Source organism: Kitasatospora sp. NPDC032150 (assembly GCF_055579945.1).
On sequence record NZ_JBVIMH010000008.1, the window covers coordinates 197,757 to 253,348 of the forward strand.

53 protein-coding genes (2 of these 53 cut by a window edge) are annotated in these 55,592 nt (G+C 72.6%); 29 read left to right on the forward strand and 24 right to left on the reverse strand.

Annotation, left to right across the window (positions count from 1 at the left end; all coding sequences use genetic code 11):
* Window positions 1–2,467: the 3' portion of a flippase-like domain-containing protein gene (locus ACZ5ON_RS12705; protein WP_465589880.1), read on the forward strand. The gene continues 170 nt to the left of window position 1, outside the view; the window shows 2,467 of its 2,637 coding nt (coding positions 171–2,637); the start codon falls outside the window, past its left edge; it ends in the stop codon at window positions 2,465–2,467.
* Window positions 2,468–2,581: 114 nt separating this feature from the next.
* On the opposite strand, the gene moeZ is transcribed toward ACZ5ON_RS12705, so the two are convergent.
* The 5 genes from moeZ to ACZ5ON_RS12730 form a co-directional block, all read right to left on the reverse strand.
* Window positions 2,582–3,760, reverse strand: a complete 1,179-nt coding sequence (gene moeZ, locus ACZ5ON_RS12710) for an adenylyltransferase/sulfurtransferase MoeZ (RefSeq protein ID WP_465589884.1) — start codon at window positions 3,758–3,760, stop codon at window positions 2,582–2,584.
* A 181-nt stretch (window positions 3,761–3,941) separates the two neighbouring features.
* Window positions 3,942–4,904 carry an NAD-dependent epimerase/dehydratase family protein gene (locus tag ACZ5ON_RS12715; protein WP_465589887.1) on the reverse strand — a complete coding sequence of 321 codons (963 nt, stop codon included), beginning with the start codon at window positions 4,902–4,904 and terminating at the stop codon, window positions 3,942–3,944.
* 107 nt (window positions 4,905–5,011) lie between these two features.
* A complete protein-coding gene (locus ACZ5ON_RS12720; protein WP_465589892.1) occupies window positions 5,012–5,446 on the reverse strand; it encodes a hypothetical protein in 435 nt (144 codons plus the stop codon).
* The gene (locus ACZ5ON_RS12725) at window positions 5,446–5,595 is read right to left on the reverse strand and encodes a hypothetical protein (RefSeq protein ID WP_465589895.1); all 150 of its coding nucleotides are present in this window, start codon (window positions 5,593–5,595) and stop codon (window positions 5,446–5,448) included. The genes ACZ5ON_RS12720 and ACZ5ON_RS12725 overlap by 1 nt, the downstream gene beginning before the upstream one ends.
* A gap of 505 nt (window positions 5,596–6,100) precedes the next feature.
* Complete coding sequence (locus tag ACZ5ON_RS12730; protein WP_465589898.1) at window positions 6,101–7,009, reverse strand: alpha/beta fold hydrolase; 909 nt, start codon at window positions 7,007–7,009, stop codon at window positions 6,101–6,103.
* Window positions 7,010–7,277: 268 nt separating this feature from the next.
* On the opposite strand from ACZ5ON_RS12730, the gene ACZ5ON_RS12735 reads away from it, so the two are divergent.
* The 3 genes from ACZ5ON_RS12735 (at window position 7,278) to ACZ5ON_RS12745 (ending at window position 8,749) form a co-directional block, all read left to right on the forward strand.
* Entirely contained in the window at window positions 7,278–7,934 is a 657-nt protein-coding gene (locus ACZ5ON_RS12735; RefSeq protein WP_465589902.1) for a TetR/AcrR family transcriptional regulator, read from the forward strand.
* A gap of 140 nt (window positions 7,935–8,074) precedes the next feature.
* The gene (locus ACZ5ON_RS12740; protein ID WP_465589905.1) at window positions 8,075–8,302 is read left to right on the forward strand and encodes a DUF3107 domain-containing protein; all 228 of its coding nucleotides are present in this window, start codon (window positions 8,075–8,077) and stop codon (window positions 8,300–8,302) included.
* A 171-nt stretch (window positions 8,303–8,473) separates the two neighbouring features.
* Window positions 8,474–8,749 carry a hypothetical protein gene (locus tag ACZ5ON_RS12745; RefSeq protein WP_465589908.1) on the forward strand — a complete coding sequence of 92 codons (276 nt, stop codon included), beginning with the start codon at window positions 8,474–8,476 and terminating at the stop codon, window positions 8,747–8,749.
* Between the two features lie 66 nt (window positions 8,750–8,815).
* Here the strand turns inward: ACZ5ON_RS12745 and ACZ5ON_RS12750 are convergent, their stop codons facing one another.
* Window positions 8,816–9,544: a ferritin-like fold-containing protein gene (locus ACZ5ON_RS12750; protein WP_465589913.1), complete on the reverse strand. Its 729-nt coding sequence runs from the start codon at window positions 9,542–9,544 to the stop codon at window positions 8,816–8,818.
* Window positions 9,545–10,298: 754 nt separating this feature from the next.
* Between ACZ5ON_RS12750 and ACZ5ON_RS12755 the strand changes: the two genes are divergently transcribed.
* The 5 genes from ACZ5ON_RS12755 to ACZ5ON_RS12775 all read left to right on the forward strand — a co-directional run bounded on the left by ACZ5ON_RS12755 (window position 10,299) and on the right by ACZ5ON_RS12775 (window position 15,392).
* The gene (locus ACZ5ON_RS12755) at window positions 10,299–11,933 is read left to right on the forward strand and encodes a DEAD/DEAH box helicase (protein ID WP_465589916.1); all 1,635 of its coding nucleotides are present in this window, start codon (window positions 10,299–10,301) and stop codon (window positions 11,931–11,933) included.
* Between the two features lie 164 nt (window positions 11,934–12,097).
* Window positions 12,098–12,967: an alpha/beta fold hydrolase gene (locus ACZ5ON_RS12760; RefSeq protein WP_465589919.1), complete on the forward strand. Its 870-nt coding sequence runs from the start codon at window positions 12,098–12,100 to the stop codon at window positions 12,965–12,967.
* Between the two features lie 314 nt (window positions 12,968–13,281).
* Window positions 13,282–13,428 (forward strand): hypothetical protein, encoded by a 147-nt coding sequence (locus tag ACZ5ON_RS12765; RefSeq protein WP_465589922.1) that lies wholly within the window; start codon window positions 13,282–13,284, stop codon window positions 13,426–13,428.
* Between the two features lie 316 nt (window positions 13,429–13,744).
* A complete protein-coding gene (locus tag ACZ5ON_RS12770) occupies window positions 13,745–14,383 on the forward strand; it encodes a DUF6758 family protein (RefSeq protein ID WP_465589925.1) in 639 nt (212 codons plus the stop codon).
* A gap of 160 nt (window positions 14,384–14,543) precedes the next feature.
* Complete coding sequence (locus ACZ5ON_RS12775) at window positions 14,544–15,392, forward strand: PHP domain-containing protein (protein ID WP_465590064.1); 849 nt, start codon at window positions 14,544–14,546, stop codon at window positions 15,390–15,392.
* An 82-nt stretch (window positions 15,393–15,474) separates the two neighbouring features.
* Here the strand turns inward: ACZ5ON_RS12775 and ACZ5ON_RS12780 are convergent, their stop codons facing one another.
* A complete protein-coding gene (locus ACZ5ON_RS12780; RefSeq protein ID WP_465589928.1) occupies window positions 15,475–16,125 on the reverse strand; it encodes a suppressor of fused domain protein in 651 nt (216 codons plus the stop codon).
* A gap of 408 nt (window positions 16,126–16,533) precedes the next feature.
* Here ACZ5ON_RS12780 and ACZ5ON_RS12785 point away from each other — a divergent pair, with 408 nt between their 5' ends.
* On the forward strand, window positions 16,534–17,649 hold the full coding sequence (locus ACZ5ON_RS12785) for a magnesium and cobalt transport protein CorA (RefSeq protein ID WP_465589931.1): 1,116 nt from the start codon (window positions 16,534–16,536) through the stop codon (window positions 17,647–17,649).
* 34 nt (window positions 17,650–17,683) lie between these two features.
* On the opposite strand, the gene ACZ5ON_RS12790 is transcribed toward ACZ5ON_RS12785, so the two are convergent.
* Window positions 17,684–18,619 carry a DMT family transporter gene (locus ACZ5ON_RS12790; RefSeq protein ID WP_465589934.1) on the reverse strand — a complete coding sequence of 312 codons (936 nt, stop codon included), beginning with the start codon at window positions 18,617–18,619 and terminating at the stop codon, window positions 17,684–17,686.
* Window positions 18,620–18,744: 125 nt separating this feature from the next.
* Between ACZ5ON_RS12790 and ACZ5ON_RS12795 the strand changes: the two genes are divergently transcribed.
* The 4 genes from ACZ5ON_RS12795 to ACZ5ON_RS12810 all read left to right on the forward strand — a co-directional run bounded on the left by ACZ5ON_RS12795 (window position 18,745) and on the right by ACZ5ON_RS12810 (window position 22,710).
* Window positions 18,745–19,281, forward strand: a complete 537-nt coding sequence (locus ACZ5ON_RS12795) for a pyridoxamine 5'-phosphate oxidase family protein (protein WP_465589937.1) — start codon at window positions 18,745–18,747, stop codon at window positions 19,279–19,281.
* A 270-nt stretch (window positions 19,282–19,551) separates the two neighbouring features.
* Complete coding sequence (locus ACZ5ON_RS12800) at window positions 19,552–20,850, forward strand: magnesium transporter MgtE N-terminal domain-containing protein (RefSeq protein WP_465589941.1); 1,299 nt, start codon at window positions 19,552–19,554, stop codon at window positions 20,848–20,850.
* Complete coding sequence (locus ACZ5ON_RS12805; protein WP_465589944.1) at window positions 20,840–21,493, forward strand: DUF1003 domain-containing protein; 654 nt, start codon at window positions 20,840–20,842, stop codon at window positions 21,491–21,493. Before ACZ5ON_RS12800 ends, ACZ5ON_RS12805 begins: the two co-directional genes overlap by 11 nt.
* Window positions 21,494–21,549: 56 nt before the next feature.
* Window positions 21,550–22,710: an Mrp/NBP35 family ATP-binding protein gene (locus ACZ5ON_RS12810; RefSeq protein WP_465589947.1), complete on the forward strand. Its 1,161-nt coding sequence runs from the start codon at window positions 21,550–21,552 to the stop codon at window positions 22,708–22,710.
* 65 nt (window positions 22,711–22,775) lie between these two features.
* Here ACZ5ON_RS12810 and ACZ5ON_RS12815 read toward each other — a convergent pair whose 3' ends face one another.
* From ACZ5ON_RS12815 to sigE, 4 genes are all read right to left on the reverse strand, one after another.
* Window positions 22,776–23,453, reverse strand: a complete 678-nt coding sequence (locus ACZ5ON_RS12815) for a hypothetical protein (protein WP_465589950.1) — start codon at window positions 23,451–23,453, stop codon at window positions 22,776–22,778.
* A 195-nt stretch (window positions 23,454–23,648) separates the two neighbouring features.
* Window positions 23,649–24,077, reverse strand: coding sequence for a sec-independent translocase (locus ACZ5ON_RS12820; RefSeq protein ID WP_465589953.1), 429 nt, complete (start codon window positions 24,075–24,077; stop codon window positions 23,649–23,651).
* 177 nt (window positions 24,078–24,254) lie between these two features.
* The gene (locus tag ACZ5ON_RS12825) at window positions 24,255–25,235 is read right to left on the reverse strand and encodes a zf-HC2 domain-containing protein (RefSeq protein ID WP_465589956.1); all 981 of its coding nucleotides are present in this window, start codon (window positions 25,233–25,235) and stop codon (window positions 24,255–24,257) included.
* Entirely contained in the window at window positions 25,232–25,894 is a 663-nt protein-coding gene (gene sigE / locus ACZ5ON_RS12830; protein WP_425557735.1) for an RNA polymerase sigma factor SigE, read from the reverse strand. The genes ACZ5ON_RS12825 and sigE overlap by 4 nt, the downstream gene beginning before the upstream one ends.
* Before the next feature lie 354 nt (window positions 25,895–26,248).
* Between sigE and ACZ5ON_RS12835 the strand changes: the two genes are divergently transcribed.
* On the forward strand, window positions 26,249–26,881 hold the full coding sequence (locus tag ACZ5ON_RS12835; protein WP_465590068.1) for an O-methyltransferase: 633 nt from the start codon (window positions 26,249–26,251) through the stop codon (window positions 26,879–26,881).
* Between the two features lie 109 nt (window positions 26,882–26,990).
* Here the strand turns inward: ACZ5ON_RS12835 and ACZ5ON_RS12840 are convergent, their stop codons facing one another.
* A complete protein-coding gene (locus ACZ5ON_RS12840) occupies window positions 26,991–27,158 on the reverse strand; it encodes a DUF3117 domain-containing protein (protein WP_014137929.1) in 168 nt (55 codons plus the stop codon).
* Between the two features lie 345 nt (window positions 27,159–27,503).
* On the opposite strand from ACZ5ON_RS12840, the gene ACZ5ON_RS12845 reads away from it, so the two are divergent.
* Window positions 27,504–28,304, forward strand: coding sequence for an enoyl-CoA hydratase-related protein (locus tag ACZ5ON_RS12845; RefSeq protein WP_465589959.1), 801 nt, complete (start codon window positions 27,504–27,506; stop codon window positions 28,302–28,304).
* 12 nt (window positions 28,305–28,316) lie between these two features.
* Here ACZ5ON_RS12845 and ACZ5ON_RS12850 read toward each other — a convergent pair whose 3' ends face one another.
* Window positions 28,317–28,895 carry a DNA-3-methyladenine glycosylase I gene (locus ACZ5ON_RS12850; protein ID WP_465589962.1) on the reverse strand — a complete coding sequence of 193 codons (579 nt, stop codon included), beginning with the start codon at window positions 28,893–28,895 and terminating at the stop codon, window positions 28,317–28,319.
* Window positions 28,892–29,434 (reverse strand): DivIVA domain-containing protein, encoded by a 543-nt coding sequence (locus ACZ5ON_RS12855; RefSeq protein ID WP_465589965.1) that lies wholly within the window; start codon window positions 29,432–29,434, stop codon window positions 28,892–28,894. Before ACZ5ON_RS12855 ends, ACZ5ON_RS12850 begins: the two co-directional genes overlap by 4 nt.
* Before the next feature lie 159 nt (window positions 29,435–29,593).
* Here ACZ5ON_RS12855 and folP point away from each other — a divergent pair, with 159 nt between their 5' ends.
* Entirely contained in the window at window positions 29,594–30,406 is an 813-nt protein-coding gene (gene folP, locus ACZ5ON_RS12860) for a dihydropteroate synthase (RefSeq protein ID WP_465590072.1), read from the forward strand.
* Window positions 30,407–30,511: 105 nt separating this feature from the next.
* On the opposite strand, the gene ACZ5ON_RS12865 is transcribed toward folP, so the two are convergent.
* Window positions 30,512–31,321: an LOG family protein gene (locus tag ACZ5ON_RS12865; RefSeq protein ID WP_465589968.1), complete on the reverse strand. Its 810-nt coding sequence runs from the start codon at window positions 31,319–31,321 to the stop codon at window positions 30,512–30,514.
* Window positions 31,322–31,491: 170 nt separating this feature from the next.
* Complete coding sequence (gene dapE, locus ACZ5ON_RS12870) at window positions 31,492–32,562, reverse strand: succinyl-diaminopimelate desuccinylase (protein WP_465589971.1); 1,071 nt, start codon at window positions 32,560–32,562, stop codon at window positions 31,492–31,494.
* Window positions 32,563–32,747: 185 nt separating this feature from the next.
* Between dapE and ACZ5ON_RS12875 the strand changes: the two genes are divergently transcribed.
* Both ACZ5ON_RS12875 and ACZ5ON_RS12880 read left to right on the forward strand, forming a co-directional pair.
* Complete coding sequence (locus ACZ5ON_RS12875) at window positions 32,748–33,713, forward strand: VldE C-terminal domain-containing protein (protein WP_465590077.1); 966 nt, start codon at window positions 32,748–32,750, stop codon at window positions 33,711–33,713.
* Between the two features lie 310 nt (window positions 33,714–34,023).
* Window positions 34,024–34,803 carry a hypothetical protein gene (locus ACZ5ON_RS12880; protein ID WP_465589974.1) on the forward strand — a complete coding sequence of 260 codons (780 nt, stop codon included), beginning with the start codon at window positions 34,024–34,026 and terminating at the stop codon, window positions 34,801–34,803.
* Between the two features lie 48 nt (window positions 34,804–34,851).
* On the opposite strand, the gene dapC is transcribed toward ACZ5ON_RS12880, so the two are convergent.
* Window positions 34,852–35,997, reverse strand: a complete 1,146-nt coding sequence (gene dapC / locus ACZ5ON_RS12885) for a succinyldiaminopimelate transaminase (RefSeq protein ID WP_465589977.1) — start codon at window positions 35,995–35,997, stop codon at window positions 34,852–34,854.
* A gap of 8 nt (window positions 35,998–36,005) precedes the next feature.
* Window positions 36,006–36,329 (reverse strand): ferredoxin, encoded by a 324-nt coding sequence (fdxA, locus tag ACZ5ON_RS12890; RefSeq protein WP_344638379.1) that lies wholly within the window; start codon window positions 36,327–36,329, stop codon window positions 36,006–36,008.
* Between the two features lie 135 nt (window positions 36,330–36,464).
* On the opposite strand from fdxA, the gene ACZ5ON_RS12895 reads away from it, so the two are divergent.
* Complete coding sequence (locus ACZ5ON_RS12895) at window positions 36,465–37,475, forward strand: GNAT family N-acetyltransferase (RefSeq protein WP_465589981.1); 1,011 nt, start codon at window positions 36,465–36,467, stop codon at window positions 37,473–37,475.
* 48 nt (window positions 37,476–37,523) lie between these two features.
* The gene (locus ACZ5ON_RS12900) at window positions 37,524–38,384 is read left to right on the forward strand and encodes a SirB1 family protein (RefSeq protein ID WP_465589984.1); all 861 of its coding nucleotides are present in this window, start codon (window positions 37,524–37,526) and stop codon (window positions 38,382–38,384) included.
* Window positions 38,385–38,418: 34 nt separating this feature from the next.
* On the opposite strand, the gene ACZ5ON_RS12905 is transcribed toward ACZ5ON_RS12900, so the two are convergent.
* The 5 genes from ACZ5ON_RS12905 to ACZ5ON_RS12925 all read right to left on the reverse strand — a co-directional run bounded on the left by ACZ5ON_RS12905 (window position 38,419) and on the right by ACZ5ON_RS12925 (window position 44,324).
* Window positions 38,419–38,991, reverse strand: coding sequence for a response regulator transcription factor (locus ACZ5ON_RS12905; protein WP_465590080.1), 573 nt, complete (start codon window positions 38,989–38,991; stop codon window positions 38,419–38,421).
* A 29-nt stretch (window positions 38,992–39,020) separates the two neighbouring features.
* Window positions 39,021–40,280, reverse strand: a complete 1,260-nt coding sequence (locus ACZ5ON_RS12910; protein WP_465589987.1) for a sensor histidine kinase — start codon at window positions 40,278–40,280, stop codon at window positions 39,021–39,023.
* 8 nt (window positions 40,281–40,288) lie between these two features.
* A complete protein-coding gene (locus ACZ5ON_RS12915; protein ID WP_465589990.1) occupies window positions 40,289–41,011 on the reverse strand; it encodes an ABC transporter permease in 723 nt (240 codons plus the stop codon).
* Window positions 41,008–42,051 (reverse strand): ABC transporter ATP-binding protein, encoded by a 1,044-nt coding sequence (locus ACZ5ON_RS12920; RefSeq protein ID WP_465589993.1) that lies wholly within the window; start codon window positions 42,049–42,051, stop codon window positions 41,008–41,010. The genes ACZ5ON_RS12915 and ACZ5ON_RS12920 overlap by 4 nt, the downstream gene beginning before the upstream one ends.
* Window positions 42,052–42,200: 149 nt before the next feature.
* Window positions 42,201–44,324 (reverse strand): S9 family peptidase, encoded by a 2,124-nt coding sequence (locus tag ACZ5ON_RS12925; protein ID WP_465589997.1) that lies wholly within the window; start codon window positions 44,322–44,324, stop codon window positions 42,201–42,203.
* A 316-nt stretch (window positions 44,325–44,640) separates the two neighbouring features.
* On the opposite strand from ACZ5ON_RS12925, the gene ACZ5ON_RS12930 reads away from it, so the two are divergent.
* The 8 genes from ACZ5ON_RS12930 to ACZ5ON_RS12965 all read left to right on the forward strand — a co-directional run.
* Window positions 44,641–44,835 (forward strand): DUF2304 domain-containing protein, encoded by a 195-nt coding sequence (locus ACZ5ON_RS12930; protein WP_344638387.1) that lies wholly within the window; start codon window positions 44,641–44,643, stop codon window positions 44,833–44,835.
* A gap of 102 nt (window positions 44,836–44,937) precedes the next feature.
* Window positions 44,938–45,897 (forward strand): N-acetyl-1-D-myo-inositol-2-amino-2-deoxy-alpha-D-glucopyranoside deacetylase, encoded by a 960-nt coding sequence (gene mshB / locus ACZ5ON_RS12935; protein ID WP_465590002.1) that lies wholly within the window; start codon window positions 44,938–44,940, stop codon window positions 45,895–45,897.
* Entirely contained in the window at window positions 45,894–46,355 is a 462-nt protein-coding gene (locus tag ACZ5ON_RS12940; protein ID WP_465590005.1) for a DUF6113 family protein, read from the forward strand. The genes mshB and ACZ5ON_RS12940 overlap by 4 nt, the downstream gene beginning before the upstream one ends.
* A gap of 337 nt (window positions 46,356–46,692) precedes the next feature.
* Window positions 46,693–49,362, forward strand: coding sequence for a hypothetical protein (locus tag ACZ5ON_RS12945; protein ID WP_465590008.1), 2,670 nt, complete (start codon window positions 46,693–46,695; stop codon window positions 49,360–49,362).
* Window positions 49,363–49,909: 547 nt separating this feature from the next.
* Window positions 49,910–50,887, forward strand: coding sequence for an ABC transporter permease (locus tag ACZ5ON_RS12950; RefSeq protein WP_465590011.1), 978 nt, complete (start codon window positions 49,910–49,912; stop codon window positions 50,885–50,887).
* A 49-nt stretch (window positions 50,888–50,936) separates the two neighbouring features.
* A complete protein-coding gene (locus tag ACZ5ON_RS12955; protein WP_465590014.1) occupies window positions 50,937–51,929 on the forward strand; it encodes an ABC transporter permease in 993 nt (330 codons plus the stop codon).
* A 62-nt stretch (window positions 51,930–51,991) separates the two neighbouring features.
* Complete coding sequence (locus ACZ5ON_RS12960; RefSeq protein ID WP_465590017.1) at window positions 51,992–54,076, forward strand: ABC transporter ATP-binding protein; 2,085 nt, start codon at window positions 51,992–51,994, stop codon at window positions 54,074–54,076.
* Window positions 54,077–54,182: 106 nt separating this feature from the next.
* Window positions 54,183–55,592, forward strand: the 5' portion of a protein-coding gene (locus ACZ5ON_RS12965) for an ABC transporter family substrate-binding protein (protein ID WP_465590020.1). It continues 291 nt past the right edge of the window; only the first 1,410 of its 1,701 coding nucleotides appear in the window; it begins with the start codon at window positions 54,183–54,185; its stop codon lies off the right edge, out of view.

The window sequence follows — 55,592 nt, forward strand, 5'->3', positions numbered from 1 at the left end:
GCTCGCCGTCGACGAGCCGCTGCTCGCTGCCCGCGCGCACCGCCCGTCCGACCTGATCCGGTTCCTCGCCGGGCTCGCGGGCATCGTGGCGCTCTTCCTGGTGGCCCGCTTCGCCATCTCGACCACCACGGGCCTGGAGAACGACATCTCCGTCAACGCCCACCGCATCCCGAGCGTGATGAGCACCATCGCCGCCCTGGTCTCCAGCGTGGCGGTGCTCGCCGTGCCGCTGGCCTTCGCGGTGGAACGGCTGATCAAACGCGACGGCCTACGGGTCGCCGACGGCGTGCTCGCCTCCGTGCTCTCCTACGGGGTCTCGCTCGGCGTGGACTGGTACGTCGCGGCCGGCGCCCCGATGGCGATCCGGGACGCGCTCACCCAGCTGCCGCCGGGCGGCGGGCAGACCCTGACCGACCCGGTGCACGGCTATCTGGCCCCGGTGATCGCCTACATGACGGCGGTCGGCATGTCGAGCCGCCCGCGCTGGCGGGTGGCGCTCTGGGTGGTGGTCGTCCTCAGTGGCCTGACCGAGCTGGTCAGCGGCTACACCACGCTGCTCTCACTGATCCTGACGGTGCTGATCGGCTGGTCCGTGGCGTACGGCACGCTGTACGCGATCGGCTCGCCGAACATCCGCCCCACCGGCCAGCACCTGCTGATCGGCCTGCGGAAGGTCGGCTTCGCGCCGGCGGGCGCGGTCCGGGCCCCCGACGCCCCCGGCGGCACCCGCCGCTACTACGTCCAGCAGCAGGACGGCCCGGAGCTGGACGTCCACATCATCGACCGCGAGCAGCAGGCCTCCGGCTTCTTCTACCGGGCCTGGCGGCGGCTGCGGCTGCGTTCGGTGGCCGTCCGGCGCAGCCCGCAGTCGCTGCGCCAGGCACTGGAGCAGGAGGCCCTGATCGCCTACGCGGCAGCCGCCTCCGGCGCGGTCTCGCCGCAGCTGGTGGCCACCTCGGAGCTCGGGCCGGACGCCGCGATCCTGGTCTACGAGAAGATCTCGGGGCCGACCCTGGACGAGCTGGCGGACGAGGAGATCACCGACCAGGTGATGGCCTCGCTCTGGGAGTCGGTCGGCGCGCTGCACGAGCGGCGGATCGCCCACCGCAGGCTCACCGGCGAGTCGATGCTGGTGGTGGACGGGAAGACCGGCTGCCTGGTGAACCTCTCCGGTGGGGACATCGCCGCCGGTGACCTGGCGCTGCGGATCGACGTCGCCCAGCTGGTCACCACCTTCGCGCTGCGGGTCGGCCCGGAGCGCACGGTAACCGTCGCCAACCGGGTGCTGGGTGCCGACAAGGTCGCCGCCGCGCTGCCGCTGCTCCAGCCGGTCGGGATGAGCCGCTCCACCAGGGTCGACCTGAAGCGGCTCACCAAGGAGCGCAAGGCCGCCGCCCAGGCGCTGGCGCTGGACCAGGTCGCGGCGGGCGAGCGGACGCAAGCACAGGCCGAGGAGGACATCGCGGCCGCGGGCGAGGACCTGCTGAGCCGGATCCGCGGCCAGATCCTGCAGATCGCGCCCGAGGCCCCGATGGCCCCGGCGAAGCTGGAGCGGCTCAAGCCGAAGACCCTGATCATGGTCATCGCGCTGACCTTCGCCGCGTACCTGGCGCTGACCACCATCCAGCCCGCGCAGCTCAAGCTCTCCCACATGAACTGGGTCTGGGCGGCGGTCGCGCTGGCCGCCGCCGCGACCAGCTACGGCGCCGCGGCGATGAGCCTGACCGGCTTCGTACCGGAGCGGCTGCCGTTCGGGCGGACGGTGGCCGCACAGCTGGCCGGGTCCTTCGTCAAGCTGGTGGCGCCGGCCGCGATCGGCGGCATCGCGTTGAACACCCGCTACCTGCAGAAGGCGGGTATCCGCCCGGGACAGGCGGTGGCGAGTGTCGGCGCCTCCCAGCTGGCCGGGCTCGGCGGGCACCTGCTGCTGCTGTTCAGCTTCGGCCTGGTCACCGGCACCCAGACCAGCGGCGATCTCGGCGCCTCACGGGCGGTGATCATCGGCGTGTTGACGGCCGCCGTGCTGGCGCTGGTGGTCGCGGCGGTGGCGCCGCTGCGGCGGTTCGTGGTGACCCGGGTCCGCTCGCTGTTCTTCGGCGTGGTCCCCCGGATGCTCGACCTGATGCAGACGCCACGCAAGCTGATCACCGGCTTCGGCGGCATCCTGCTGCTCACCCTGAGCTTCACCGCCTGCCTGAACGCCTCGATCCAGGCCTTCGGCGGGACGCTGAGCTTCTCGGTGGTGGCCGTGGTCTTCCTGACCGCCAACGCGGCCGGATCCGCGATCCCGACCCCGGGCGGAATCGGCCCGGTCGAGATCGCGCTGATCGGTGCCCTCACGGTGGCCGGCGTCTCCCCGACCGTCGCCACCCCGGCGGTCTTCCTCTACCGCCTGCTGACCTTCTGGCTGCCGGTGCTGCCGGGCTGGATCGCGTACAACGTCCTCCAGCGCAAGAACGCGCTCTGATCAACCGGCCGCCCCTGCGCACCGGCGGCGGCGCCGGGACCGCACGCCGGTGCCCCGCTGGGAGGCGGAGGGCGACTCCCCGGCTGCCCCTGGGAGTCGCCCTCCGCCGCCGGCTCAGTACGTCGGCTTGTGCGGCTCGATCTGGCTGACCCAGCCGATCACGCCGCCGCCCAGGTGGACCGCGTCGGCGAAGCCGGCCGACTTCAGCACTGCCAGCACCTCGGCCGAGCGGACACCGGTCTTGCAGTGCAGGACGATCTTCTTGTCCTGGGGCAGCGCCTCCAGCGCGGTGCCCATCAGGAACTCGCCCTTGGGGATCAGCCTGGCGCCCGGGATGTTGACGATCTCGTACTCGTTGACCTCGCGGACATCGATGATCTCGATGTTCTCGCCGCTGTCGATCCACTCCTTGAGCTGCTTGGAGGTGATCGTCGAACCGGCCGCGGCCTCCTGGGCCTCCTCCGAGACGACACCGCAGAAGGACTCGTAGTCGATCAGCTCGGTGACGGTCGGGTTCTCACCGCAGACGGCGCAGTTCGGGTCCTTGCGGACCTTGACCTGGCGGTAGGTCATCTCCAGGGCGTCGTAGATCATCAGGCGGCCGACCAGCGGGTCTCCGACGCCGGCGAGCAGCTTGATCGCCTCGGTGACCTGGATCGAACCGATGGACGCGCAGAGCACGCCCAGCACGCCGCCCTCGGCGCAGGACGGGACCATGCCCGGCGGCGGGGCCTCCGGGTAGAGGCAGCGGTAGCAGGGGCCGTGCTCGGCCCAGAAGACGCTGGCCTGGCCGTCGAACCGGTAGATGGAGCCCCAGACGTACGGCTTGCCGAGCAGCACCGCGGCGTCGTTCACCAGGTAGCGGGTGGCGAAGTTGTCCGTGCCGTCCACGATCAGGTCGTAGCCGGAGAAGATCTCCATGACGTTGTCGTTGTCGAGACGCTCGTCGTGGAGGATCACGTTGACGTACGGGTTGATCTCCTTGACCGAGTCCCGCGCCGACTCGCCCTTGGAGCGGCCGATGTCGGACTGGCCGTGGATGATCTGGCGCTGGAGGTTCGACTCGTCGACGACGTCGAACTCGACGATGCCGAGCGTGCCGACACCGGCCGCGGCCAGGTACATCAGGGCGGGCGAGCCGAGGCCACCGGCGCCGACGCACAGCACCTTGGCGTTCTTCAGCCGCTTCTGCCCGGCCATCCCGACATCCGGAATGATCAGGTGACGGGAGTACCGGCGGACCTCGTCAACGGTGAGCTCGGCGGCCGGCTCAACCAGGGGTGGCAGCGACACGTGGACTCCGATGGTCGTCAGTTCTGTACAGCTTTCGATTCCGCTTAAGCCAACAGTGTCATGCCGGGCCGCTATTCCGAGACAGCATGTCCGACTGGCGAGACGGGCACCGCCGGATGGTGGACCGGCTGCCGAGGGCCGGGCCTCGCCACCACCCTTGCCAGGCACGCCTTGTGCGCGGTCAGACCCGGCAGGCCGTCTCCAGCCAGATGTCGCCCAGGGACTCCTCCAGCGGCACCAGTGCCCGCCATCCGAGACGGTCCCTGGCGGTCCGCACATCGGCCTGCCGCCACTGCACCGGCTCCAGCACCGGACGGGCCTCCGCCGGCCGGTGCGGCTCGGCGGCCCGGTGGCCGGGGTCGGCCGCACTCTGGCTCGGCACCAGCACCTGGCGGGCATCCTCGTTGATGGAGCCCTCGAAACCAGCGGTCCTGACCAGCAGCTGGGCCGCGTCCCGGGCCCGGACCGCATGGCCGGTACCGACGTTGATCACGCCGGTGGCGGCCGAGACCGCCGCCGCCTGGATCGCCCTGGCGACGTCCCGGACATCCACGAAATCCCGGTATCCGGACAGGTCCGGCATCCGCACCTGCCGCTCGTCCTGCTCCAGCGCCCGGCGCAGCCCCTCGGCGAGCCGCCCGAACAGCGAGGCCGCCGGCGACCCCGGGCCGACCACGTCGAAGACCCGCAGCACCGCCGCGTCCAGCCCCGAGGAGACCACCAGCTCCGTCCCCGCGAGCTTGGACACCCCGTACGGGCCGACCGGCCGCGGCTCGGCGCCCTCCGGGATCGGCACGCCCGAGGGCATCGGACCGTACTCGGCCGCCGACCCGACGTGCACCAGCCTGGCAGGCTCCCGGCTGCGCCGGATCGCCTCGCACACGGTGGCGACCGCGAGGGTGTTCGCCCTGATCAGGGTCCGCGAGGAGCCGTAGGTGGCCCCGGCGCAGTTGATCACCACCTGCGGGACCACCGCGTCCAGGAACCTGGCCAGCGCCCCGGGGCTGCCCGCCGTCAGGTCGAAGCGGATGTCGGCCGAGTCGCGGCGGCCGAGCACGGTCACCTGGAGTTCGTCGTCGGCCATCAGACGGTCGGCGACCCGGCGGCCGATGAAACCGTCGGCTCCCAGCAGCAGCACCCTCATCGGGGGTGTCCTTCCACGACGCCGTCCCTCGCGGGCACGGCAGGTTACGGGTGTTAGGTCGGTCGAGTACGGACGAGGCCGGTTCAGAGCGGCGGAGCAGCCGGCCGCTACCCCCCGGGACGGCCGAGCACCGCCCGGGCGTAGGGCGGCAGCGGCACGGACACCCGACCCACTGCGGCGGCCGGCAGGCCCGCCCCGGCAGCGGGTCCCGGATCGAGCGCGGCCAGGACGGCGAGCGCCGCGGAGGAGAGCACGGCCAGCAACGCCGGGTGCAGACCGACCGCGACCGGCAGTACGGGACGCGTCCGGGCGCGGAAGGCGGCCGGCGCGCCTGCCGGGCCCAGCCCCGGCCCGGCCCCCTCCGAGCCGGCCGCGATGTCCAGCGGGTCGACCGTCTGCTCGCAGACGGACCGATAGCGCTCGGCCAGCTCCCGCACCGGGCCCCCCGACCGGCCCCGGACCGACGGGTGCTCCCGGCCGGCCGCCGCCCCCGGCCGCACCTGCGCCGCCGGGGGCGGTAACGGCTCCTCATCGCGGCCCATCAGGCCGCCTCCGGCAGCGCGCCCGGCTCCGCCGGGCCCGTCACCACCCGGATCCGGTCGAGGTCCGCGCCGCAGCGCCGCTGCCATCGCCGGCCGCACTCGCTGCCGGCGGTGAGCACGGCGGCTTGCCGGTACGTTTCCTCAGCCAACAGCCGATCGCACCGACCCTCCTCGGTACGCCGCGCGTCGGGACGGGTGCCCTCGGTGAGCGGAGCGACGCGCACGACAACCTCCAGAGCAGGGCGATCGGGACCGGACGGCTGCCGGCGGCAGGCCGGACCTGGACCCGTCGAGCCCGCCCCGCCGCGAGATCCGGTGCCCGGCGGCCCGGCGCTCGGCGGAAGCGCGACACTCCGGGAGGGCAGCACCCGCTACGGGCCCGGCACGCTCGACCGTTGGCCCGCGCAGCCGCCCCGCGGGGCACCGGCGGCTACTACTCCCCCACACCTGTTCGGTCCGACACCACGAAGGTAGAACCAGACCCCGGCCCCTCCTCGGTCAGCCGCCCGGTTGCCACCTGAACGAGTGAACCCACGTGACCTCCACCGGCGCAGCACGTCTCGACCCGGCAACCTGCCCCCGGGCGGTGCCCCACTCGCGCCGCCCCGGCCGGACGCGTCGCTCCCCGTGCCCCGCGGGTTCCGCGCCGCGCGGTCAGACCTCCGCGAGCAGCTCGCGGACCGCCCGCGCCACCGGCTCCGGGTGCTCCATCATCGCCACGTGCCCGGAGTCCGGCAGCACCAGCAGCCGCGCGTCGGCGAAGGCCGCGCAGGCCCGCCGCGCAGACCGGTACGAGACCAGCTTGTCCTTCAGCCCGTACACCAGCAGCACCGGCGCCTTCACCTGCTCGGCCTGCCGCCACAGCGCCTGGTCGCCGCGCTCGGTGTAGGCGGAGACGATCCCGCGTGCCGAGCCGACCGTCGCCTGCATCGCGTACGGGACGCCGAGCCGCCTCCGGTACTCGTTCACCGCGCGCTCCCGCCGCCCGGCCGGTACCGCGGCCGGGTCGCCGTAGACCAGGTCGAGGAAGCCGTCGGTGGCCTGCTCGGGGGTGCGGCGGCCGGCCGGGGTGCGCCGGAGCAGCGCGGGCACGCCGGGCACCGCGAGCAGGCCGGTCGGCCATGCGGTGCGCTGCGGCGGCAGCTCGGGCAGGGCGGGCGAGACCAGGGTGAGGCTGCGCACCAGGTCGGGACGGAGTGCCGCCAGCCGGACGGCCACCGCGCCACCGAGCGAGTTGCCGAACAGGTGCACCGGCCCGCGCCCGGACGCCTCCAGGTAGCCGATCACCGCCCGGACGTGACCGGAGACGGAGAGGTTGCCGTCCTGCGGCGGCCCGGAGCGGCCGAAGCCCGGCAGGTCCAGGGCCTCACCGGAGACCTGGTCGGCGAGGGCCGCCATGAGGTCGGTCCAGTTGTCGGCGGAGCCGCCCAGTCCGTGGACGAAGAGCGCGGGCGGCAGACCCGCGCTGTCGGGCGAGGGCCCGCTCACCGAGAGGACCGCCCCGGGAACGGCGACGGTACGGACCGGCGCGACCTCGGACCCAACCTGCTGCTCAGCGCTCATGGAGGACGATGGTAGGGGGATCGGATTATCCGGAACCAGGCCCCCACCCCCGCCGAACAGTTCCATCTCGCCCTCTGGACAGCGCGGCCCGGCGCCGTATTGTGGGCTCCCGTTGTGGGCGCCCGACAAGGCTTTCCTGCGCTTTTCTCGCCTGCACCAGGGGCAGATCCCATTACTCAAAAGTAGAATCAGTGACCTTGCCAGCTATACCCGGCACACCGTCCACGCGATGGGCGCGCTGCCGCAGACCGTCAAGTGAGGAGCGCCCGTGACGGCCATCCAGGAGGCGCAGGAGCGCCCGCGCGGTGCCCGCCTGCCGCGAAGCGCCCGCCGTGAACAACTGCTCGGTGCCGCGCAGGAGGTGTTCGTCGCCCAGGGCTACCACGCCGCGGCCATGGACGACATCGCCGACCGCGCCGGGGTCAGCAAGCCGGTGCTGTACCAGCACTTCCCGGGGAAGCTGGAGCTCTACCTCGCGCTGCTGGACAAGCACTGCGACGCCCTGGTGGAGGCCACCCGCCAGGCACTCTCCGCGACCACCGACAACAAGCAGCGGGTCGCCGCGACCATGGATGCGTACTTCAATTACGTCTCCAGTGAGTCCGGGGCGTTCCGGCTGGTCTTCGAGTCCGACCTGACGAACGAGCCGGCCGTGCGCGAGCGGGTCGAGCGGGCCTCGGACGCCAGCGCGACGCTGGTCAGCAAGGTGATCGCGGAGGACACCGACCTGCCGGAGGCGGAGTCCAAGCTGCTCGCCGCCGGAGTCTGCGGCCTGGCCCAGATCACCGCCCGCTACTGGCTCTCGCAGGGGCTGGAGATCCCCCGTGACGAGGCCGTCCGGCTGGTGGCCAGCCTGGCCTGGCGCGGCCTGAAGGGCTTCCCGATGCATCCGGGCGAGCAGACCAAGGAGGCGTCCGCCGGCTGAGCGGGCACCCGGGCGATCCCCGGACCTTCGGCCTGCGGCGGTGCCGGTGCTCTAAGGTGAAGCCGTACGGCGCGATCACCACGAACACACGTTCAAATGGCGCGCGCATGGATGGCTGCAACCCTGGAGGGAAGGAAGCCGTGGAGGTCAAGATCGGCGTGCAGAACGCGCCCCGCGAGATCGTTCTTGAGAGCTCGCAGTCTGCCGACGAGGTCGAGAGCGCGGTCGCCAAGGCACTGGAGGGCACCTCGAAGGTCTTCTCGCTGGCCGACGAGCACGGCCGCCGCATCATCGTCCCGGCCGACCGCCTGGCCTACGTCGAGATCGGCGAGCCGACCGCGCGCAAGGTCGGTTTCGGCACCGTCTGAGGCGGTCACCGCCGCAGGGTTCCACGGCGTTGCCCCGCTCCTCCTCGTGAGGGGCGGGGCAACGCCGTTTTCATCCGGTGCGCGTACCGCCGGCGGCGGCCGGGTATGGCCGAACCGGAACCCCGTGCGCACCTTGTGCCGCACGCCCCGATCGGCCCCGGGAGGCAACCCGTGCTCGTCGAGTCGTTCGCCTTCGCGCTCATCGGACTGGCCGTCGGGGCCGGGGCGCTGACCCTGCTGCCCGAGTACTTCCCGGCGCCACGGAGCCTGACGGTCGGCACCGGAGTGGTGGCGGCCCTGCTGTCCGGGCTGATCTCCCGGTTCACGCTCGACGCCGGGCTGCCCGCCGTGTCACTGGCGATCTCGGCGATCGGATCCGCCCTGCTGGTCTCGGTGCTGGCGCGCCCCGAGCTCGCCGCCGAACACGGCCGCCACCGCCACGCCTGAGCGGCCCGCGGCCCCGGCTCCGTGAAGACCGCTCCGCACCGCCCGGGGCCGCCGCGCCGCCCAGGTTCAGGAGGCGAGCCCCAGGGCGGCCATCCGCCTGGTGTGGGCCTCGGTGATCCGGGTGAACATCTTGCCGACCTCGACCAGGTCGAAGCCCTGCACCTGCGCGCCGCCGACCAGCAGGTTGGAGAGCGCGTCCCGCTCGGCCACCACCCGCTGCGCCTGGCTGAGCGCCTCGCCCATCAGCCGCCGGCCCCAGAGCGCCAGCCGCCCACCGACCCGGCCGTCCGCCTCGATCGCCTGCCGCACCCGGTCCACGGCGAACTGCGCGTACCCGGTGTCCGCCATCACCCGCAGCACCAGCTCGCGGGTGTCGTCGTCCAGCCGGACCGCCACCTCGCGGTAGAAGTCGCTGGCGATCGAGTCGCCGACGTACGCCTTGACCAGGCCCTCCAGCCAGTCCGAGGGGGCCGTCATCCGATGGAAGGACTCCAGCGGCTCGACGAAGGGGCTCATCACCTCGGTCGGGTCCGCACCGATCTCCACCAGGCGGTCGTGCAGCAGCTGGTAGTGCTGGAACTCGGCGGACGCCATCCTGGCCAGCGCGGCCTTGTCGGCGAGGCCGGGGGCGAACTTGGCGTCCTCGGCGAGCCGCTCGAAGGCGCTCAGCTCGCCGTACGCGAGCGCGCCGAGCAGGTCGAGCACGGCCGCCCGGTAGCCCGGGTCCGCCGCGCAGGTCGTCCAGTCCCCGATCGAACCGATCGGGTGCTCGGCCCCGGGTTCCTGAGTCTCCATCAGTCCTCGCTTCTCGATGCCCCGTTGTACAGTCGGGACTCTGCCACAGCGCGGCGGCCCGGGCCCGGCCGCCGAGAGCCCGCGTCGGTCGGGCGATCCGGCGACACCCGGCCCACCAGGGGCACAGTCACGGCTCGCCACCCTAGACCGGCCGACCCCCGCCGCCGGACACCGCCGACCAGCACGGCTGCCGCGTTAGCCGCGTCACGTGTTCGAGTGGTCGCCGGACTGTATGGTTGGTGGCGAGGCTTGGTGTATTCGCGCGGTCCGCCACCCACGGCAGGCCGCGCAGACGTACTCCGTGCGGCACCGAGCACTCACGTACGCGGATGCCCGGTCGGAGAGCCGATCGGCTCCGACCTTGGCTTGGACTTCAAGCCTTGGCACCGCATCAGTGGCCGAGCGAGGGCCGTTGCGGACCGCGCCGTACGGCGAAGGTCCCGCGCCTGGCTCCTCACGGGAACCCTCCCCCACGCCGCCGGATGACGCGCCCGCTACCGGGCCGCGCGAGCCGGCAGGCCGCAGGGGCAGGCGCGGTTGTGCGTCCCGCGGCTGCGGCAGGGCCTGGCAGGCCCGCGAGCAGCCGTGCGGCTGCCCGCCCCGCCTCTCGCTCTCGGCCCCACCACATGGAAGAGGCAGCACCCTGTCCACCACCGTTGAACACAAGACCACCTTCCGGGAGCTGGGGATCCTCCCGGAGACCGCCGAGGCCCTGGAGTCCGTCGGCATCGTCCACCCCTTCCCCATCCAGGAGATGACCCTGCCGGTCGCGCTGACCGGGCACGACGTCATCGGCCAGGCCAAGACCGGCACCGGCAAGACCCTCGGCTTCGGCCTCCCGCTGATCGAGCGGGTCGTGGTCCACGCCGACGTCGACGCCGGCCGCACCACCGAGGACCAGCTCTCCGACAGCCCGCAGGCGCTGATCGTGGTGCCGACCCGCGAGCTGTGCACCCAGGTCACCAACGACCTCCAGACGGCCGGCAAGGTCCGCAACGTCCGCGTGCTCGCGGTGTACGGCGGCCGGGCGTACGAGCCCCAGGTGGAGGCGCTCAAGAAGGGCGTCGACATCGTGGTCGGCACCCCGGGCCGGCTGCTCGACCTGGCGGGCCAGCGCAAGCTGGACCTGTCGAAGGTCCGCGCGCTGGTCCTCGACGAGGCCGACGAGATGCTCGACCTGGGCTTCCTGCCGGACGTCGAGAAGATCATCACCATGCTGCCGGCCAAGCGGCAGACCCTGCTCTTCTCGGCCACCATGCCGGGCCAGGTGATCAGCCTCGCCCGCCGGTACATGAGCCAGCCCACCCACATCCGGGCCGCCGCGCCGGACGACACCGGCACCACCGTTGCCAACATCGAGCAGCACGTCTTCCGTGCCCACTCGCTCGACAAGGTCGAGATGGTCTCGCGCATCCTGCAGGCCGAGGGCCGCGGGCTGTGCATGATCTTCTGCCGCACCAAGCGGACCGCCGCCGACGTCTCCGAGCAGCTGACCAAGCGCGGCTTCGCAGCCGGCGCGGTCCACGGTGACCTCGGCCAGGGCGCCCGCGAGCAGGCCCTGCGGGCCTTCCGCAACGGCAAGGTCGACGTCCTGGTCTGCACTGACGTCGCCGCCCGCGGCATCGACGTCGAGGGCGTCACCCACGTCATCAACTACCAGTGCCCCGAGGACGAGAAGACCTACCTGCACCGGATCGGCCGCACCGGCCGCGCCGGGGCCTCCGGCACCGCCGTCACGCTGGTCGACTGGGACGACATCCCGCGCTGGCAGCTGATCAACAAGGCGCTGGACCTGCCGTTCAACGAGCCGGAGGAGACCTACTCCACCTCGGCCCACCTGTACGAGCTGCTGAAGATCACCCCGGGGACCGGTGGCGTCCTGCCGCGCTCCGAGCGGACCCGGGCGGGCCTGAACGCGGAGGAGGTCGAGGACCTCGGCGAGACCGGCGGACGCGGTTCGCGCTCCGGCCGCTCGCGGGGCGGGCGCACGGCTGCGGCTGCCGAGGAGGCCCCGGCCGAGCGCCCGGCGCGTACGCCCCGGCAGCGTCGCCGGACCCGTGGCGGCGTGGGCGCCGAGGTGGCGACCGCCGAGGCCGCGGCTCCGGCCGGGACCGAGGCTGCGGCTCCGGCCGACGCTCCGGCCGCGGTCTTCTCCGACACCGCCGCGGGCGAGAGCGCGGTCGAGGCTCCGCGCCGGCGCCGTCGGCGCACGCGCATCGCGGCGAGCGGTGAGGCCGGGGCCGAGACCGCGGCGGCCGTGGAGTCCGGCGCCGCGACGGTGAAGGACGAGACCGGCGAGGCGGAGGCCGGGCAGGCCCCGCGCCGCCCCCGTACGCGCACCCGCACCCGCCGCTCCGCCGAGGCCCCCGAGGCCGCCCCGGAGAGCTGACCCCCCGGACGGGCGGGCCTGGTCCTCGCGACCCGGCCCGCCCGTCGGCTTCTCCCCGGCGCGCCGGACGGCTTCCCGGACGCCTCACCGGATTCCCGCCCGCTCCGGAAGCCTCCGCGAGTGGCTAAGCTCGGGGTAGTTGTGGCTACCGAGGAGTAGGGCCGATGAGCACGCCGCCGTTCCTGACGCTTCCCGGCTGTGCCCGGGCGCTTCGACTGGAGACCGCCCGAGGCGCCTTCGCCGCGCTTGAGGCGCTGCCCCGGACGGGGGCGGTGCGCGGGACGGCGCTCCTGGTGCCCGGGTTCACCGGCAGCAAGGAGGACTTCATCGCGCTGCTGGAGCCGCTGGCCGCGGCCGGCTACCGGGTGCTCGCGGTGGACCAGCGCGGCCAGTACGAGACCGGCGGCCCGGCCGATCCGGCCGCGTACCGGATCGACGAGCTGGCCGGCGACGTCCTCGCGCTCTCGGCGGAACTCGCCGGCGACGGGCCGCTGCACCTGCTCGGGCACTCCTTCGGCGGCCAGGTGGCCCGCCAGGCCGTGCTCACCGCGACGGACGGGCGGCGGGAGCTGCCGTGGCGTTCGCTGACGCTGCTCGCCACCGGTCCCGGCACAATCGCGCCGGAAGAGGCGGCCAGGACCAGGCTGCTGATCGACGCCCTGGGGACGATGGACCTGGAGTCGATCTGGCAGGTCATGCGCCGGATGGATCAGGACGAGGGCGTCCCCGCCCCCCGCCCGGAGATCTCGGACTTCCTGCACCGCCGCTGGCTGGCGAACGTTCCGCAGGCGCTGGTCTCGATGGGCGGCCACCTGGTCGCCGCCCCGGACCTGGTCGCGGAGCTGGCCGCCGCCGGACTGCCCCGACTGGTGGTCTCGGGAGAGCAGGACTACGCCTGGCCGGTCGAGGAGCAGTCCCGGATGGCGGAGCGGCTGGCCGCCCGTCAGGTGGTGATCGCCGGTGCCGGGCACTCCCCCAACGCCGAGCAGCCGGCCGCGACGGCCGCCGCACTGGCCGAGTTCTGGGCCGACTGATCCCTCGCGGCCGGGAAGCTGACGCCTGATCGGACGCCGCACGCCCGGCCGGCACCGTCCACCCGCGCCCACCTGGTCTGGACAACCCACGCGACAAATTTCGTTAGGTCGGGTAATATTTGATTCTGTCCGGGAACAGTCGCGCCTGCCGCCCCGTTGACCTCGATGGCGTCAGTTCGCCCGAAACCAGGACTTCACGCCCGGGCAATCACCCGGAAGCAGTGCCACGACACCGTGGTTCACACGCCGGAAACGGCACCCGTACGACGACCGAGCCGAATCGCCCCGAGCGGGGCGGGGGAAGGGAGAGGCCCATGCGTTTTGAGATCCTCCGACTGGACGACACCCGGGGCACCGTCACCGACCGTCTGATCGCCGACGCGGACACCGTCCGCGAGTTCGTGGAGGCGGCCGCCCGCACCGGCGAACGCCTGTACATCCGACCGTGCAAGGCGGCCTGACCCACGCCGGACCGACCGAGGCCCCCGCCGAGGCCGCGTCCGACGTTCCGATACCGAACTGACGCCCCGTCACCCTCCGGCCGCTTGGGTCCGAGTCGTCGACGGGGCGTCAGTGCGTTCGAGCCGCGGTCGATCCACCCGCTTCCGCTCAGATCCCAATGCCCGTTCCCGGCAGGACGTTTGCCGCCGCCCGTCACCGGACATCCACTCCCGGGGGCAGCCGCCGACGCCGGCCACCCCTGGGGAGCAACGCGACGCACTCCGTACGAGTGATCGTCCTTGACGCGGCGCTCCGGAGGGAGGAGCGTTGTCCGCTATGAGGGGCGAGCCAAGCTGCCCGAGGTGCGGTGGTCGGGTCCGCGCGCCCGGCCTCTTCTCCGACACCTGGCAGTGCGACCAGCACGGTGCCGTGCATCCGATGCAGCCGGTGCTGCCCCCGAGCGTGGAGGCGCTGAGCGTGGCGGTGGCCCGCTCGCAGGTACCCGTCTGGCTGCCCTGGCCGCTGCCGGTCGGCTGGCTGTTCACCGGCATCGCCCATGCCGGGGACGACGTCTCGGGGGCCCGGGCCACCGCGGTGGCCTGCTCGGGGCCGGCGCCACTGGGCGGGTTCGGCGAACTGGTACTGATCGCGGAGGAGCTGGGGGTCGGCCTGGGTGCACGGTACGCGGGCCTGCCGGGGCCGGATCCGGGCGCCACGGTGTCGCTCTACAAACCCGCCGACGCCAAACTGCTCGCCGCCGGCCGCCCGACCCCGATGTTCCACGTCCCGGACGCCCCCGCCGACCGGGCGGTCTTCGCCGGCGAGGCGCGCGGGCTGTGGCTCTGGGCCATCGCCTGGCCCGAGCAGTCGGCGCTGATGATGTACGACGAGCTCGTGCTGACCGATCTGCGGGACGCGGGCGCCGAGCTCGAACTGCTGCCGTGCGGGGCGCTCTCGCCCCGACTGCTCGGCTGACATCCATAGGAGCATCCCCGGCAGGCGGGCGTTCCGGCCGTCGGGCGGGCCGGGAGCCGTCGGCCGCCGGGAGCCGGGAGGGGTCGAAGGCCCGTCGGGCGTCAACCGGCGCTAACTATCCTGGAGCTCACCCGTCCCCGTTCCTGGAGTGTCGAAGACCGTGCGCATCGACCTGCACGCCCACAGCAACGCCTCCGACGGCACCGACTCCCCCACCGAGCTGATCGCCGCGGCGGTGGCGGCCGGGCTGGACGTGGTCGCGCTGACCGACCATGACACGGTGTCCGGGCACGCGGAGGCCGCCGAGGCCGTCCGGGGCACCGGGCTGACCCTGGTGCCGGGCGCCGAGCTGTCCTGTCAGGTGGACGGGATCAGCATGCATCTGCTGGCGTATCTGTTCGACCCCGCCGAGCCGGAGTTCGCCGCCGAGCGCGAGCTGGTCCGCACCGACCGGTTCAGGCGCGGGCGGGCGATCGTGGAGCGCTGCCGGGAGCTGGGCGCGCCGATCACCTGGGAGCAGGTGCAGCGGATCGCGGGCGCGGGTTCGGTGGGACGTCCGCACATCGCCAGCGCGCTGGTCGAGGCGGGCACGGTGCCGACCGTGTCGGACGCCTTCACCCCGGACTGGCTGGCCAACGGCGGCCGGGCGGACGTCCGCAAGCACGAGACCGACCCGGTGACGGCGGTCCGGCTGGTCAGGGCGGCGGGCGGGGTGCCGGTGTTCGCGCACCCCGGGGCGGTCAAGCGCGGACGCACCGTGTCCGAGCAGGTGATCGCCGATCTGGCCGCGGCCGGGCTGGCCGCGCTGGAGGTGGACCACCTGGACCACGACGAGCACACCCGCGAGCGCCTGCGGGGACTGGCCGCCGAGCTGGGCCTGCTGACCACCGGCTCCAGCGACTACCACGGCAGCCGCAAGGACGTGCGCCTCGGCGAGTACACCACCGCTCCCGAGGTGTACGAGGCGCTGGTGGCCCAGGCGACGGGGGCCCGACCGATCACCGGCTGAAGCCCCGCGCGGACGCGCGGGCCACCCGGCCGGCTCCCCGGTTCTCCGCGCCCCGGGAGAGCAGCCCCCGCCTGACGGCGGGTCAGTCGAGCGGCACGCCGCGGCGGTGCGGATCGCGGAGGTCGGTGCCGTGGCGCAGCCAGCGCTCCTGCAGGGCGTCGGCGCCCTGGACGCGCTTGAAGGCGGCCTCGTTGGGGGTCATCGGCAGCAGCGGCAGGAAGCGCACCGGGTCGGCGGGGTCGGGGAGTTCCAGGTCCGGGACCAGGCCGCCGGGTTCGGCGGCGAGGACGGAGGTGAAGGGGGCGCCCTCCCAGAGCGGGGAGCCGAGGTCGAGCGAGCCGCCCGGGGCCAGGACCAGGCCCTCGACCTGCGGGGTGGCGGCGAAGGTGGCCAGCGTGCGGAGTACGTCGTCGCGCCCCCCGCGGACGGTGAGCACCAACTCGACCCGGGGTCCGCGGACCGGATCGGCGACCACGGCGGTCGGGTCGGACATCGGTGCGGCGGACATGCCGAGAGTGGCGTACCTCACCAGTCCGTCCGCGTCGGGGCCGAAGCGCAGCACCTCGATCCGGTCCGCGCCGAGGAAGGTGACGGCCGCCCGGCCGCTGGATTCCCCGAAAGTCGCCAGCAGACGGGCCTCGACGGCCGCCAGCACCGCCTCGCGGGTCAGCTCGCCGGAATCGTTCCCCGTAGGGTCGGTGGGGTCGCCGAAGAGAGGGAAGTCGTGCGCCATGGCCAGACCTTAACGCCCGGTCGTGGAGCGGCGCTCGAACCCCCCGTCCCCGTCCACACGCCAACTGTTAGTGTGGGCAGCTGGCCACCGGGGATCCTCTTCCCGGGGCAGCGGCATGAAGGAGGTGGTTGCGGTGGATACCAGCCGACCATGCAGTACCGGCAGCTCTGCCCGGCCGCCGCGCAGCCCTCACCGCACCCGCCGTTGATCGTTTCCCGATCCGGCAACTGAGGTGGCGTCACCCTCGGCCCGGCGAGCACCCTCCCCGGAGCCACGCAGTCCTCATCGCGCCCCAGCAAGGCGGCTGGACCGGCCGTGGGCCCGGAATCACTTGGTGTTTCTTCCACCGTCGCACCCTCCGCCCGCCACCGGACCGCCGTGCGACGGTTCCCGTCCGAGGAGCCTGCCATGTCGATGATCAACAGCCTGCGCGCCGCCGTCCGTCCACACCGCCGCCGGACCGACGCCGACGGGTTCGACGCCCTCGACGGGCGCGCCGTCTCGGCCGTGGTGGACTGCGCGGTCTACCGGGACGGCAAGCGGTACGGCGAGACCTGCAGTCCGCGCGAGGCCGCACAGCGGGTGCGGCAGGGCGAGGAGACAGGTGCAGGATCGTTCAGCTGGATCGGGCTGCACGAGCCGACCGCGGCCGAGTTCGAGGGCATCGCGCAGCGCTTCGGCCTGCACCCGCTGGCCGTCGAGGACGCGGTGCACGCGCACCAGCGCCCCAAGGTCGAGCGTTACGACGACGTACTGTTCTCGGTGTTCAAGACCATCCGCTACGTGGAGCACGACCAGCTGACCCCGACCAGCGAGGTGGTCGAGACCGGCGAGCTGATGGTCTTCGTCGGCCCGGACTTCGTGATCACCGTCCGGCACGGCGGCCACAACTCGCTGCACGAGCTGCGGCACCGGCTGGAGACCGACCCGGACGGCTCCGGACCGCTCGGCCGCGGCCCGTCTGCCGTGCTGCACGCGATCGCCGACCAGGTGGTGGACAACTACCTGCTGGTCGCGGACCGGCTGCAGAGCGACGTGGACGAGGTCGAGTACGACGTCTTCACCAACAAGGGTGGGCGCGGCGCCGACGTCGGCCGGCTGTACCAGCTCAAGCGCGAGGTACTGGAGTTCAAGCGCGCGGTGGCGCCGCTGCTGCGGCCGATGCAGCAGCTCTCCGAGCCGGTGCAGCGGCTGGTGGACCCGAACATCCAGAAGTACTTCCGGGACGTCGCCGACCACCTGGCCCGGGTCATCGAGCAGGTGCACGCCTTCGACGAGCTGCTCAACTCGCTGCTCCAGGCCAACCTGGCGCAGGTCTCGGTGGCGCAGAACGAGGACATGCGCAAGATCACTGCTTGGGCGGCGATCTTCGCCGTGCCCACCATGATCACCGGTGTGTACGGCATGAACTTCGAGGACATGCCCGAGCTGAAGAGCCAGTACGGGTATCCGGTGGTGCTCGGCGGGATCGTGCTGATCTGCATCGGGATGTACCGGGGCTTCAGGCGCAACGGCTGGCTGTAGCGGCGGCTCCGATGCTCCGCGGCCGCCTTCGGCGTCAGCCGGTGCGGCCGCCGCGGGCGACCAGGACCAGGCCGAGCAGGATCAGGGCGACGGCCGGGTAGGCGGCGGCCGGCGGCCACTGGCCCAGCCAGAGGGCCGCGATCAGGGCCGCGCCCGGGGTCTCCAGCAGGACGGCCGTGGAGGTGACCGACGGGCCCAGGGTGCGCACCACCCGGTTGCTCAGCGAGTGCCCGAGCAGCTGCGCGGTCACCATCAGCAGCGCGATCTGCCACCACACCCCGGCCGGCCAACCGGCGAGCGGGGCCCCGGCCATCAGGCAGACGCCGAGCAGGACGGCGGAGGTGGTGGCGTAGCAGGCCAGGGTGTACGCGGTGGTGCTGACCGTCCGCCGGACCTCGGCGCCCAGCAGTACGTAGCCCGCGGCGGCCAGCCCCGCGCCGAGTGCCAGCGCATCGCCGAGCAGGGCCCGGGGGGAGAGCGACAGGTCCACGCCGGTCAGCACCAGCACCCCGGCGAAGGCCACCGTCGCACCGAGCCGGACCAGCCGTGGCACCCGGTGGCCGGCCAGTCGCATCAGCAGGATCGTCCACAGCGGCGTGGTGGTGACCAGCGCGGTCGACGAGGCCACCGAGGTCATCCGCAGGCTGGGCATCCAGAGCGCGAAGTGCGCCGCGAGCAGCACGCCCGCCGCCATCGCCAGCAGCAGTGGCCGCCGGCCGATGCCGCGCAGCTCGGCGCGGTGCCGCAGCAGCGCGTACGGGCCGAGCACTCCGACCGACATGACGTTGCGCCAGAGCGCGATCGCCAGTGCGGGGGCGGCGGTGGCGCTGATCAGCGGGGCGGAGAGCGAGATCCCGCCGATGGAGATCGCGAGCAGTACCAGGTCCGGCCCCGGCAGCGGAGGGGGAGCGGCACCGGCCGGACTCCCGGCGGCGGTGGACACCTCGGTGTCGGGCCTGGCGGCGGGCACGGCTCTCCTCCGGAGGGCGGTAGCGGACGGATCGGATCCAAACCTAAGCCCTGTGCCCGGTACCGGTGACCGCCGTTCTGACCGGTGAGACACCATGCGGACACCCAGGCCGTACGCTGTGCGGCATGGAGCCTACGACGACCGCCGACGCCTTCCTCGACCGCGCGCTCCTGGAGGAGGCCACGAAGAAGTCCGGCCTGCTCTGGGTACGCGCCGAGGGGCAGCCGCACAGCCGGGCGCTCTGGCACGCGTGGCACGACGGCGCGGTGGTGGTGGTCGGCGACGGCGCCGAGCAGCCGCTGCACGGACTCGCCGCGGGCTCGACCGCAGCGGTGACGGTGCGCAGCAAGGACAAATGGGGACGGCTGGTCGGCTGGACGGCCCGGGTCAGCGAGCTGGCGCCGGGGAGCGAGGGCTGGACGGGCGCGGTCGAGGAACTCAAGGGCAAGCGGCTGAACGCACCCGACACCGAGGCCATCGGGGAGCGGTGGGCCCGCGAGTGCCGGGTGCTCCGGCTGGAGCCGTCCGGGCCGCTCACCGAGCAGCCGGGGTCGATGCCGGACGGTTCGCACTCCGCGACCCCGATGCCCTCGCCGGTGATCACCCGTCAGCCGATCCCGGCGGGGCTGCCAAAGCTCCTGTTCAGGAGCCGGAAGGGCTGAGCCCGCCGGGGCCGCGCGGTACCGCGCGAGGACCCGTACCCGGCCGCCGGCGCAGTCGGATCGGCCATGCGGCGCCCCCGAACGGTCCAGGAGTGGCTTGGATCCGCACGTGGGTGCATGGTTGGTCGCGCGGTTCCCCCCGCACCTCGGGCGCCCCCGGCGGGCGTCCCCACGCCCTCCGGAAGACCCCCGTCGGTCGGCGGGTCTCCGTTCGGATGGCACCGGTACCCTTGCGGCGAGCAGAGCACAGCGGCCAGAGAGAGGGACTCCATGGCAGGACCAGGCAGCCGGGTCTTCATCTCGCACCTGTCCGGGATCGCGGTCTTCGACCCGAACGGCGACCAGGTCGGCCGGGTGCGGGATGTAGTGGTCTCGCTGCGGATAGGCGGGCGGCCGCCGAGGGTGCTCGGCCTGGTGGTCGAGGTGATCGGCCGGCGCCGGATCTTCCTCCCGATGACCAGGGTGACCAGCCTGGAGTCCGGGCAGGTGCTGACCACCGGTGTGATCAACATGCGGCGGTTCGAACAGCGGCCGTCCGAGACCCTGGTCCTGGCCGAGCTGTTGGACCGCACGGTGACCTGGACCAAGACCGGCGAGCAGGTCACGGTGCTGGACGTCGCGATGGTGCAGACCCGGGTGCGCGAGTGGGAGATCAGCAAGGTCTTCGTGCAGACCGGCAAGGTCACCCGGCTGCGCAAGGCCAGGGGTGAGACGCTCACCCTGGACTGGTCGGCGGTGACCGGCTTCTCGTTGACCGAGGAGGGCCAGGGCGCGGCCAACCTGCTGGCCACCTTCGAGCAGCTGCGCCCGGCCGACCTGGCCAACGTGATGCACCACCTGTCGGCCAAGCGCCGTGCCGAGGTGGCCGCGGCGCTGGACGACGACCGGCTGGCCGACGTCCTGGAGGAGCTGCCCGAGGACGACCAGATCGAGATCATCGGCAAGCTCAAGGAGGAGCGCGCGGCCGACGTCCTGGAGGCGATGGACCCGGACGACGCCGCCGACCTGCTCTCCGACCTCCCCGAGGAGGCGGCCGAGCGACTGCTGGGGCTGATGGAGCCCGAGGAGGCGGCCTCGGTCCGCCGCCTGCTCTCCTACGAGGAGGACACCGCCGGCGGTCTGATGACCACCGAGCCGATCGTCCTGGAGCCGGACGCCACGGTGGCCGAGGCGCTGGCCCGGGTCCGGATCTCCGACCACAAGCCCGCCCTCGCCGCCCAGGTGTACGTCTGCCGCCCGCCGAACGAGACGCCGACCGGCACGTACCTGGGGACGGTGCACTTCCAGCGGCTGCTGCGCGAGCCGCCCTACGTCCTGGTCGGCTCGATCGTGGACGACGACCTCGACCCGCTGCCGCCGGACACCCCGCTGCCGCTGGTCACCAGCTACCTCGCCGCGTACAACCTGGTCGCCGCTCCAGTGGTGGACGAGGCCGACCACCTGCTGGGCGCGGTCACCGTCGACGACGTACTGGACCACCTGCTGCCGGACGACTGGCGCGAAGCGGCACTGCACGGCGACGAGGCCCTGGAGAACGAGCACGAGAGGGAGGCCGCCGGTGGACGCTGACCGCAGGGGCAGACGGGACGAGGGCCGCAACCAGCGCCTCCAGGGCGACTTGCGCGAACTGCGCCAGCTGCGCGAACTGCGGGCCAGGGAGGGCGGCCGGCACTCGTCCAGGCCGGAGGGCACCGGCAGCAGCGCCGCCGCCCGCAGCCGGCTCGACCAGCCGCGCACCGGCCGCCCCGGCCTGGTCACCCTGCCCAGCTACGACCCGGAGGCCTTCGGCCGGCTCTCCGAGCGGATCGCCCGCTTCCTGGGCACCGGGCGGTTCATCGTCTGGATGACGGTGGTGATCATCATCTGGGTCGTCTGGAACACCCTGCTGCCGCCGAACGTCCGCTTCGACCAGTACCCGTTCATCTTCCTGACCCTGGTGCTCTCGCTCCAGGCCTCCTACGCGGCGCCGCTGATCCTGCTCGCGCAGAACCGGCAGGACGACCGCGACCGGGTCAACATGGAGCAGGACCGGGCCCGCAGCGACCGGAACATCGCCGACACCGAGTACCTGACCCGTGAGGTCGCGGCCCTGCGCCACGGGCTCGGCGAGGTCGCCACCCGGGACTTCATCCGCTCCGAGCTCCAGTCGCTGCTCAAGGAGTTGGACGGCCAGCGCTTCGACGGCCAGCGGGAGTCCTCCGAGCTGCTGTGACCGGCGGCACGCTACTGGGGCGTCAACTACTTCGACGTTCGCCGTACCATCAAGGCATGGCCAACGAGACTGAGGTTGCCCCCGGCGTCACGGAGGAGTCCGTACGCAAGGCCCTGGCGACCGTTCACGACCCGGAGATCAACCGCCCGATCACCGAGATCGGCATGGTGAAATCGGTCGAGATCGCCGAGGGCGGCGCGGTCCGCGTCGCGGTGTACCTGACCGTCTCCGGCTGCCCGATGCGCGAGACCATCATCGGCCGGGTGACCGACGCGGTCACCAAGGTGCCCGGCGTGACCGGCGTCGAGGTCGAGCTCGACGTGATGAGCGACCAGCAGCGCAGGGAGCTCTCCCAGCTGCTGCGCGGCGGCGCGCCCGAGCGGGAGATCCCGTTCGCCAAGCCGGGCACGCTGACCCGGGTGTACGCGGTCGCCTCCGGCAAGGGCGGCGTCGGCAAGTCCTCGGTCACCGTCAACCTGGCCGCCGCGATGGCCGCCGACGGGCTGAAGGTCGCCGTGGTGGACGCCGACATCTACGGCCACAGCGTGCCCCGGATGCTGGGTGTCGAGGGACGCCCGACCCAGGTCCAGGACATGATCATGCCGCCCCAGGCGAACGGCGTGAAGGTCATCTCGATCGGCATGTTCACCCCGGGCAACGCCCCGGTGGTCTGGCGCGGCCCGATGCTGCACCGCGCGCTCCAGCAGTTCCTGGCCGACGTGTGGTGGGGCGACCTGGACGTCCTGCTGCTCGACCTGCCGCCCGGCACCGGCGACATCGCCATCTCGGTGGCCCAGCTGGTCCCGAACGCGGAGATCCTGATCGTCACCACCCCGCAGATGGCCGCCGCCGAGGTGGCCGAGCGGGCAGGCACCATCGCGGTGCAGACCCACCAGAAGATCGTCGGCGTGATCGAGAACATGTCGGGCATGCCCTGCCCGCACTGCGACGAGATGATCGACGTCTTCGGCACCGGCGGCGGCCAGACCGTCGCCGACGCCCTCACCCGCACCGTCGGCGCGACCGTCCCGGTGCTCGGCTCGATCCCGATCGACGTCCGGCTGCGTGAGGGCGGCGACGACGGCCGCCCGGTCGTCCTCGCCGCGCCCGACTCCCCCGCCGGCGCGGCCCTGCGCGCCGTCGCGGGCAAGCTCGGCGGCCGCAAGCGCGGCCTCTCCGGACTCTCGCTCGGGCTCACGCCGAAGAACAAGTTCTAGGACCGACCGGCAACGGGGGCGCGGGGCTGCTCAGGCCGCCCCTCGTCCCTGACGGGCCGTCCCCCTCAGAGCCGGGTGTAGGCCGTCAGGTCGGGGACGGTGGCGAAGCCGACGCCGTAGGCGCTCACGCCGCGGCCGTAGGCACCGAGGAGGACGCCCGGCGCCTCGCCGGCCAGGACCCAGCCGTACTCGGACTCGCGGTAGCGGAACGGCTGGGGAAGGCCGTTCACCGGGAGGGTGAGCGAGCTCCAGCCCGGCCCGTCCAGGTCGTCGGCCAGGTCCCAGGCGAGGGCGGACTGCTGGTCCAGCCAGTCCTGGCGCAGGGCCCGGTCGAGCTGGCCCGGCCAGCTGTGGGCGAGCAGGCCGGAGCCGGCCAGCCACGCGGCGGAGGAGGTCGAGGTGGCCTCCAGCATGCCGGTGTTGTCGGCGCTGCGGCGGACGTCCCGGCGGGCCACGGTGACCACCACGGCGAAACGGCGCAGGTCCCGGGCCTCGTACGTCCTGGCCGGCTCCTCGCCGTGGCCGAGCGTGCCGTAGTCGATGGCACCGCGCTGGGCGGCCCGCACACCCCCGCCGCCGGCCTGCATCAGCCAGCGGCGGCCGCTCCAGCCGTCGTCCAGCCCGTACCAGGGGAAGTCCGCCGCCAGGTACGGTTCCAGCGGATCGGCCGGGACCACCGGGCCCGCCTGGGCACCGACCACGGCCTCGGCCGTCCCCACCGCAGCATGACTCGTCGTGTCCATCCCCGGGCCTCCTCGAATGCGCCGTTCTGTGCCGTAGCGCGCTCCACGGTGGCGTACGGCGGTGCCTCCGTCCGGCGAATCGGCGCCGGACCGGCCGTGAGCCACGGCACAGCGGAGGCAACCGACACCATAACCGGGGAAACGGCCAAGCCCCGCCCAGCTGTGCACTGCCGGGCGGGGCGAACTGGCGCGACGTCAGGTCGCGTCGAGGTCGAACGGAGGGCGCTCGCCGTCCTTCAGCGGGGCACCGGCGGAGGCGGCCGGCACGGCGCTCTTGGTCAGGTCGGCCTTGGTGCCGGTCATCGCCGGCGCGGGCTCGTCGCCCAGCACGGACTTGATGTCCAGGCCGTCCCGGATCTCCTTGAGGCCCAGCGGGTCCTCGTTCCCGCCGAGCAGCTGCTTGCGGACGAAGGCCTTGGGGTGCAGGTCCTCGAACTCGAAGTCCTTGAACTCCGGGCCCAGCTCGCTGCGGATGTCCTCCTTGGCGCTGTCCGCGAAGCTCCGCACCTTGCGGATGAAGCCGCTGAGGTCCTGGATCAGCTTGGGGAGCTTGTCCGGCCCGAAGATCACCAGGCCCATGACGATCAGCGTCAGGACCTCAGGTAGGCCTATGTCTTGGAACACGTAAGCTCCCAGCTCCTGGTGGTCGAACCCGATGAGCCCTGCGGACAACGGTCTATACAGCGTAATGGCCACCGACCAGGTCCGTGCCCCACCGCGGGATGAAGCGGTGGCAAAGACCGGCCGATGGCCTAGCCGCGGCGAACCCTCCCGGCAGCGGTGCGGCCGGGGCCCGGTCGGCTAACGGAACTCGTGCTGGTGAGGTGACGGGACGGGTTGCGGCTGGACGCTGTACGGGGCCTGCGGGACGGCCCCGGCACCGTACGGGGCCCCGGCCGGGAGGACCGGGAAGTCCACCGGCTGCTGGACCGTCATCGGGACCAGCTGGCCGCCGGTGCCCCGGGCCGGGATCACGCTGTTGCCGCCGTGCTGCTGGTTGGCACCGACCTCGCCGACCCCGCCGAGGGTGACCGCCGCCACCGAGAACGCCCCGGCCGCGGCGGCGAAGACGAATCTGCGCCCGCGGATCAGGCGGAACGGCGCGGCGGGAGGCTGCGGGTGGTGGTGGCCGACCGGGCGGACCGCGACCGGCTCCACCAGGGCGGCCAGCGGCGCGGACACCGGCAGCGCCCCGACCGGCGAGCGGCGCAGGAAACCCGAGCGGCCGGCCCGCGGATCCACTCCGGGCAGCGGCGACTCTGCGCCCAGCGCCCCGCTGCCGAACGAGGCCCCGGCCCCACGCCCGAACGAACCGCCGGTCAGCCGGCTGCCGCCGATCGTCCCCGCCCCGACGTCGTCCGCGCCGGCGCCGGGACCGGCGCCAGGACCGGGCCCGTCGTCAGGCAGTGCGGCGACCGCCAGCAGACGGGACATCAGCATCATGGAGGGTGCCGGGGTGCCGGAATGGGTCAGCAGCTGCTTGACCGTGCGGCCCTCGTCCGCCTCGGCCAGGCAGTCGGCGCAGGTCGCCAGATGGGCCTGGACGCGCTCGCGGGCGTCATGGCCGAGCTCGCCGTCCAGGAAGGCGGTCAGCCGGTCGCCCAGGTGGTGCTCCTCGGCCGCCGGCTCGGCAGTACGGACCGCGACGGGCCGCAGCTCATGGCCCTCCGGCTCGCTGCGGCGGCCGCGCTGGGCCCAGCCGGCCCCGCGTCGCAGCCGGCTCGCGGGCTCCCCCGCCGCACCCGTGGCACGGCCGGATCCCGAACGGTTGGCGCCACTCACAAGCGCCCCCGTTCACTCCCGCCCAGGGAGCCGGACTCAACACCGACCGCCACCGGCTCGGCCGTGCCGCCACGGCGGACGCGCCCGGGGGCGGAACCGGGGGCGCGGTGCTTCAGCGCCGTCCGCAGGTGCGAGCGGCCCCGGTGGATGCGGCTGCGCACGGTGCCCAGCTTCACCCCGAGGGTGGCCGCGATCTCCTCGTACGAGAGGCCCTCGATGTCGCAGAGGACCACGGCGGCCCGGAACTCGGGCGCCAGGGTGTCCAGGGCGTGCTGGACGTCGGCGTCGAAGTGGGTGTCGCTGAAGTGCTGGGCCGGGCTCGGCTCACGGCTCGCCAGGCGCTCGGCCGCGTCCTCGGCCAGCGCGTCGAAGCGGATCCGCTGGCGGCGGCGCACCATGTCCAGGAACAGGTTGGTGGTGATCCGGTGCAGCCAACCCTCGAAGGTGCCGGGGCTGTAGGTGGAGAGCGAGCGGAAGACGCGGACGAAGACCTCCTGGGTCAGGTCCTCGGCGTCGTGCTGATTTCCCGTCAGCCGGTAGGCCAGCCGGTAGACCCGGGCGCTGTGCGCCTCGACGATCTCCTCCCAGCTGGGCGGCGTCCAGGTCTGCGCGTCGGGGCCCTCGGCGAAGGTCGCGAGCTCGGCGGGGGCCTCGGCCATCGCGGTGTCGGCTGCGGTCGACTTGTCCAGGGGGGAGTGCGCAGACTGGTTCATCACGGGCTTCGGCGTACGGGCCGACGCGGTGCCGCGGGGGTGCCGCCGCACAGGGACGTCGCCCTCGGCCACACCTCCTCGGTCGGCTCTTCTGCCCAGCAGGGCCACCACCATATCCACCTCACCCGTCAGATCGGGATAAAAGTGCTCGGCCGGGCAGGTACCCGGACCGACCGCCCGTTCTCCTGGATCAACGCCCGGTCCTCGAACGCGGTTCCCGGTCGGCCAGTAATCTGTGGCAGGAAATATCGACATCCGGCCGCCACCAGGCCGACAGCCGGCGCTCCGAAAGAGGCAGCCATCAGCGAGTTCGGGCCCGCTCATGCGGCTCTTGCCGATACCTACATCGGCGAGGACGCGGTGCTCACCTACGCCCGGGCCCAGGCAGCCAGGACGGGCATCCGCGCGATCGGGCCCAGCGGCGGCGCCTGCCTGCGGCTGCTCGCGGCCGCGCTCGACGCCAAGGCGGTCGCCGAGATCGGCACCGGCACCGGCGTCTCCGGCCTCTACCTGCTGCGCGGCATGCGCAGCGACGGCGTGCTCACCACGGTGGACGCCGAACCGGTCCGCCAGCAGCTCGCCCGCGAGGCGTACCACGCGGCCGGGTTCGCCCCCAACCGCGCGCGCTTCATACCCGGACGGGCGCTCGAGGTCCTGCCGCGACTCGCCGACGGCCAGTACGACCTGGTGTTCTGCGACGGCGACCCGGCCGAGTCGCAGGAGTACCTGGCGGAGTCGCTACGGCTGCTCAGACCCGGCGGCATGGTCTGCTTCGAGGGCGTGTTCCAGGAGGGCCGGCTGGCCGATCCCGACGACGGCGACCCGCAGACCGACGCGGTGCGCGAGCTGGTCCGCGACATCCGGGAGAGCGACCGGCTGCTGCCCGCCCTGCTGCCGGTGAGCGACGGCCTGCTGTGCGCCGTCAAACGCTGACCGGCGTCCGGCTCAACTCCCCCGCACAAAGCGGAACCCGGGTCCGGCGTGAACCGGGACCCGGGTTCCGTGCGCATCATCTCCGAGGATGAGGGGAGCACCCGCCGCGTCAGCCGCAGGCCTTCTTCAGGGCCTCACCCAGGGCATCGGCCTCATCGGGCGTGAGCTCCACCACGAGGCGTCCGCCGCCTTCGAGCGGAACTCGCATGATGATGCCTCGCCCCTCTTTGGTGACCTCGAGCGGGCCGTCACCCGTCCGCGGCTTCATGGCCGCCATGCTCGTTCCCCTTCCTGCAACCGCTCAGCTACGCACCGGCAGTCCGTCCACCGCCGGTATCGAACGCATTGATCGGAAGCCATTATCCCGCATGCGGCGACCCGATGACCAACATCACTCCCTCTGCAAGCCCGGCCGCCCCCGTCCGACCCGCCCCTCGCACGCCGGAAGCCTCATCAGGGCGCTACTCCACCAGGACTCCCCGGCGTTCCTCCGGCACTCCCCCGATGCCGGTCCGATGCCCGGAACGACGCGAAAAGGTGCCGCACCTCACACTCCCCGGCGGGCCACCGACTCGGGCATGCTGACACCGTCCCACCATCTGAGACCCGGGGAGACCTGCCGATGTCCGACTCCGTGCTGTACGAGCTCGACGGCGGCCTCGCCGTCATCACCATCAACCGCCCGGACGCGATGAACGCGCTGGACGTGGCCACCAAGGTGGCGCTGCGGGACACCGTCACCGAGGCCGCCGAGAGCAGTGCGGTACGGGCGGTGCTGCTCACCGGCGCCGGCGACCGGGCGTTCTGCGTCGGCCAGGACCTCAAGGAGCACGTCGGGCTGCTCAAGCGGCAGGAGGAGACCGGCGAGGGCGCCCTGCGCACCGTCGCCGAGCACTACAACCCGCTGCTGCGGGCGCTGGCCGGCATGCGCAAGCCGACCGTCGCGGCGGTCGGCGGGGTGGCGGCGGGCGCGGGCGCCTCGCTGGCGTTCGCCTGCGACTTCCGCATCGTCGCCGACACCGCCGGGTTCAACACCTCCTTCGCCGGGGTCGCGCTGACCGCCGACTCGGGCGCCTCCTGGACCCTGCCCCGGCTGGTCGGGCACGCCCGGGCCACCGAGCTGCTGATGCTGCCGCGGACGGTGAAGGCCGAGGAGGCGCTCCGGCTCGGGCTGGCCACCCAGGTCGTTCCGCCCGCCGAACTCGCCAACACCGCACGGGAGTTCGCCAAGCGCCTGGCCCAGGGTCCAACGGTCGCGTACGGCGCGATCAAGGAGTCGCTGGCGTACGGGTCTTCGCACTCACTGGACGAACTGCTCGAAAAGGAGGACGAGTTGCAGACCCTGGCCGGGGCCAGCGAGGACCACCGGATCGCGGTGAACGCCTTCCTCGCCAAGGAGAAGCCGGTCTTCCTGGGCCGGTAGGACCGCCGCGGCTCAGCGGACTCCCCTCGCGTGGCAGTCGACGAGGTGGTCGTCGACCAGCCCGCAGGCCTGCATCAGGGCGTAGGCCGTGGTCGGGCCGACGAAGCGGAAGCCGTTCTTCTTGAGCTCCTTGGCCAGCGCGGTGGACTCGGGCGTGACGGCCGGCACCTCCGCCATCGTGCGGGGGGCCGGTCGGTCCGGGGCGCCGGCGTGACGCCAGATCAGCTCGTCCAGGCCGCCGGGGCCCAGGGCCGCTGCGGCACGGGCGTTGGCCAGCGTCGCCTCGATCTTGGCCCGGTTGCGGATGATGCCCTCGTCCTGCAGCAGCCGCTCGACGTCGGCGGGCCCGAACTCGGCCACGTCAGCGATCCGGAAGCGGGCGAAGGCCGCCCGGAAGCCCTCCCGGCGGCGCAGGATGGTGATCCAGGACAGCCCGGACTGGAACGCCTCCAGGGAGATCCGCTCGAACAGGGCGTCGTCGCCGTGCACCGGCTGGCCCCACTCGGTGTCGTGGTACTCGAGGTAGTCGTCGGTGGACAGGCCCCAGGCGCAGCGCAGCAGGCCGTCCGGGCCGGGTACGGCGCCGGTCACTGCTCGTCCCTTCCGTCAGCGGCGGTGTCGGCGTCCGCCACCCCGGCGCCCGTCGCCCCGGCGCCCTTCCCCTCGGCGCCCTTCCCCTCGGCGCTCCTCGCCCCGGCGTCCGCCGTGCCGATGCTCCCCGCACCCCCATCCGGCACGTCAACTCCGGCCCGCTCTGCGCCGGTTGGCCCCTCGGCCGACTCGTCGAAGGTCTCCAGGCCGGGCAGCGGCTGCTCACTCTCCGCGGCCACTGCCCGCGCCGGGGCCGGCACCGCCGCGGCGGCCTCCAGTTCGGCGATCCGCGAGTCGCGGTGGGCGAGCTCGGCGCCGAGGCGGTCGAGCACGTCGTCCACCTCGTCCATCCGGTAGCCGCGCAGGGCCATCGGAAGCCGGATCTCGTCCACGTCGTGGCGGCTGAGCGGACGGTCCTGCGGCAGCCGCGCGGTGATCCGGTCGGGCACCGCCTCCTGCAGGCCGCCGCCTCCGCCGAGCGCCACCAGGGCAGCGCCGCCGACCACCACGGCCATCGCCGCCACGATCACCCAGAACACGAGCTGTCCTCCACACTCCGAGCCGGCCCCGGTAACAGGTGGGATCATGGTCCCTGAGGTAGGCCGGGGCCCATCATCGCACCCGGGCGAGCTGTGGAGGAGATTCCGGTGGTACTGCGCCTCGGGCCACGTGAGTTCGGCGACGACGAGCTGGTGATCATGGCGATCGTCAACCGCACCCCGGACTCCTTCTTCGACCGCGGCGCGACGTTCGCCGACGAGGCCGCCTTCGCCGCCGCCGACCGGGCGGTGGCCGAGGGCGCGGCGATCCTCGACATCGGCGGGGTCAAGGCGGGCCCGGGCGAAGAGGTCACCGTGGAGGAGGAGCTGCGCCGGACCGTCCCGTTCGTGGCCCAGCTGCGCAAGCGCCACCCCGAGGCCGTGATCAGCGTGGACACCTGGCGGCACGAGGTCGGCGAGGCGGTCTGCGAGGTCGGCGCCGACCTGCTCAACGACGCCTGGGGCGGGGCCGACCCGAAGCTGGCCGAGGTCGCCGCCCGGTACGAAGCGGGTCTGGTCTGCACCCATGCCGGCGGCGCCGAGCCGCGCACCCGGCCGCACCGGATCGGGTACGAGGACGTGATGGCGGACATCCTGCGGGTCACCGTCGGGCTGGCCGAGCGGGCCCTGGAACTGGGCGTGCGCAGGGACGGGCTGATCATCGACCCGGGCCACGACTTCGGCAAGAACACCCGGCACTCGCTGGAGGCCACCCGCCGACTGCCGGAGATGACCGCGACCGGCTTCCCGGTGCTGGTCTCGCTCTCCAACAAGGACTTCGTCGGCGAGACCCTGGACCGACCGGTCGACGACCGGCTGCTGGGCACCCTCGCGACCACCGCCGTCTCCGCCTGGCTGGGCGCCCGGATCTACCGGGTGCACCAGGTCGCGGAGACCCGCCAGGTCCTCGACATGGTCGCCTCGATCCGCGGCACCCGGCCTCCGGCGGTCGCCCGCCGCGGCCTGGCTTAGACCGACCGGCAACAGGGAGCGCGGGGAAGTGCGCGAGTGACCGTCCGTGAAGGGGCGGGGTTCCTCGCGCCGCTCCCCCGCGCCCCTGCCGGTGCGACCGGCCGCTCAGACGTCACCGTTCGGACGGCGGCTCGCCGCCAGGATCTCCACGATCTCGTCCACGTCGTCGGTGATGTGGAACAGTTCCAGGTCCTGCGGGGATGCCTTCTTCTCGGCGACCAGGGTGTTCTTCAACCACTCGACCAGGCCGCCCCAGTAGGCGCTGCCGAAGAGGATCACCGGGAACCGGGTCACCTTCCTGGTCTGCACCAGCGTCAGCGCCTCGAAGAGTTCGTCCAGCGTGCCCAGTCCGCCCGGCAGCACCACGAAGCCCTGCGCGTACTTCACGAACATCGTCTTGCGGACGAAGAAGTACCGGAAGTTCAGGCCGAGATCGACGAACTCGTTGATCCCCTGCTCGAACGGCAACTCGATGCCGAGGCCGACGCTCAGTCCGCCGGCGTCCGAGGCGCCCCGGTTGGCGGCCTCCATCGCACCGGGCCCGCCGCCGGTGATCACCGCGTAGCCAGCCTGCGCCAGCGCCCGTCCGATCGCCACGCCCGCCGCGTACTCGGGCGAGTCCACCGGAGTTCGGGCGGAACCGAACACGCTGATCGCGGCCGGGAGTTCGGCCAGCGCGCCGAAGCCCTCGACGAACTCGGAGGTGATCCGCCAGACCCGCCACGGGTCGGTGTGCAGCCAGTCGGTCGGTCCGGTGGTGTCGAGCAGCCGCTGGTCCGTGGTGCCGGTTCCGACCTGGTCGCGGCGCAGCAGCACGGGGCCCTTCTGCTTCTCCGGCCAGGCCTTCTTCCGCTCGGGCGCGTCGGCCCGCTCAGGGCCGTGCCCGTAGTGCTTTTCCTCTCCAGTGCCTGTCATGGCGAAACCCTACGCCCGCCGCTCCGGCTTTTCGGGAAACAGCGGGAGAACGCAGGAAGGCATCGGGGTTTACTGGACCGACGCCCCGGCCCGGCCGCGCGCTCGCCCCGACCGGGCGTCCGGTGGGCCCAAGTGCCTTGGCGGCCCGGGCACTCGGGCCCACCGGACGCTCAGCCCAGCCAGGCCCGCAGCCGCTCCTCGCACTCGGCGATCGCGCTCAGCGAGCAGTGCTCGTCGCGCTTGTGCGCCAGGTTCGGGTCGCCGGGGCCGTAGTTGACCGCGGGCACGCCGAGCGCGCTGAACCGGGCCACGTCCGTCCAGCCGAACTTGGCGCGGGCCTGCCCGCCGGTCGCCGCGAGGAAGGCCTGCGCGGCGGGCTGGGCGAGGCCGGGCAGCGCCCCCGGGGCGTGGTCGGTGACGGTGACCTCGAAGCCGTCGAAGACCTCGCGGACGTGCGCCTCGGCGTCCTCCATGCTGCGGTCGGGCGCATAGCGGAAGTTGACGGTGACCACGCACTCGTCGGGGATGACGTTGCCGGCCACACCACCGTCGATGCGGACGGCGTTGAGGCCCTCGCGGTACTCCAGGCCGTCGATCTCCACCCGCTGCGCCTGGTACGAGGCGAGCCGGCCGAGCACCTCGGCGGCGTGGTGGATGGCGTTGTCGCCGAGCCAGCTGCGGGCCGAGTGGGCCCGGGTGCCGGTGAGCCTGATCTGCGCCCGCAGGGTGCCCTGGCAGCCGCCCTCGACCACTGCGCTGCTGGGCTCCATCAGCACCGCGAAGTCGGCCTTCAGCCAGTCGGGGCGCTCCCTGGCCAGGTGGCCGAGGCCGTTGCGGGAGGCCTCGATCTCCTCGCAGTCGTAGAAGACGTAGGTGAGGTCGTGGTTCGGCTCGGTGAGCGTGGCGGCCAGTCGCAGCTGGACCGCGACACCGGACTTCATGTCCGAGGTGCCGCAGCCGTAGAGCAGGTCGCCCTCGACGCGGGAGGGCAGGTTGTCGGCGATCGGCACGGTGTCCAAGTGGCCTGCCAGCAGCACCCTTTGGGCCCGGCCGAGGTCGGTGCGGGCGACGACGTTGTTGCCGTACCGGTCGACGGTGAGATGGGGGTGGGCCCGCAGTGCGCTCTCGACCGCGTCGGCGAGCTCCTGCTCGTCTCCGCTGACGGAGGGGAAGTCGACGAGCCGGGCGGTCAGCGCGCCGCCGTCGAGGGTCAGGTCCAGAGGCGAGTGAGGGCTGCTCATGGACACCTAGCGTAGCCGCGACCGCCCGACCGCAGGCTCGCCGCACGTGGTACCGGTCACGTCCGAGCCCTGTTGGGAGCCGTGTTTCCCGAGGGCCCGCGCAACCGCCTTCCCCGCACAGCCGTCCGAGTGGGTACGGTGTGCGAGCGCACAGATGCGAGGCGAGAGGGGCAGCGGTGACCGAAATGGCAACGGGCGAGCAGGACGGCGAGGCGGGCGTCCGCCGCCGACGGCCGGTGCGCCGGGTGCTGATCGGTCTGCTGGCCCTCGCGGTGCTGGCGGGCGTGGTGGTCTACCTCAACCGGGAACGGCTGATCGCGCCGCCGGAGGGCTGCACGATAAACACCGCGGCCGGCAAGGGCACGCTCGACCTCGCGCAGGCGGCCAACGCCGCGACCATCGCCTCGGTGGCGATCTCCCGCGGCCTGCCCGAACGTGCCGTCACCATCGCGTTGGCCACCGCGATGCAGGAGTCCAAGCTGCACAACATCACCGGCGGCGACCGGGATTCGGTCGGCCTGTTCCAGCAGCGGCCGTCCCAGGGCTGGGGCACGGTGGACCAGATCATGGACCCGGTGTACGCCACCAACAAGTTCCTCGACAGCCTGGTGAAGATCCCCGGCTACGCCCGGATGCCGCTCACCGACGCGGCCCAGCAGGTGCAGCGCAGCGGCTACCCGCAGGCGTACGCCAAGCACGAGGGCAACGCCACGCTGGTCGCCTCGGTGCTCACCGGCCGCGAGCCGGCCGCGCTCAGCTGCGTGGTGGACGACCTGACCGTCCCCTCGCCGTCCCCCTCGGCCGGCGCCACGGCGCAGCCGCTGGACGTCGGCGCGCGGGTCCGCCGCGAGTTCGGCAAGACCGTCAGCTCGGCGCCCGCCGCCAAGGCCGACAACGACCCGCGTACGGTGATCGCGCTCACCCCGCAGCCTGCCACCAGCACCGACTCCGGCCCCGACGCCCTGAGCCAGAGCGGCTGGGCGGTGGCCCAGTGGTCGGTGGCCGAGGCGCAGCAGCTGGGCATCGGCGCGGTGGCGTACGACGGCAGGATCTGGCGGGTGGACCGGCCGAACGACGGCTGGAAGGCGAGTGCCACCGCCCCTTCGACGGACCGGGTGCTGATCACCCTGGGCGCGCCCGCCAAGAGCTGACGCCCGTTGACCCGCGGTTGACCGGCCCTCCTTCGAACGGGTGATTCCGGTCAATCCCGATCGACGTCCGGCCCCGGCGCCACCCGCTCCGGGCGGGCATCGGGCCGCGGCTTGGTCCCCCTTGCGCCGCAAGGGAGGTGACGTTTCCGCAGGCGTCCGCCGGTTGACCGATCCGTCCGGATTGCCCCAAAAACGATCGTCCGATCTTTAAAAACGCTTGACCTGTACGGCCCGAAACCTTCTCGCTCCTCCAGCGGTATTCACGTCGTCCGTTCGCCGGACGGCACGAACCTCACCACTTAGGAGCACCATGTCTCTCCCCCTCACGCGCCGGATCGCCCAGGCCGCGCTGCTCGTCGCGGCCGGTGCGGCACCTCTGGTCGGGGCCGGCTCCGCCTCCGCCGCCGACCTGGTGCCCCCGACGACCGAGCTGGGGGCCGGGCTGACCCAGCTGGACTCCGCTCCGGACTCGGCCGGCACGGTGGCGGAAGCGACCCACCAGGCCGGCGAGGCCCTCGGTGCCACCGGCGCCGCCACCGCACGGGCGGGCGTCCCTGCCACCGCCGACGCCGCCGACGCCGCCGACGCCGCCGGCAAGACGATCGCCAAGGCACTGCCGGGCGCCGACCACTCCCTCGGCAAGGTCGCCGGCCCCACCGTCAGGACCGCCGCCGTCACCGGTGCGCTCACCCAGGTCGCCACCAAGGCCGCCGACAAGGCCCTCCCGGTGCTGACCGAGCGGCTCGCCCCGGAAGCCGGCGAGGCGCTGCCCGAGCTGCCCGGTACCCGCACCATGCCCAGCACCCGCGGCGCCTCGGCCGAGCTGGAGCACCTCACCCACTCGGTCCCCGGCGGCACCACCGTGGCGAGCGCCCTGCCGACCGGCGGCGTGCCGAACACCGACGCCGTCACCGACCGGCTCCCCGGCAGCCTCCCCAAGGCGGCACCCCTCACCGACGCGCTCGGCCGACTGACCGGCCACGCCGACACCCACCGCCTCGGCGGCGTGCCCGACCTCGGTAGCGGCAACCCGCTCGACTCGCTCGGCCTCGGCCCGATCGGCCAGATCCTCGGCGGCCTCGGCCACTGACCCGCCACCGGCCTCCCGCCCGGAACCGGGCGGGAGGCCTTTCGCACCTCAGCGGGTGAGCCGCTCGACCGCCGCCCGCACCCGCTCGTCGGTCGCCGTGAAGGCCACCCGCACGAACTGCCCGCCGGACGGGCCGTAGAAGTCGCCGGGCGCCACCAGGATGCCCAGTCGGGCCAGTTCGGCCACGGTCTCCCAGCAGGGGCGGTCCTGGGTGGCCCACAGGTACAGGCTCGCCTCGGAGTGCTCGATCCGGAAGCCGTACGCCTCCAGGGCGCTGCGCAGCGCGGTCCGCCGCGCCGCGTACCTGGCCTTCTGCTCGGCCACGTGCACGTCGTCGCCGAGGGCGGCGATGGTGGCCGCCTGCACCGGGGCGGGCACTATCATGCCGCCGTGCTTGCGGATCTCCAGCAGCTCCTTGATCACCACCGGATCCCCGGCGACGAACGAGGAGCGGTAGCCCGCCAGGTTGGACCGCTTGGAGAGGGAGTGCACCGCCAGCAGGCCCTCGTGGTCGCCCCGGCACACCTCCTGATCGAGCACCGAGGCCGGATCGGCCTCCCAGCCCAGCTCCAGGTAGCACTCGTCGCTGACCAGCAGCACCCGGTGCTCGCGCGCCCACGCCACCGCGCGACGCAGCTCGTCCCTGGACAGCACCCGGCCGGTCGGGTTGGAGGGCGTGTTCAGCCAGAGCAGCCGGACCCGCGCGGGGTCGAGCTCGGCGATGTCGTCGTACTCGACCGGCTCGGCGCCGCACAGCCGGGCGCCGACCTCGTAGGTCGGGTAGGCCAGGCGGGGGTGGGCCACCTGGTCGCCGGGACCGAGACCGAGCTGGGTGGGCAGCCAGGCGACGAGTTCCTTGGAACCGATGGTGGGCAGGATCGCCTCGGGCCCGATCTCGGCGCCGGCCCGGCGGTTCAGCCAGCCCGCGATCGCCCGGCGCAGCTCCAGCGGGCCCCAGACGGTCGGGTAGCCGGGGGTGTCGGAGTGGGCGGCCAGCGCCTTCTGGATCACCTCGGGGACCGGGTCCACCGGGGTGCCGACCGAGAGGTCGCAGATCCCGCCGGGGTGCTCCAGGGCGGTGCGCTTGTACGGCTCCAGCTTGTCCCAGGGGAAGACCGGCAGCAGGTCCGAGACGCGGCGCGCCGCTCCCGGGTGACCCGGGAGCGGCGCGTGCGGAGTGTCAGTCGTGCTCACTCAGTTGCTCACTCTTCGCCCTGCGGCGGGAGGGCCGCGATGAACGGGTGGTCCTTCTCGATCAGGCCGAGCTTCGAGGCGCCACCCGGCGAACCGAGGTCGTCGAAGAACTCGACGTTCGCCTTGTAGTAGTCCTTCCACTCCTCCGGGGTGTCGTCCTCGTAGAAGATCGCCTCGACCGGGCAGACCGGCTCACACGCACCGCAGTCGACGCACTCATCCGGGTGGATGTACAGAGAGCGCTGGCCCTCGTAAATGCAGTCGACCGGGCACTCCTCGATGCACGCCTTGTCCTTGACGTCGACACAAGGCTGCGCGATGACGTAGGTCACGCTTTCGTTCCTCCTCGGAAGGGCTGGCGCCCCAAACTGTTTGCTCTTGCTCGCGTGCGCGGGTGAGCGCGGTGTCGTCGATGCCCGCCCTAGTATCGCGGGTCAGAGCACGCAAATGCACAGGAGGTGCCCCAGATGACAGGCCAAGATCCGGCCGAGCCCCGTCCCGAGGTCCGGATAGACCGCTCTGACGTGGGACGACGGGTCTCTGTCCGGCGCCTCTCGGAGTTCGTGGACGGCCGTCCGGTGTTCCGTGATGTGATCGGCGTGCTCGAATCGTGGGACGACCGGGGGCTGACCGTCGTCCCGCGGGACGGTCACCCGGTCTCGGTCCCCGAGAAACTGCTGGTCGCGGGTAAGACCGTGCCGCTCTTCCCGGCCCGCCGCGCAGCCCGGATGCCCGAGGCGGACCCGGTGGAACTCCAGCGGATCGTCGCGCGCGGCTGGCCCGCGGTGGAGCAGCAGGCGCTCGGCGAGTGGACGCTGCGGGCCGCGTCCGGATTCACCCGGCGGGCCAACTCGGTGCAGGCGCTGGGCGATCCCGGGCTCACGCTGCCCGAGGCGCTGACCGCCGTCCGGGACTGGTACCGACTGCGCCGCCTGCCCGCCCACGTCGAGGTGACCGTCCCCGGTTCACCCGAGGACCTGATCGCCGAACTCGACCGGCTGGGCGCCCGGTACGCCCCCACCCTGGTCCGCACCGCGCCGCTGGCCCCGCTGAGCCGGCTGGGCACCGGCCACGACCGGGTCCGGCTCTCGCGCACCGCCGGGCCCGACTGGCTCGCCCAGTACCGCCGGGTCACCGCCGACGCCGAGCTGGAGCAGGCCGCCGTCCGGGTGCTGCACGGCGGGCCCTCGGTCTGGTTCGCGACCGTCCCCGGCCCCGAGGGCCCGCTGGCGATCGGTCGCTGCGTGGTCGACGGACCGTGGGCCTGCTTCGGCGCGATCGAGGTCGCCCCGTACGCCCGCCGCGCCGGTCTGGCCACCGCCGTGATGGCGGTGCTCGCGGCCCGGGCCGCCGAGGAGGGCGCGAGCGGCGCCTGCCTCCAGGTGGAGGCGGAGAACACCGCCGCGATCGCCCTCTACGACCAGCTCGGCTTCCGCACGAGTCACACTTACCACTACGCCCAGCTTCCCCAGCGGTAGGACCGGCCCCCGCGGCAGTACCGACCCCCGGACCGACGAAGGCTTCTGTTGACCGAGCAGAGCAGATCACGTTTCCGTGCCGAGGCCCGGGCAGAGCACCCCGATCCGGTGCTGCTCTGCCTGCTGGCCGCCGCCGAGCACACCCTGGCCGACCCGGACGCGCCCGCCACCCTGGACGAGCTGCTGACGGCCTGCCGGGTCGCGCTCGACCGGCACGCGGCGGCCGTCCGGCAGGCCGTGGCCGAACGCGCCCCGGCCACCCCGGAGGAGACCGCCGCGCTGCTCGCGGCCGTGCTCGGCGGGCGGGAGCGCTTCCACGGCCGCCCGGCGGACTACCGGCGGCTGGAGTCCTCGCTGCTGCCGGACGTGCTGCGACGGCGGCGCGGGCTGCCGATCATGCTCTCGCTGGTCTGGTGCGCGGTCGCCGACCGGGCCGGCCTCACCGTCCGCGGGGTCGCCCTGCCCGGGCACTTCATCGTCGCGGTGGGCGGACCCGCCGGGGGCGAGGAGTACGTGCTCGCCGATCCCTTCCACGGCGGGCGGCTGCTCGACCTGGACGACGTCGAGCAGCTGGTCACCGCCGGCGGGCACCAGTTCTCGCCGGAACTGCTCACGCCCGCACAGCCGTTGGACACCGTCCTGCGGGTACTCGGCAACATCCGCAGCTGGGCCGCCGACCGTCCCGAGCACGCCCGCACCCAGCTCTGGGCCACCGAGCTCGCCCTGCTGCTCCCCCGTCACCCGGCCAGCCTGCGGCTGGAGCGGGCCGAACTCCTGGTCCGCACCGGGCACTTCCTGGCGGGGGCGGCCGAGATGGACGCCTACGCGGAGATCCTGGACGCCTTCGACCCCGAGTCCGCCGACCGCGTCCGCCACGAAGCCCGCGCCGCCCGGCACCGCCTCAACTGACCGGGCCCCGGGGGCCGTAGCCGCCCCGGGCCGGTCAGAGCCAGCCCTTGTCCTTGGCCACCCGGACGGCCTCCGCGCGGTTGCGGGCCGCGGTCTTCTGGATCGCCATCGACAGGTAGTTGCGCACGGTGCCCTCCGAGAGGTGCAGCCGTCTGGCGATCTCCGCGTTGACCGCGCCGTCGGCGGCCGCCGCGAGCACCTCCCGCTCCCGGGCGGTCAGCGGATTGGCGCCCTCGGCCAGCGCGGCGGCCGCCAGCGCCGGGTCGATCACCCGCTCGCCGCGCAGCACCCGCCGGATCGCCTCGGCCAGTTCGGACGCCGGGGCGTCCTTCACCAGGAAGGCGTCCGCCCCGGCCTCCATGGCGCGGCGCAGGTAGCCGGGACGCCCGAAGGTGGTCGCGATCACGACCTTCGTCCCCGGCCTGCGCCGGCGCACCTCGGCCGCCGCGTCGATCCCGGTCATCCCGGGCATCTCGATGTCCAGCACGGCCACTTCGACGTCGTGCGCCTCGACCGCCTCCGCGACCTCGTCCCCGCGCGAGACCTGCGCGACGACGTCGATGTCCCCTTCGAGGCCGAGCAGCGCGGCGAGCGCCTCGCGCACCATCCCCTGGTCCTCGGCCAGCAGCACTCTGATCACCGGGGCACACTATCGGCCGCGGTGACCCGCCCGCTCGCGAGCGCGTGGACCGGCACCAGCGCCCGCAGCCGGAAGCCCTTCCCGCGCGGTCCCGGCCCGGTCTCCAGGCGACCGCCGACCTGGGCGAGGCGCTCCTGAAGACCTGAGAGGCCGTTGCCCGGAGCTGACTTGCCCGGACCGCGGCCGTTGTCGGTGACCTCCAGGACGGCGTAGCGCTCGCCCTCGCCCTCCCAGGTCTCGTCCATGGTGACGGTGCAGGCGGTGGCGCCGGCGCCGTGCCGGACGATGTTGGTGACGGCCTCGCGCAGGGCCCAGGCGAGCACCCCGGCCTCCTCGTTGCCGAGGCCCGGGTGCTCCTCGGCCACCGAGTGGTGGGCCTCCAGGGTGATCTGGGCGGTGGTCAGGGCAGTCCGGGCCGCCGCCAGTTCGACCGGCAGGGTCGGCCTCCGGTAGCCGCCGACGGCCTCCCGGACGTCGACCAGGGACTGGCGGGCGACCTTCTCGATGTCGGCGACCTGCGCCCGGGCCTGCTCCGGCTTGTCGGAGTCCATGAAGCGTCCGGCCAGTTCGCTCTTCAGCGTGATCAGCGAGAGCGAGTGGCCGAGCAGGTCGTGCAGGTCGCGGGCGAGCCGCAGCCGCTCCTCGGCGGCGGCCAGGTGGGCCACGGCGGCCCGGGCCTCGCGCAGCTCGCGCATGGTGGCGATCAGCCGCTGCAGACCGGTCATCGCCAGGCCGCCGAGGAAGCAGGGCAGGATGATCGCGGCCATGGTGTCGAGGTCCGCACGGATCAGCAGCGAGACGGCCAGCGCCAGTGCGGTGGTCCCGGCCACCCCGGGCAGTCCCAGCCGCACCGGCAGCACGGTCGCCACGCACACCGAGCAGTAGGTGAAGAGCGTCAGCCACGGCTGGCCGAGCCCGAAGGAGGTGCTCGTGGCCAGCCCCACCATCAGCCCGACGATCAGGTAGCTGCCGCGCCAGTTCTCCGACCGGGTCGAACGGGCGGCGACCAGACCGATGTACGCGGCCAGGAACGTCGCCAGGGCCAGTGCCCCGGCCACCACGGCGGCCGTACCGTGCCTGCCGCTCGCCAGGTCCTTGACCGGGTAGACCAGGTAGATCATCCACAGCAGCATCCAGGCGATCTTGACCACCAGCTGGCGCCGGGTCTCCACCCGACCACCGGGGATGCTGCCGTACGACTCCGACTGCCCCTCCTCCGACTCGACGGGGCGGAAGGGCGGCGAGACGTTGGACATGGCGGACATCATGCCTGCTTGGTGTCCTTGCGGTACAGATGGGCCGCCGCGGCGACGAAGACCACCAGGAAGCCGGCCAGCCCGCCCACCGCGACGGTGTCCAGCGAGTGTCCGGGCTGGGTGAAGGTGGCCAGCCGGTTGTACAGGTACACCGGGTCGAACCGGGCGAAGCTCTTCAGCGAGCCGGTCACCGGGAACCAGGTGCCGCCGAAGACCGCCATCAGCATGTAGCTGATCATGACGATCGGCTGCACCGAGTCCGGCGCCGCCGCGTAGCCGAGTGCCACGCCCAGCGCCGCGAAGACGAAGCTGCCGAGCCAGAGCGCCAGCCCGAGCCCGCCCCACTGGGCCGCCGACAGCCGGACCCCCTCGACCGCGCCGATCGCGAAGACCACCGCGATCGCGGGCAGCGTGGTCACCGCACAGGACGCGATCTTGGCGGCGGTGTAGGCCCGCCCGGGCAGCGCGGTCAGTCGCAACTGCCGCACCCAGCCACTCTCGCGCTCCAGCGAGATCCGTTGGGCGCTGTTGCCGAGCACCGCGCCGACCGCGCCGAAGGTCGCCATCGACACCATGAAGTACGACTTCGCCGGGGTGCCGCCCGCCACGCTCCCGCCGTGGTACGCGTTGATGAAGAACACGTACAGCAGGCCCGGGTAGAGCAGGCTGAACAGCAGGTAGCGCTTGTTGCGCAGGGTGCGCATGATCTCCAGCTGGATCAGGGTGGTCATCGCCCGCCCTCCTCGGCGGCGGAGTCGTCGTCGGCGGCCGCCTCCGTCCCCCGGCCTTGGGGCTCGGGGGTCCCCCCGCCCGAAGGCCGGGGGACGGGTGCCCCCTCGCCGGTGATGGTCAGGAAGGCCTGCTCCAGGCCCAGGCTGGTGACTTCGAGGCCGCGCGGGAAGAGTCCGGCCCGGTAGATGGCGGCGACCGAGGCGTCGGCGTCCCGGCTGCGGATCCGTACCGTCCGGACGCCGTCGATGCGGCCGGTGACGTCCAGGCTCACCGTGCCCGGCAGGGCGCGCAGCAGCGACTCGTCCGCGTCCGGGTCGGCGGGGTGCAGCTCGAAGGTGATCCGGCGGGCACCGGCCCTGGCCTTGATCTCCGCCGAGGTGCCGTCGGCGATCAGCCGTCCCCGGTGCAGCACCAGCACCCGGTCGGCGATCGAGTCGGCCTCCTCCAGGTAGTGGGTGGCGAACAGGACGGTGCGCCCGGCGTCGGCCTGGGCCCGCATGGCCGCCCAGAACTGCCGGCGGACCGAGACGTCCATGCCGGTGGTCGGCTCGTCCAGTACCAGCAGGTCGTTGGCGCCGGCGATCGCGAGGGCGAAGCGCACCCGCTGCTCCTGGCCGCCGGAGAGCCTGTCCGCCTTGCGGTCGGCCAGCTCGGTGATGCCCGCGCTCTCCATCACCTCGGCCGGGCGGTGACCGCGCGGGTGGACGTCACAGGCGAGCTTCACCAGTTCGCGGACCAGGACGTCGCCCATCAGTCCGCCGCTCTGCAGCATCGCGCCGACCCGGCCGGCCTCGATCGCGGCGCGCGGGGTGCCGCCGAACAGCGAGACACTGCCCTGGTCGGGCTCGCGCAGACCGAGCAGCAGATCCAGACTGCTCGACTTCCCGGCCCCGTTCGGCCCCAGCAGGGCCACCGTCTCACCGGGCCGCAGCACCAGGTCGAGGCCGTTGACCGCCCTGACCCGGCCGTAGCTCTTGCTGACGTTGCGAAAGGCGGCGACCTCCTCGTCCGCCCTGAGCCCCGCCGTGACCGCGCCCATCCGCCCCACACCCTTCCCGATCGCCTGACCTGCTCAGGCTCCCGCGACGGGGGTGCCGCCGGGCAGTGTGCACCGTCGTGTCCTCGCCATGACGGATGTCACGGGTCCCGGCCGGCGGCGGGGGCAGCAGTCGCCGGCCGGGACGGCGGTCAGCCCGCCAGCGCCTTCTTCAGGAAGTCGACCTGGAGCAGCAGCAGGTTCTCCGCGACCTGCTCCTGCGGCGTCATGTGGGTGACCCCGGAGAGCGGCAGGACGCTGTGCGGCCGCCCGGCGGCGAGCAGCGCGGAGGAGAGCCGCAGCGTGTGCGCGGCGACCACGTTGTCGTCGGCGAGGCCGTGCACGATCAGCAGCGGGCGTTCCAGCCCGGGCGCGCCCTCGATCAGTGAGTTGGCCGCGTACACCTCGGGCCGCTCGCCGGGGTGGCCGAGGTAGCGCTCGGTGTAGTGGGTGTCGTAGAGCTGCCAGTCCGTCACGGGGGCGCCGGCGACGCCCGCGTGGAACACGTCCGGGCGGCGCAGCACGGCGAGCGCGGAGAGGTAGCCGCCGTACGACCAGCCGCGGATGCCGACCCGGCCGAGGTCGAGCGGGTACTCGCCGGCCAGCGCCCGCAGGGCGGCCACCTGGTCGTCCAGGGTGACCCCGGCGAAGTCGAAGGCGACGGACTTCTCCCAGGCCGGACTATTGCCGGGGGTGCCGCGTCCGTCCGCGACGATCACGGCGAAGCCCTGGTCGGCGAACCACTGCGAGGTCAGGTGCGGGTTGTGCGAGCGGATCACCCGCTGGCCGTGCGGCCCTCCGTACGGGTCCATCAGCACGGGCAGCAGGCCGTCCCGTTCCCGGTCGTAGCCGGTGGGCAGGAAGACCGCGCACGGGATCCGCCGCTCGCCCGCGAGCGTGAACGCCGGCCGGGCGGTGAGCAGCGGGGTCTCCGCGTAGGAGGAGATGGTGGCGACCACCTCGTCCTCCCGCAGCACCTCGACCCTGGCGCCGGCCCAGGCCGGGTCGGCGGAGGAGAGCACGGTCACCCCACCCGCCCCGACGACCGCCACCACACCGGCCTCGCCGAGTGCGACCGGCTGCGCGCCGTCCTCGAGGCCGATCGTGAACGCGCCGATCGCGCCGGGCTCCAGGACCGCGTGGTCCGCCCCGGCCGAGGCGCTGAACAGCACGCCGTCCGCACCGACCGAGACCACCGAGCGCAGGTGCAGTTCGCCGCCGGTGACGGTACGGTCGCCGACCACCAGGGCACGGGCGCCGCTCTCGTCACTGATCCGCACCAGCCGCCCGTCGGGGGTCCAGGCGGGGACGCCGGAGAAGAGCTCCAGCCAGGCCGGGTCGTGCTCCTCGGCCAGCAGCTCGGTCTCACCGGTGGCCGGGTCGACCGAGCGGATCTGCTGGCTGCGCTGGTCCCGGGCCTGGACCAGCAGCAGCGGTGCCCCGCCCGTCGACCAGTGCACCCGGGCCAGGTACGGGAAGGCCGCGCGGTCCCAGTTCACCTCGGTGCGCGAGCCGTCCAGGCCGAGCAGCCAGAGGCCGACCTCGGCGTTGGGCGTGCCCGCCGCCGGGTAGGCGATCTCGGCGGGGGTGCTGGCGGGGTTGGCCGGGTCGGCGATCCACCAGCGGCGGACCGGCGCGTCGTCTGCGCGGGCGACCAGCAGCCGGTCGCTGTCCGGGGACCACCAGTAGCCGCGGTCGCGGTCCATCTCCTCCTGGGCGATGAACTCGGCCTGGCCCCAGGTGATTCCGTCCCGCTCGGGCTCGGCCAGGGCGCGGTCCCCGCTGCCGTCGGTGCGGGTGATCCGCAGCTGGCCCAGGGTGGTCGCGTAGGCGACGTACGCACCGTCGGGCGACGGACGCGGGTCCAACAGGGGCCCTGCGGCGGGGAGTTCACGGGTGGCACCGGTGGCGGTGTCGGCGGCGAACAGGCGCCCGGAGAGCGCGAAGGCGGCCAACGCACCGGCGTCGTCCAGGGCGTAGCCGACGATCCCGGCGGCGCCCTCCCGGCTGCGCTCGCGGCGGGCCTTCTCCTCGGCGGAGAGGTCCTCCTCGCCGCCACCGAGCAGGACGGCCGGATCGGCGACGATCCGCTCCGCGCCGGTGGCGGTGTCGAGCGCCCAGAGCAGGTTGGCCCGGTCGCCGCCGCTCCTGGAGCGCAGGAAGAGGACCCGGGAGCCGTCGGATGTGACGGTGAAGGACCTGGGCGCGCCGACGGTGTAGCGCAGGGTCCGGGCGTACTGCCGGGGGAAGGTGTCCGCTGGTGTGTCGGTGGTCATGGCACCGAACCATACGGCCTGCCCGACACGGTGATCACTCGTTCGGAGCAGCACCCCGAAGAGACTCGGCACGGCCCCTTTCCCCCTTCCCACCGGGCCGTGCGCCGCATGGACGCGCCCGTGCCCCGACCATGCGGACTCACGGAAAGTAATGCAACCCTCACTGATCGGGTATTCCTTGACTGGTCGATTCGGAACCGTCGCGTCCAGGTGTGCCCGCACCCCGCGTCCGGCCGGGTCGAGAGCTTGTCCGGCACGTCCCGACCGCCGCCGCCCTCGCCGAGGGCGGCGCACCCGAGAAAGGGTGTGAGCCGTCATGGCTTTGTCCGTCTCCGCGGCCATGCTGATGCTGGTCATCGTGGTGGTCCTGATCCGCCGATCGGGGCTGAAGCTGGCGCATGCGATCGTCTGCGCGCTACTCGGCTTCTACCTTGCCTCCAGCTCGATCGCCCCGTCGATCCAGGCGGTGACCAGCAACCTGGCAGGGATGCTCAATGGCCTGAAGCTCTAGCCGGCCCGGCGGACGGCGAAGAGCGGGAGCGGCCCGATGGACCCCACCCACGGACGGCCGCCGGGCGCCGCCGTCCCGGCTCCGGTCGCTAGGCTGCTGTCCATGACCTCTGCCACCGACCGGCCGACCCGGCGCCTGCTGCTGGTGCACGCCCACCCCGACGACGAGTCGATCGGCAACGGCGCCACGATGGCGCGGTACGCCGCCGAGGGAGCCGAGGTCACCCTGGTGACCTGCACCCTCGGGGAGGGCGGCGAGGTGATCCCGCCCGAGCTGGCCCATCTGACCGCGGACCGGGACGACACCCTGGGCCGGTACCGGATCGGCGAGCTGACCGGGGCGATGCGCGCGGTCGGCGTCGCCGACTTCCGCTTCCTCGGCGGGCCCGGACGCTACCGGGACTCCGGGATGATGGGCGCGCCCGAGAACGACGACCCCCGCTGCTTCTGGCGGGCCGACCTGGACGAGGCCGCCGGCCACCTGGTCGCGGTGATCCGCGAGGTACGGCCCCAGGTGCTGGTGGCGTACGACGAGCGGGGCGGTTACGGCCACCCCGACCACATCAAGGCGCACCTGGTCGCCATGCGCGCCCACGAGCTGGCGGCCGACCCGGCCCACCGGCCCGAGCTGGGCGCGGCCTGGCACGTCACCAAGGTCTACTGGACCCGGATGCCGCGCTCGGTGATCGAGCGGGGGCTGGCCGGGGCCGCCGTCCGCGGGCTGTTCCCCGGGGTGGCCCAGGTGTCGGACATCCCGGGCGTGGTGGACGACGAGGTGATCACCACCGTGTTCGACGGGACTGCCCACGCCTCGGCCAAGACGGCCGCACTGCGGGCACACCGCACCCAGATCACCGTGGACGGCGAGTTCTTCGCGCTCAGCAACGACCTCGCGCAGCCGATCGTGACGACCGAGTACTACCAGCTGGTCCGTGGTGAACCGGGTGGCGAGCGACCCGAGACCGATCTGTTCGCCGGCCTCGACGTGGCGGAACCGATCGCCCCCGGGCGGGAACCGGCCGGTTCGGAGCCGGCCCCCGCGAGTGCGGAGTCCTTCCGGTGAGCCCCGCCCCGAAGGGCGCGCCCGCCGGGCGCAGCCTCCCCGCCAAGGTGCTCGGCACCCAGGCCGAGCGGCTGGCCGAGCCTCAGCCGCCGCGCGCCGGACGGATCGTGGCCTACGTCGTCCTCTTCCTGCTCGGGCTGGCGGTCTCGCTCTGCGGCTGCTTCGTACAGGCGCTCTGGCCGCCGTTCGGGATGCTGCTGGCGGTGGCCGCCAGCCTGGGCCTGTTCTACGGCGGGCTCAGGCTCACCGGCACCAAGCTGGGTGCCGGGGCACCGCTGGGCGGCTGGTTCCTGATGCTGCTGGTGCTGATGAGCCCTCGCCCCAAGGGCGACTTCATCCTCTCCGCGGACCCCACCTCGTACGCCTACCTCTTCCTCGGCGCGGTCGGCGGCGTGATCTGCGCCACCCTGCCGACCCGGGGCGGGTTCGGGCCCGGGGTACCGGGGCCCAAGCGCTGAAACCTCCGCGACGAGCAGTCAAAGTGCTCCGCACGTACGCTCATATCGGAGGAACCGGACGTATCAGGTTCTATCCGAACCAGTTCACCGTGCACTTCTTCCCAGTAAGGTGGTGCAACGGCAGAACCGCCCCGGACGATGCGGTGCACGGGACGAGCAGGTAGCTTCGCCCAATCGCAAGGCCGGCGGCTTGCCGCAGCCAACACGATAAGAAGACTGGTGTCGGAGGGGTTGTCCGGTCCAACGCGCGGCAGTAGTCGCCGCACGGCCGGGCTGACGCCCCACAACCCGCGGTCGCCGTTCCACAGCGCGGCTGCGAACCCGGAGCAGAGCAGCATTGAGCAGCCGCGAATCTGACAGCGCGTACCCGCCGCGCCGGCCTGGGGGCAACTCCGGCCGGCGACCGGGGGAGGGACCGGACGCGTATCCGTCGGGCACCCCGCCGTACGGCACGGGGCTCCCGGGCGGCCACGCCGCCGATCCGTTCGGCCCCGGGGGCACCCCCGGCCGGAGGCTGGGGGAAGACCCGGCTGCGACCGAGCCGGGGGCGGACGACGACACGCCGAAGACCGAGACCACGCTGACCACCAGGATCCGGATCAACATCCCCGGTTCCCGGCCGATCCCGCCGGTGGTGATGCGCAGTCCCGTGAAGAACGAGGAGAGCGCCGCCCCCGCCGAGCCGTCCGGGCCGAACGGGCCCCGGCACCGCTCCGCCACACCGTCCTCGCCCGTGCTCGGGGTCATGGACCCCAACCCGCGGGCCTCGACGCCGCCGAACCTGCCGCCGGAGTGGCAGAACGCCGGCCAGCAGGCCGCCCCCCAGCCGCAGAGCGGCTCCTCGGACTCGACCGGCGAATGGTTCCGGCCGCGCCAGCGGGGCCGGCAGCAGGACGCCGGGCTGGCGCCGACCGCTCCGGGTACCGGCACCCTGGGCGCGGGCGTCAGCGCGGCGATGGCCGGTGCGGCCGCCGGAGCGACCGCGGCCGGTGCGCGCAACGAGGGCGGGCGCCCCGGCGGTACCGCCGCGCAGACGGGCCAGGAGCGGATGCCCGGGCAGGAGCCCGCGCCGCGCGGTCAGGGCGCCCCGGAGCAGGGTCTTCCGGGCCGTGCGGACCAGGCGCGGCCGGGTGCGGGCGGTGTGCCCGGGGCCCGGCCGGCGGGCCCGCAGGCCTCCCCCTTCGCGGCGGACGGTCAGCAGCGGCAGGCCGACGGGTTCGTCCAGGACGCCGGCCGCGGCGGTTCCTCCGGTTCGGGCGGGCCGGCCACCAACGACCCGTACTCCGCCGCCCCGTACCGCGAGAACGCCGTCGAGCCCGGCCAGGGCTTCCCCGCCGCGGGCAACCGGCAGGCCACCGATCCGTTCGCGCCGGGCCCGGCGCGCGGCGGCCGCTTCGCGGACGCTCCGGCCCAGGCCGACCCGTTCGCCACCGCGCCCGCCCAGGCCGACCCGTTCGCGGGCAACCCGGTCCCGGGCGGGCGCTTCGAGGGCGGTTCCGCACCGGCTGACCCGTTCGCCACCGGCCCCGGGCAGGGTGACCCGTTCCGCACCGAGGCCGCCGCACCGCGCCGTCGAACTGCGCCCAAGCAGGCCGACCCGGCCGCCGGTCCCGCTTACGCCGCGGGCGAGCCGGAGGACACCCAGATCGGCGGCTTCGAGCCGATCGGCCAGGACCCGCAGCACGGCGGCATATCCGGGCTGCCCGCGGCCAACCGGTTCGGCGCGGCTCCCCCGCCCGCGGCCGGCACCGACCCCTTCGCTCCGGGCCGCCCGGGCTCGCAGGCCACTTCGACCTCCGACCGGTCCCACCCCTTCCCCGACGGCAGGCCCACCCAGGGCCGCTTCGCCGAATCGCCGGGCTTCGAGGCGCCCGCGCCGTTCCCCGGCGTACCGGGCGCACCGGCCGGCCCGCCCTTCGGGGCCGCCCCGAGGGGCGCCGAGCCGGGTGGCGACGCCGAGGCTCCGGCCTCCCCGGAGGCCGGCAAGAGCGCCGGCCCGGACGCCAAGGCGCCGCAGCCGAAGGCCGCCTCCAGCTCCTCCGCCCCCGCCAAGTCCCGCGGCGGCCGGGTGAAGAAGCTGGCCGGCTACGCGGTCGGCGGAGTGCTCTTCGCCGGCGCCGCCGCGTACGGAACCGGCCTGATGCTCAATCAGTCCGACATCCCCAAGGGCACCACGGTGCTCGGCACGAACATCGGCGGCGACTCCCGCGACCAGGCGGTGAGCACGCTGGACAGCTCGGTCGGCAAGGCCGGGCAGCAGCCGCTGAAGCTCAAGCTCGGCGACCAGACGGTCAACCTCGACCCGGCCACCGCGGGTCTGAGCTTCGACACCACGGCCACCGTGGACGGACTGACCAAGCACACCTACAACCCGGTCGCGGTGATCGGTTCGCTGAGCGGCGGCAGCACCGCCGTCGAGCCGCAGGTGAAGGTGGACCGGGCGAAGCTCAAGGCCGCGCTCCAGACCCTCAGCGGCAGTTCGGCGCAGGGCCTCCAGGAGGGCTTCGTCCGCTTCACCGCCGCCGGCCAGACCGAGGTCGTCCCCGGCAAGGCGGGGCAGGCCGTGGACGCCAACGCCGCGATGGACCTGATCGAGCAGGCGTACCGGGACCGGGCCGCGGGCAAGCCGGACGCCGTGGTGACCGTCCCGGTGGCCGCGGCCCAGCCGAAGGTCACCGAGGACGCCTTGAGGGCCGCCGCCGACGGCCTCGGTAAGTCGGTGCTGAACGGCACCGTCACGGTCTACGCGGGCACCAAGAGCTTCGACTTCGGAAAGGTGACCGCCAGTCAGGCGCTCACGCTGGCACCGGACGACTCCGGCAAGGTCGTCCTGAAGTGGGACCTCGACAAGCTGAACGACGCCCTGAAGAAGGTCTCCTTCGACAAGGTCAAGATCAAGAAGGACGGCGCCCCGGTACAGGTCACCCCCCAGGACGTCGCGGACGGCATCGCCTCCGTCATCGACAAGACCGCCGCCAAGGACCGGGTCTACCGCTTCCAGATCTGACCCGCCCACCGCGCGACCGAAGGCCGGGACCTGTTCACGGGTCCCGGCCTTCGGCGTTCCCGCACCACCGGTCCAACGATTCCATACATCCACATATCGGACATATGTTTTTCATCGCGGACACTTCCATTCACCCGCGCATTGCTCCGCGAAAGCTGGCGAATTCTCGCCATTGGCGACTTATGGCCGGACGTGCCACCACCGTCGCGCAGTAGCGGAATCCTGTGTTCCGGCGGCATTGGAGCCTGAAATACGCCCCTCAGCCGGGGCTGGAGCCGAAGAACCTACGGTCAAAACGGTCTTCGACCTGGTGGATTGCGCCCAGCGTTACCAATATTTGATCCGGCGCCAGTCGACAAGCGTTCACCTGGTTAGCAAGATGTGGCAGCGAGCCGTCCTACAGCGGCTGCCGTATTTCTGACCAACCGTCCGACCTCCGAGACGCCCCTCAGCATCAAGTGCGGGACCCGCCATCCTCACGGATCGCGCAGTCGGGGCCCTTGTGCAGTCGGCGAACGCGGGACCGCACTAGGGAGAGAGAACCACCTTGGGTCGCTATTTGCTGCGCAAGCTGGCCAATAATCTGATTTTGGTCGTCCTTGCCGCCTCTCTCTCATATTTCGTAGCAGCGCTGAGCCTGAACCCGCGGTCGAACTACGAGGGCCACAACCCTCCGCTGTCCCAGGCCTCCATCACGAAGACGCTCGACGACGTCAACATGAACCCGGACACGCCCGTGGTCACCCGCTTCGCCACCTGGGCGGAGGGCGTGGCGCACGGCGACCTCGGCAAGACCGTCGACGGCGCGCCGGTCAGCGACGACGTGAGCCGCCGGGTCGGCGTCTCGGTCCGGCTGCTGGCGCTCGCCACCATCATCGGCTCGGCCGGCGGTGTCGCCGTCGGCGCGCTCGGCGCCATCAAGCAGTACAAGTTCTTCGACCACTTCACCACCCTGGCCTCGTTCTTCATCCTGGCCATGCCGGTCTTCGTGCTCGCCCTCGCCCTCAAACTGGGGTCGATCCAGTGGCTCGGCGCGGGAACCATCCACTTCACCGGTGAGACCGACCCCGAGTTCGCCGGCCGCTGGGACTTCGCCGCCCTGGGCAACCGGGCCGAGCACCTGCTGTTGCCCGGGATCACGCTGATCCTGATCCAGGTCGCGCTCTACAGCCGCTACCAGCGCAGCACCATGCTGGACGTGCTCGGCAGCGACTTCCTGCGGACCGCGCGGGCCAAGGGCCTGCGTCGCCGCACGGCGCTGGTCAAGCACGGACTGCGGACCGCGGTGCTGCCGGTCGTCCCGCTGCTGGTCTACAACGTGGTCCTGCTCTTCGTCGGCGCGACCTTCACCGAGAAGGCCTTCGGCTGGCACGGCATGGGCGATCTGCTGGTCAACTCGATCATGCGCAACGACGTCAACTCGACGGCCGCCGTGTCGCTGTTCACCGCCGTGATCGTGCTGATCGCGGGCTTCCTCTCCGACCTGATGTACGCGGCGCTCGATCCGCGGGTCCGGGTGCGCTGACGCACCGGTCCGAGCATCACGTCACGTACGCAGCGAAGGAGAGGCAGCCATGAGCACCGCAACGACCGAACAGCCCAAGAACACTCCCAAGCGGCAGAGCCGCGCCAAACTGACCGTCCGGCGGTTCGTCCGCAACAAGCTGGCCCTCGCGGGTCTGGCCGTCATCGTCCTGCTCTTCGTCGCGGCCTACGGCGGGCCGTTGGTGACCAAGTACGACTACCTGACCCACGATTACATGGCGTTCAACGCCGCCCCCGGCGGCGACCACTGGTGGGGCACCACCCAGGACGGCCGGGACCTCTTCGCGCTCACCATGCGCGGTCTGCAGAAGTCCCTGGTGATCGGCATTCTGGTGGGCCTGCTCAGCACCGTGATCGCGGCCTCCGTCGGTGCCGCCGCGGCGTACTACGGCGGCTGGACCGACCGCGTCCTGATGTGGGGTGTGGACCTGCTGCTGGTGCTGCCGTCCTTCCTGCTGATCGCCATCATGTCGCCCGTCTTCCAGAAGACCGGCTGGCTGATCTTCGTGGTGCTGCTGGGCGCGTTCAGCTGGATGATCACCGCCCGGGTGGTCCGCAGCATGACTCTGACCCTGAAGGACCGCGAGTTCGTCAAGGCCGCCCGGTACATGGGCGTCTCCGGACCGGTCATCATCTTCCGCCACATCCTGCCGAACATGGCCTCGCTGCTGATCATCGACACCGTGATCCAGGTCGGTGCCGCGGTCATCGGCGAGAGCGGCTTGTCCTACTTCGGCTTCGGCGTCCAGCCGCCGGACGTCTCGCTCGGCACGGTCATCGCCGCCAACTCCACCAACGCCTCGGCCTACCCGTGGCAGTTCTACTTCCCGGCCGGCTGCCTGGTGCTGATCGGCGTCGCGGTCGCCTTCATCGGTGACGGCCTGCGCGACGCCCTCGACCCGAACGCCTCCGGCGTGAAGGCCAAGGCCAAGAAGCTCAAGTCCGGCGAGAAGTCCGGCAAGTCGGCCGCCACCGAGGCACCGCAGGGGACCGCCGCCACCGACGCGCTGAGCGCCTCATGACGGCCGCGACGGACCCCTCGCAGCCATCGGACAGCACCCGTACCAAGGAAGGACTCCGACCGGTGACCGATTCCCGGCTGGACAAGTCTCAGCCCGTCCTCGAAGTAAGCGACCTGCGGGTCTCCTTCCCCAGTGAGGCCGGCCCGGTCCACGCGGTGCGCGGCGTCTCCTACGCCGTGCGTCCGGGCGAGGTGCTGGGCATCGTCGGCGAGTCCGGCTCCGGCAAGTCCGTCTCCTCGATGGCCGTGCTCGGCCTGCTGCCCGACACCGCCGCCGTCACCGGCTCGGTCAGACTGGGCGAGCGTGAACTGCTCGGCCTCTCGGACAACGAGCTGTCCAAGATCCGCGGCAAGGACATCGGCATGGTCTTCCAGGACCCGCTGTCCGCGCTCACGCCGGTGTACAGCGTCGGCACCCAGATCATCGAGGCGCTGCGGGTCCACCAGCAGATGACCAAGGAGCAGGCCCGCGAGCGGGCCATCGACCTGCTCAACACGGTCGGCATCCCGGACCCCAAGCGCCGGGTCGACAACTTCCCGCACGAGTTCTCCGGCGGCATGCGCCAGCGCGCGATGATCGCCATGGCGATCGCCAACGACCCCAAGGTGATCATCGCCGACGAGCCGACCACCGCGCTGGACGTGACCATCCAGGCCCAGGTGCTCGAGGTCCTGAAGAAGGCCCAGGAAGTCACCGGCGCCGGCATCGTGATGATCACCCACGACCTCGGCGTGGTGGCCGGCTTCGCCGACCGCGTCCAGGTGATGTACGCGGGCAAGCCGGTCGAGTCCGGGACGGTGGACGAGGTGTACTACACCCCCCGGATGCCGTACACCATCGGCCTGCTCGGCTCGATCCCGCGCCTGGACGACACCGAGCGCCGCGCGCTCACCCCGATCGAGGGCAACCCGCCGTCGATGGTGGCGCTGCCCAAGGGCTGCCCCTTCGCCGCCCGTTGCCCGATCGCGATCGACCTGTGCCGCGAGAGCGAGCCCGAGCTCAAGCTCCGGGAGGGCGCCTCCCACCCGACCGCCTGCCACCGCAGCCACGAGCTCGGCGAGGGCCTCGACCCGGCCGCCATCTACCCGGTGCCGGAGCTGCCGGAGTCCTCCGCGCTGGAGCGGCGCCCGCGCGCCGAGCGCGCCACCGTCCTCGAACTCGACGGTCTCACCAAGCACTTCCCGCTCAGCAAGGGCGCACTCGTCAAGCGCAAGGTCGGTGTGGTGCGGGCGGTGGACGGCATCTCGCTGGACATCCGCGAGGGCGAGACGCTCGGCCTGGTCGGCGAGTCCGGCTGCGGCAAGACCACCACCCTGCTGGAGATCCTGGACCTTCCCAAGGACCAGGTCGGCACCGTCACGGTCTTCGGCAAGGAGACCAAGAGCATGAACCGGACCGACCGCAAGGCGCTCCGCCGGGACATGCAGATCGTCTTCCAGGACCCGATGGCCGCCCTGGACGCCCGGATGCCGGTCGGCGACATCCTCTCCGAGCCGCTGCGCACGCACGGCTGGGAGAAGGACCGGATCGCCGCCCGGGTGCCCGAGCTGCTGGAGCTGGTCGGCCTCAACCCCGACCACGCCGACCGCTACCCGCAGGAGTTCTCCGGCGGCCAGCGGCAGCGCATCTCGATCGCCCGCGCGCTCGCGCTGGAGCCCAAGCTGGTCGTCCTGGACGAGCCGGTCTCCGCGCTGGACGTCTCCATCCAGGCGGGCGTGCTCAACCTGCTGGACGAGCTCAAGACCAGGCTCGGACTCAGCTACCTGTTCGTCGCCCACGACCTCTCGGTGGTCCGGCACATCGCCGACCGGATCGCCGTGATGTACCTGGGCCGGATCGTCGAGATCGGCGAGACCGACGCGATCTTCGACAATCCGTCCCACCCGTACACCCAGGCCCTGCTCTCCGCCGTGCCGCTCCCGGACCCGCGCCAGGAACGCGAGCGGACCCGGATCCTGCTCACCGGTGACCTCCCCAGCCCGGCCGACGTGCCAAGTGGCTGCCGGTTCCGCAACCGCTGCCCGAAGTTCCAGACCCTCGGCGATAGCGACCAGCAGCGCTGCCGCGACGAGGACCCCGCGGACTCGACGCTGGCCGACGACCACTCGGCCGCCTGCCACTTCGCGGGGGCCCTCGAGGTGCTCTGAGCCCCTCAGGTACCGCCGTACCAGAAGTCTCCACCGGCACCACCCCGTCGCCAATGACGCAGCCGGGCCTAATCACAGATATCCGTCCACCACCAGGGGGAACCCCTTGAAGCACAACCGGATCCCGGTCGCGCTGGTCGCCACCATCGCCGCCGCCTCGCTGTCGCTGACCGCCTGCTCCAGCAGCAAGAGCGACGACTCCGCCGCCCCGACCAAGACCGACGTGCCGAAGACGACCGCGCGCGACATCAACGAGAAGGACCGCTCCGCGCTCAAGCAGGGCGGCAGCGTCAACTGGGCGATCGAGCAGATGTCCGACCAGTGGAACCCGCTGGAGACCGACGGCGGAGTGTCCGCCACCATCGACGTCATGAAGTCGCTCCTGCCGACCTTCTGGCGTTCGGACGCGGGCGGCAACCAGACGCCGAACAAGGCCTTCCTGGTGGACGCCAAGTCCGAGATGAAGGACGGCAAGCAGGTCGTCACCTGGACCCTCAACCCGAAGGCCAAGTGGTCCGACGGCACCCCGATCACCTGGCAGGACATCGACGCCAACGTCAAGGCCCAGAACGGCAGCAACAAGGACTTCAAGGTCGGCTCGACCACCGGTTTCGACCAGGTCGACAGCGTGGTGAAGGGCACCGACGACTACCAGGCCGTCATGACCTTCAAGACGCCGTTCCCGGACTGGCAGTCGATGTTCAACTGGGCCGCCAACAACCCGCTCATCCCGGCCAAGTACGCCGCCACCCCGGACGCCTTCAACAACGGCTTCCTGGACAAGATCCCGGTCACCTCCGGGCCGTTCAAGCTGGGCAAGATCGACGCTACCGCGAAGACCGTCACCGTGGTGGCCGACCCGGACTACTCGGGCGACAAGTCGATGCTGGACAAGATCGTCTTCAAGTCGATGGAAGACAACGCCATGGCGCCGGCCTTCGCCAACGGCGAGGTCGACTACTTCGACAACGCCCAGAGCGCTTCCGGCCTCAAGCAGATCAAGTCGACCCCCGACGGTGCGGTCCGCGAGGCCGGTGGCCCCGACTACCGCCTCGTCAGGCTCAACGGCAAGAGCGCGACGCTGACGGACCCGAAGGTGCGCGTGGCCATCTTCCAGGCGATCGACCGCGAGACCATCGCCAAGTCCGACCTGAACGGCCTGGACTGGCCCGCCACGACGATGAACAACCACTTCCTGGTGCCGACCCAGAACGGCTACAAGGACAACTCGGACGGTCTGAGCAAGTACGACCCCGAGGCGGCCAAGAAGGCACTGGACGACGCCGGCTGGAAGATGGACGGCGACGTCCGCAAGAAGGACGGCCAGGAGCTCAACCTCAAGTTCGTCATCCCGGCCGGTCTCGACCTCGCCGCCAACGAGGGATCGATCCTCACCCAGATGCTCAAGCAGGTGGGCGTCAAGCTGACCGTCACCACCGTCCCGAGCGATGACTTCTTCACCAAGTACATCGACAAGGGCGACTTCGACATGACCGTCCACGCGCTGCTCGGCAAC

What these genes read in the sequence shown, in the direction of transcription:
- ACZ5ON_RS12715 (WP_465589887.1), bottom strand. Translation starts at nt 4,904, where the DNA reads ATGAGGGTGCTGCTGCTGGGAGCCGACGGTTTCATCGGCCGCCGGGTC.
- ACZ5ON_RS12720 (WP_465589892.1), bottom strand. Translation starts at nt 5,446, where the DNA reads ATGGGCCGCGATGAGGAGCCGTTACCGCCCCCGGCGGCGCAGGTGCGG.
- ACZ5ON_RS12730 (WP_465589898.1), bottom strand. Translation starts at nt 7,009, where the DNA reads ATGAGCGCTGAGCAGCAGGTTGGGTCCGAGGTCGCGCCGGTCCGTACC.
- ACZ5ON_RS12750 (WP_465589913.1), bottom strand. Translation starts at nt 9,544, where the DNA reads ATGGAGACTCAGGAACCCGGGGCCGAGCACCCGATCGGTTCGATCGGG.
- ACZ5ON_RS12755 (WP_465589916.1), top strand. Translation starts at nt 10,299, where the DNA reads ATGACCCTGCCGGTCGCGCTGACCGGGCACGACGTCATCGGCCAGGCC.
- ACZ5ON_RS12760 (WP_465589919.1), top strand. Translation starts at nt 12,098, where the DNA reads ATGAGCACGCCGCCGTTCCTGACGCTTCCCGGCTGTGCCCGGGCGCTT.
- ACZ5ON_RS12765 (WP_465589922.1), top strand. Translation starts at nt 13,282, where the DNA reads ATGCGTTTTGAGATCCTCCGACTGGACGACACCCGGGGCACCGTCACC.
- ACZ5ON_RS12770 (WP_465589925.1), top strand. Translation starts at nt 13,745, where the DNA reads ATGAGGGGCGAGCCAAGCTGCCCGAGGTGCGGTGGTCGGGTCCGCGCG.
- ACZ5ON_RS12780 (WP_465589928.1), bottom strand. Translation starts at nt 16,125, where the DNA reads ATGGCGCACGACTTCCCTCTCTTCGGCGACCCCACCGACCCTACGGGG.
- ACZ5ON_RS12785 (WP_465589931.1), top strand. Translation starts at nt 16,534, where the DNA reads ATGTCGATGATCAACAGCCTGCGCGCCGCCGTCCGTCCACACCGCCGC.
- ACZ5ON_RS12795 (WP_465589937.1), top strand. Translation starts at nt 18,745, where the DNA reads ATGGAGCCTACGACGACCGCCGACGCCTTCCTCGACCGCGCGCTCCTG.
- ACZ5ON_RS12800 (WP_465589941.1), top strand. Translation starts at nt 19,552, where the DNA reads ATGGCAGGACCAGGCAGCCGGGTCTTCATCTCGCACCTGTCCGGGATC.
- ACZ5ON_RS12810 (WP_465589947.1), top strand. Translation starts at nt 21,550, where the DNA reads ATGGCCAACGAGACTGAGGTTGCCCCCGGCGTCACGGAGGAGTCCGTA.
- ACZ5ON_RS12815 (WP_465589950.1), bottom strand. Translation starts at nt 23,453, where the DNA reads ATGGACACGACGAGTCATGCTGCGGTGGGGACGGCCGAGGCCGTGGTC.
- sigE (WP_425557735.1), bottom strand. Translation starts at nt 25,894, where the DNA reads ATGGCCGAGGCCCCCGCCGAGCTCGCGACCTTCGCCGAGGGCCCCGAC.
- ACZ5ON_RS12840 (WP_014137929.1), bottom strand. Translation starts at nt 27,158, where the DNA reads ATGGCGGCCATGAAGCCGCGGACGGGTGACGGCCCGCTCGAGGTCACC.
- ACZ5ON_RS12845 (WP_465589959.1), top strand. Translation starts at nt 27,504, where the DNA reads ATGTCCGACTCCGTGCTGTACGAGCTCGACGGCGGCCTCGCCGTCATC.
- folP (WP_465590072.1), top strand. Translation starts at nt 29,594, where the DNA reads ATGGCGATCGTCAACCGCACCCCGGACTCCTTCTTCGACCGCGGCGCG.
- ACZ5ON_RS12865 (WP_465589968.1), bottom strand. Translation starts at nt 31,321, where the DNA reads ATGACAGGCACTGGAGAGGAAAAGCACTACGGGCACGGCCCTGAGCGG.
- dapE (WP_465589971.1), bottom strand. Translation starts at nt 32,562, where the DNA reads ATGAGCAGCCCTCACTCGCCTCTGGACCTGACCCTCGACGGCGGCGCG.
- ACZ5ON_RS12875 (WP_465590077.1), top strand. Translation starts at nt 32,748, where the DNA reads ATGGCAACGGGCGAGCAGGACGGCGAGGCGGGCGTCCGCCGCCGACGG.
- ACZ5ON_RS12880 (WP_465589974.1), top strand. Translation starts at nt 34,024, where the DNA reads ATGTCTCTCCCCCTCACGCGCCGGATCGCCCAGGCCGCGCTGCTCGTC.
- ACZ5ON_RS12895 (WP_465589981.1), top strand. Translation starts at nt 36,465, where the DNA reads ATGACAGGCCAAGATCCGGCCGAGCCCCGTCCCGAGGTCCGGATAGAC.
- ACZ5ON_RS12905 (WP_465590080.1), bottom strand. Translation starts at nt 38,991, where the DNA reads ATGGTGCGCGAGGCGCTCGCCGCGCTGCTCGGCCTCGAAGGGGACATC.
- ACZ5ON_RS12910 (WP_465589987.1), bottom strand. Translation starts at nt 40,280, where the DNA reads ATGTCCAACGTCTCGCCGCCCTTCCGCCCCGTCGAGTCGGAGGAGGGG.
- ACZ5ON_RS12915 (WP_465589990.1), bottom strand. Translation starts at nt 41,011, where the DNA reads ATGACCACCCTGATCCAGCTGGAGATCATGCGCACCCTGCGCAACAAG.
- ACZ5ON_RS12920 (WP_465589993.1), bottom strand. Translation starts at nt 42,051, where the DNA reads ATGGGCGCGGTCACGGCGGGGCTCAGGGCGGACGAGGAGGTCGCCGCC.
- ACZ5ON_RS12925 (WP_465589997.1), bottom strand. Translation starts at nt 44,324, where the DNA reads ATGACCACCGACACACCAGCGGACACCTTCCCCCGGCAGTACGCCCGG.
- ACZ5ON_RS12930 (WP_344638387.1), top strand. Translation starts at nt 44,641, where the DNA reads ATGGCTTTGTCCGTCTCCGCGGCCATGCTGATGCTGGTCATCGTGGTG.
- mshB (WP_465590002.1), top strand. Translation starts at nt 44,938, where the DNA reads ATGACCTCTGCCACCGACCGGCCGACCCGGCGCCTGCTGCTGGTGCAC.
- ACZ5ON_RS12955 (WP_465590014.1), top strand. Translation starts at nt 50,937, where the DNA reads ATGAGCACCGCAACGACCGAACAGCCCAAGAACACTCCCAAGCGGCAG.